The 44792-nt window shown below is 65.5% G+C and carries 39 protein-coding genes, 1 tRNA gene and 1 other RNA gene; 19 read left to right on the top strand and 22 right to left on the bottom strand.

Translation table 11 applies throughout. From position 1 onward, the window contains the following. The 3 genes from HMPREF2990_RS03850 to HMPREF2990_RS03840 form a co-directional block, all read left to right on the top strand. A partial coding sequence (locus tag HMPREF2990_RS03850; RefSeq protein WP_070762792.1) for an MMPL family transporter occupies window positions 1–2131 on the top strand: 2131 nt, incomplete at its 5' end. Beyond that, on the top strand, window positions 2128–3366 hold the full coding sequence (gene tgt / locus HMPREF2990_RS03845) for a tRNA guanosine(34) transglycosylase Tgt (protein WP_070762791.1): 1239 nt from the start codon (window positions 2128–2130) through the stop codon (window positions 3364–3366). The genes HMPREF2990_RS03850 and tgt, both read left to right, overlap by 4 nt. 105 nt (window positions 3367–3471) lie before the next feature. Continuing rightward, a complete protein-coding gene (locus tag HMPREF2990_RS03840; RefSeq protein ID WP_070762790.1) occupies window positions 3472–3807 on the top strand; it encodes a helix-turn-helix domain-containing protein in 336 nt (111 codons plus the stop codon). A 16-nt stretch (window positions 3808–3823) separates the two neighbouring features. Here the strand turns inward: HMPREF2990_RS03840 and HMPREF2990_RS03835 are convergent, their stop codons facing one another. From HMPREF2990_RS03835 to HMPREF2990_RS03820, 5 genes are all read right to left on the bottom strand, one after another. Then, window positions 3824–6358, bottom strand: coding sequence for an ABC transporter permease (locus HMPREF2990_RS03835; RefSeq protein ID WP_366105904.1), 2535 nt, complete (start codon window positions 6356–6358; stop codon window positions 3824–3826). 3 nt (window positions 6359–6361) lie between these two features. Beyond that, on the bottom strand, window positions 6362–7099 hold the full coding sequence (locus tag HMPREF2990_RS03830; protein WP_070762879.1) for an ABC transporter ATP-binding protein: 738 nt from the start codon (window positions 7097–7099) through the stop codon (window positions 6362–6364). A gap of 24 nt (window positions 7100–7123) precedes the next feature. After that, on the bottom strand, window positions 7124–8503 hold the full coding sequence (locus HMPREF2990_RS03825) for a TetR/AcrR family transcriptional regulator (protein ID WP_141757792.1): 1380 nt from the start codon (window positions 8501–8503) through the stop codon (window positions 7124–7126). 199 nt (window positions 8504–8702) lie between these two features. Further along, window positions 8703–8876, bottom strand: coding sequence for an Rv0909 family putative TA system antitoxin (locus tag HMPREF2990_RS12395; protein WP_083316995.1), 174 nt, complete (start codon window positions 8874–8876; stop codon window positions 8703–8705). 121 nt (window positions 8877–8997) lie between these two features. Next, window positions 8998–9669: a queuosine precursor transporter gene (locus tag HMPREF2990_RS03820; RefSeq protein WP_070762788.1), complete on the bottom strand. Its 672-nt coding sequence runs from the start codon at window positions 9667–9669 to the stop codon at window positions 8998–9000. A 38-nt stretch (window positions 9670–9707) separates the two neighbouring features. On the opposite strand from HMPREF2990_RS03820, the gene gluQRS reads away from it, so the two are divergent. Then, window positions 9708–10613, top strand: coding sequence for a tRNA glutamyl-Q(34) synthetase GluQRS (gluQRS, locus tag HMPREF2990_RS03815; protein WP_070762787.1), 906 nt, complete (start codon window positions 9708–9710; stop codon window positions 10611–10613). Window positions 10614–10623: 10 nt separating this feature from the next. Here gluQRS and HMPREF2990_RS03810 read toward each other — a convergent pair whose 3' ends face one another. Both HMPREF2990_RS03810 and ffs read right to left on the bottom strand, forming a co-directional pair. Beyond that, complete coding sequence (locus HMPREF2990_RS03810) at window positions 10624–11118, bottom strand: ferritin (RefSeq protein ID WP_070762786.1); 495 nt, start codon at window positions 11116–11118, stop codon at window positions 10624–10626. A gap of 437 nt (window positions 11119–11555) precedes the next feature. Beyond that, window positions 11556–11654, bottom strand: an RNA gene (gene ffs, locus HMPREF2990_RS03805) — signal recognition particle sRNA small type. 127 nt (window positions 11655–11781) lie between these two features. Between ffs and HMPREF2990_RS03800 the strand changes: the two genes are divergently transcribed. The 6 genes from HMPREF2990_RS03800 to recR all read left to right on the top strand — a co-directional run bounded on the left by HMPREF2990_RS03800 (window position 11782) and on the right by recR (window position 17167). Beyond that, a tRNA-Ser gene (locus HMPREF2990_RS03800) sits at window positions 11782–11870 on the top strand. Between the two features lie 108 nt (window positions 11871–11978). Then, window positions 11979–13259, top strand: coding sequence for an aspartate aminotransferase type Ic (locus HMPREF2990_RS03795; protein ID WP_070762785.1), 1281 nt, complete (start codon window positions 11979–11981; stop codon window positions 13257–13259). After that, entirely contained in the window at window positions 13249–13791 is a 543-nt protein-coding gene (locus HMPREF2990_RS03790) for a hypothetical protein (RefSeq protein WP_083316994.1), read from the top strand. The genes HMPREF2990_RS03795 and HMPREF2990_RS03790 overlap by 11 nt, the downstream gene beginning before the upstream one ends. Before the next feature lie 11 nt (window positions 13792–13802). Next, window positions 13803–15968 (top strand): DNA polymerase III subunit gamma and tau, encoded by a 2166-nt coding sequence (locus HMPREF2990_RS03785; RefSeq protein WP_070762784.1) that lies wholly within the window; start codon window positions 13803–13805, stop codon window positions 15966–15968. A gap of 108 nt (window positions 15969–16076) precedes the next feature. Next, on the top strand, window positions 16077–16463 hold the full coding sequence (locus HMPREF2990_RS03780) for a YbaB/EbfC family nucleoid-associated protein (protein WP_070762783.1): 387 nt from the start codon (window positions 16077–16079) through the stop codon (window positions 16461–16463). A gap of 77 nt (window positions 16464–16540) precedes the next feature. Next, window positions 16541–17167, top strand: coding sequence for a recombination mediator RecR (recR, locus tag HMPREF2990_RS03775; RefSeq protein ID WP_070762782.1), 627 nt, complete (start codon window positions 16541–16543; stop codon window positions 17165–17167). 1 nt (window position 17168) lies between these two features. On the opposite strand, the gene HMPREF2990_RS03770 is transcribed toward recR, so the two are convergent. The 6 genes from HMPREF2990_RS03770 to HMPREF2990_RS03745 all read right to left on the bottom strand — a co-directional run bounded on the left by HMPREF2990_RS03770 (window position 17169) and on the right by HMPREF2990_RS03745 (window position 24590). After that, complete coding sequence (locus HMPREF2990_RS03770) at window positions 17169–17870, bottom strand: type 1 glutamine amidotransferase (RefSeq protein WP_070762781.1); 702 nt, start codon at window positions 17868–17870, stop codon at window positions 17169–17171. Beyond that, a complete protein-coding gene (locus HMPREF2990_RS03765; protein ID WP_070762780.1) occupies window positions 17863–19140 on the bottom strand; it encodes a Mur ligase family protein in 1278 nt (425 codons plus the stop codon). The genes HMPREF2990_RS03770 and HMPREF2990_RS03765 overlap by 8 nt, the downstream gene beginning before the upstream one ends. 10 nt (window positions 19141–19150) lie before the next feature. After that, entirely contained in the window at window positions 19151–20161 is a 1011-nt protein-coding gene (locus HMPREF2990_RS03760; RefSeq protein ID WP_070762779.1) for a DNA polymerase III subunit epsilon, read from the bottom strand. A gap of 35 nt (window positions 20162–20196) precedes the next feature. Further along, window positions 20197–21333, bottom strand: a complete 1137-nt coding sequence (locus HMPREF2990_RS03755; RefSeq protein WP_070762778.1) for a hypothetical protein — start codon at window positions 21331–21333, stop codon at window positions 20197–20199. Between the two features lie 352 nt (window positions 21334–21685). Continuing rightward, window positions 21686–23521, bottom strand: coding sequence for a 2-isopropylmalate synthase (gene leuA, locus HMPREF2990_RS03750; protein ID WP_070762777.1), 1836 nt, complete (start codon window positions 23519–23521; stop codon window positions 21686–21688). A gap of 217 nt (window positions 23522–23738) precedes the next feature. Then, the gene (locus tag HMPREF2990_RS03745) at window positions 23739–24590 is read right to left on the bottom strand and encodes a DMT family transporter (protein ID WP_070762776.1); all 852 of its coding nucleotides are present in this window, start codon (window positions 24588–24590) and stop codon (window positions 23739–23741) included. A gap of 141 nt (window positions 24591–24731) precedes the next feature. Between HMPREF2990_RS03745 and HMPREF2990_RS03740 the strand changes: the two genes are divergently transcribed. From HMPREF2990_RS03740 to HMPREF2990_RS03730, 3 genes are all read left to right on the top strand, one after another. Continuing rightward, window positions 24732–25997 (top strand): aspartate kinase, encoded by a 1266-nt coding sequence (locus HMPREF2990_RS03740; protein ID WP_070762775.1) that lies wholly within the window; start codon window positions 24732–24734, stop codon window positions 25995–25997. 49 nt (window positions 25998–26046) lie between these two features. After that, window positions 26047–27078: an aspartate-semialdehyde dehydrogenase gene (locus tag HMPREF2990_RS03735; RefSeq protein ID WP_070762774.1), complete on the top strand. Its 1032-nt coding sequence runs from the start codon at window positions 26047–26049 to the stop codon at window positions 27076–27078. A 274-nt stretch (window positions 27079–27352) separates the two neighbouring features. Continuing rightward, complete coding sequence (locus HMPREF2990_RS03730; protein ID WP_141757790.1) at window positions 27353–27784, top strand: hypothetical protein; 432 nt, start codon at window positions 27353–27355, stop codon at window positions 27782–27784. Between the two features lie 67 nt (window positions 27785–27851). Here HMPREF2990_RS03730 and HMPREF2990_RS03725 read toward each other — a convergent pair whose 3' ends face one another. The 3 genes from HMPREF2990_RS03725 to HMPREF2990_RS03715 form a co-directional block, all read right to left on the bottom strand. Continuing rightward, the gene (locus HMPREF2990_RS03725) at window positions 27852–29312 is read right to left on the bottom strand and encodes a YkvI family membrane protein (RefSeq protein WP_070762772.1); all 1461 of its coding nucleotides are present in this window, start codon (window positions 29310–29312) and stop codon (window positions 27852–27854) included. A gap of 131 nt (window positions 29313–29443) precedes the next feature. Next, a complete protein-coding gene (locus HMPREF2990_RS03720; RefSeq protein WP_070762771.1) occupies window positions 29444–30946 on the bottom strand; it encodes a YkvI family membrane protein in 1503 nt (500 codons plus the stop codon). A gap of 77 nt (window positions 30947–31023) precedes the next feature. Next, window positions 31024–31584 carry an RNA polymerase sigma factor gene (locus HMPREF2990_RS03715; RefSeq protein ID WP_070762770.1) on the bottom strand — a complete coding sequence of 187 codons (561 nt, stop codon included), beginning with the start codon at window positions 31582–31584 and terminating at the stop codon, window positions 31024–31026. An 82-nt stretch (window positions 31585–31666) separates the two neighbouring features. Here HMPREF2990_RS03715 and HMPREF2990_RS03710 point away from each other — a divergent pair, with 82 nt between their 5' ends. From HMPREF2990_RS03710 to HMPREF2990_RS03690, 5 genes are all read left to right on the top strand, one after another. Continuing rightward, the gene (locus HMPREF2990_RS03710; protein ID WP_070762769.1) at window positions 31667–33232 is read left to right on the top strand and encodes a catalase; all 1566 of its coding nucleotides are present in this window, start codon (window positions 31667–31669) and stop codon (window positions 33230–33232) included. 144 nt (window positions 33233–33376) lie between these two features. Continuing rightward, the gene (locus tag HMPREF2990_RS03705; protein ID WP_070762768.1) at window positions 33377–34318 is read left to right on the top strand and encodes an ABC transporter ATP-binding protein; all 942 of its coding nucleotides are present in this window, start codon (window positions 33377–33379) and stop codon (window positions 34316–34318) included. Continuing rightward, window positions 34315–35118 (top strand): ABC transporter permease, encoded by an 804-nt coding sequence (locus HMPREF2990_RS03700; RefSeq protein ID WP_083316993.1) that lies wholly within the window; start codon window positions 34315–34317, stop codon window positions 35116–35118. The genes HMPREF2990_RS03705 and HMPREF2990_RS03700 overlap by 4 nt, the downstream gene beginning before the upstream one ends. 32 nt (window positions 35119–35150) lie before the next feature. Further along, window positions 35151–36314 carry a sensor histidine kinase gene (locus HMPREF2990_RS03695; protein ID WP_141757789.1) on the top strand — a complete coding sequence of 388 codons (1164 nt, stop codon included), beginning with the start codon at window positions 35151–35153 and terminating at the stop codon, window positions 36312–36314. Further along, the gene (locus tag HMPREF2990_RS03690; RefSeq protein WP_070762766.1) at window positions 36311–36919 is read left to right on the top strand and encodes a response regulator transcription factor; all 609 of its coding nucleotides are present in this window, start codon (window positions 36311–36313) and stop codon (window positions 36917–36919) included. The genes HMPREF2990_RS03695 and HMPREF2990_RS03690 overlap by 4 nt, the downstream gene beginning before the upstream one ends. Window positions 36920–36922: 3 nt before the next feature. On the opposite strand, the gene HMPREF2990_RS03685 is transcribed toward HMPREF2990_RS03690, so the two are convergent. The 6 genes from HMPREF2990_RS03685 to HMPREF2990_RS03660 are packed head-to-tail and all read right to left on the bottom strand — an operon-like array spanning window position 36923 to window position 42879. Next, window positions 36923–37261 (bottom strand): Na+/H+ antiporter subunit G, encoded by a 339-nt coding sequence (locus tag HMPREF2990_RS03685; RefSeq protein ID WP_070762765.1) that lies wholly within the window; start codon window positions 37259–37261, stop codon window positions 36923–36925. Beyond that, entirely contained in the window at window positions 37261–37527 is a 267-nt protein-coding gene (locus HMPREF2990_RS03680) for a cation:proton antiporter (protein ID WP_070762764.1), read from the bottom strand. The genes HMPREF2990_RS03685 and HMPREF2990_RS03680 overlap by 1 nt, the downstream gene beginning before the upstream one ends. A gap of 3 nt (window positions 37528–37530) precedes the next feature. Then, entirely contained in the window at window positions 37531–37995 is a 465-nt protein-coding gene (locus tag HMPREF2990_RS03675; protein ID WP_070762763.1) for a monovalent cation/H+ antiporter subunit E, read from the bottom strand. Between the two features lies 1 nt (window position 37996). Next, window positions 37997–39535, bottom strand: coding sequence for a monovalent cation/H+ antiporter subunit D family protein (locus tag HMPREF2990_RS03670; protein WP_070762762.1), 1539 nt, complete (start codon window positions 39533–39535; stop codon window positions 37997–37999). Continuing rightward, window positions 39532–39963, bottom strand: a complete 432-nt coding sequence (locus HMPREF2990_RS03665; protein WP_070762761.1) for a cation:proton antiporter subunit C — start codon at window positions 39961–39963, stop codon at window positions 39532–39534. The genes HMPREF2990_RS03670 and HMPREF2990_RS03665 overlap by 4 nt, the downstream gene beginning before the upstream one ends. Window positions 39964–39966: 3 nt before the next feature. Beyond that, window positions 39967–42879, bottom strand: coding sequence for a DUF4040 family protein (locus HMPREF2990_RS03660; RefSeq protein ID WP_070762760.1), 2913 nt, complete (start codon window positions 42877–42879; stop codon window positions 39967–39969). Between the two features lie 252 nt (window positions 42880–43131). Between HMPREF2990_RS03660 and HMPREF2990_RS03655 the strand changes: the two genes are divergently transcribed. Continuing rightward, window positions 43132–44526: an ABC transporter permease gene (locus HMPREF2990_RS03655; protein ID WP_070762759.1), complete on the top strand. Its 1395-nt coding sequence runs from the start codon at window positions 43132–43134 to the stop codon at window positions 44524–44526. Window positions 44527–44792: the final 266 nt, after the last annotated feature.

The following is a 44792-nucleotide window of genomic DNA, read 5'->3' as shown; positions in this document are numbered from 1 at the left end:
CACCGTCGGCTACATCCGCGACCACCTCGAAGGCCTGACCGGCACAGACCGCTTCGGCAACCCGGTGGAGGTCAACAAAGAGCTGCAGGACATGATCGTCGGCCAGATGACGGAGATGGGCCTGCCGGAGGAAACCGCGCAGGTGGACGCGTACAACCTGCGCATGGTCTCGGACGACGGTCGGATCGGCTACACCACCTTCGAGTTCGGCGCGGAGTCCTCCATGTCGGTGGACCAGGCGGACCGCGACGTGGTCAATGAGGCGATGGAGCTCGGCCGCGAGGCGGGCCTCCAGGTCGAGGCGGGTGGCGCCGGCTTCGGCGACCCGATTGAGATCAACACGACCTCAGAGCTCATCGGCATCGGCGTGGCGTTCTTGGTCCTGCTGGTCACGTTCGGGTCGTTTGCAGCGTCGACAATGCCGATCGTCACCGCGATTGTGGGCGTGGGCATCGGCGCGCTGACGATCGTGCTGACCACCCACTGGGTGGAGCTCAACGACGTCACCCCGGTGCTGGCCGTGATGATCGGGCTGGCAGTTGGGATCGACTACGCCCTGTTCATCCTGTCGCGCTACCGGCAGGAACGACATACACTCCCAGGTCCGGAGGCCGCCGGCATGGCGGTCGGTACCGCGGGCTCCTCCGTGGTCTTCGCCGGCACGACCGTCTTCGTCGCACTCGTGGCACTCGTGCTCGCCGGGATCGAGTTCTTGTCCTGGATGGGCCTGGCTGCAGCCTTTACCGTTTTGGTTTCCGTGCTGGTGGCGCTTACGCTGCTGCCCGCGCTGCTCGGCCTGTGGGGCGATCGTGCCTTCGCCGGGCGCATCCCCGGTATCGCGGGGCACGCGGGCCCGGGCACACGCCCCGCCAAGGATTTGGACGCCAAATCCATGGGCCGCAGCTGGGTCAACCTCGTGCGCCGCTTCCCGGCCGCTGTCATGGCGCTCGTCGTGCTCGGCCTCGGTGCGCTTTCCGCCCCGGTGCTCAACCTGGAGATGGCGCTGCCGTCGGATAGCACCTCCAACGTGGACACCACGCAGCGCAAATCCGCCGACCTCATGGCGGAGGGTTTCGGCCCGGGCGTGAACGCCCCGTTTTTGATTGTGGTGGACGCGCATGCGGCCGACCCGGCGTCGGAAAGCTTGCAGCCCTACATGGACGCGATCCCCGACGACACGGGCGGCGCGGAGAAAGCGGCGCTGGCCTCGTTCATGTACGCGGTCGGGCAGGCGAACACGGTCAACGGGATCGAGCACGCGCAGCTCATCGGCGCCAACGAGGACATGACTGCCGCGCAGATCGTCGCCCACCCGCAGGGCGGCCCGGAGGAGGAGTACACCCTGGATGTGGCCCACGGCCTGCGGCAGACGCTGCACGAGGTCGAGGACGCCACCGGCGTGACGATCGGGCTGACCGGCCTGACCGCAGTGCAGATGGACATCACCGAGGAGCTCAGCGGGGCCATGCCGCTCTACCTGGCGATCGTGGTGGGCCTGGCGATCCTGCTACTGATGATCGTGTTCCGCTCGATCATGGTGCCGCTGGTCGCAGGCCTAGGCTTCTTGCTCTCGGTCGGCGCGGCCTTCGGCGTGACCGTCCTGTTCTGGCAGGAAGGGCTGTTCGGCCTGGTGAACACGCCAGGCCCCATCCTGTCGTTCCTGCCCATCTTCCTCATCGGCGTGACCTTCGGCCTGGCCATGGACTACCAGGTCTTCCTGGTCACCCGCATGCGCGAGCACTACCTCAAGCTGCGTCGCGCCGGCGACCCGGAAGCAGAAATCCGCGCCGTCCACGAGTCCGCCGTCGAGGGCTTCGCGCAGGGCGCGCGCGTGGTCACCGCCGCCGCAATCATCATGATCGCGGTGTTCGTCGCCTTTATTAACCAGCCGTTGCCGTTCATTCAGATCTTCGGCTTCGCGCTCGGAGCCGCCGTGCTTTTCGACGCCTTCTTCATACGCATGTCCCTCGTCCCCGCCACCATGTTCCTCTTGGGCCGCTCCACCTGGTGGATGCCGCACTGGCTCGACCGGATCCTGCCGCACGTGGACGTGGAGGGCACTGGCCTGGAGCACGAGTTTGAGGACCAAAGAGACACCCCCGAGACCGAAGTATTGGAGCCTGCCCGATGAGTACCGATCTTTCCTTTGACGTTGGCACCGAGCTGGGCCGCGCCCGCACCGGCACGATCCACACCCCGCACGGCGACATCCAAACGCCCGCGTTCATCCCGGTGGCCACGAAGGCGACGGTAAAGACGCTGACCCCGGAGCAGATCCGCGGCACCGGCGCCCAGGCCATCCTGTCCAACGCCTACCACCTGTACCTGCAGCCGGGGCCGGAGATCGTCGACGAGGCAGGCGGGGTCGCTGCCTTCGAAAACTGGCACGGCCCCACCTACACCGACTCCGGTGGCTTCCAGGTGATGAGCCTGGGCGTGGGATTCAAGAAGGTGCTCGCGATGGACGTCGCCGACCTGCACGAGAGCGACATCCGCGCCGCGAACAAGGACCGCATGGCCCGCGTCGACGACGACGGGGTCGACTTCAAGTCTTTCATCGACGGCTCCCTGCACCGCTTCACCCCGGAGGTGAGCATGCAGATCCAGCACCAGCTCGGCGCCGACATCATGTTCGCCTTCGACGAGCTGACCACCCTGGTGGACACCCGCGAGTACCAGGAGCACTCAGTGGAGCGCACCCGCCGCTGGGCGAAGCGCTGCCTGGACGAACACGACCGGCTCACCCGCGCCCGCACCGGCAAACCGCTGCAGTCGCTGTGGGGCGTGGTCCAGGGCGCGCAATACGAGGACTTGCGCCGCCAGGCGACCCGCGGCCTGCTCGAGCTGGACCGCGTCGCGCGCGAGGAGGGCAAGCGCGGCTTCGGCGGCTTCGGCATCGGCGGGGCGCTGGAGAAGGAAAACCTAGGCACCATCGTCGGCTGGGTCACCGACGAGCTGCCTGCGGACAAGCCCCGCCATCTGCTTGGCATCTCTGAGCCGGACGACATCTTCACTGCCGTCGAGGCCGGCGCCGACACCTTCGACTGCGTGGCCCCGACCCGGCTCGGGCGCCGCGGCGGCGTCTACACCCTCGACGGGCGCATGAACCTCGCCGGGGCCCGCTTCAAGCGCGACTTCTCCGGCGTGGACGAGGAGTTCGGCGGCTACGTCTCCGAGAACTACTCCCGCGCCTACATCCACCACCTGCTCAAGGCGAAGGAGTTCCTGGCCGGCACCCTGTGCACGATCCACAACCTGGAGTTCATGATCCGGCTCGTGGACAACATCCGCGCGGCCATCGACGCCGGCGACTACGAGGCGTACCGCGACGAGTTCATGGGGCGGTACTACGCTAACCAGCGGTAACGAACTTTTCGCGGAAAAGTTAGCTTTTGGGCCTCCCATTGCAGCTATGTGTTAAACCACATAAAGTGGTGCTTACTCAAAGCGGCGGAGAGGGAGGCACGGGTAATGTCCACGACGAAGTACGAAGAGTTCATCAAACCGTACAAAGAGGGCGCTTCGGCCGAGGCGAAGCTGGTGTACGAGGCGGCGGCGGGCGCTTTCAAAGCAGAGATTGCCGAGCGCGACGCTATCGGGACGACATTGGCTACTGTGCGGAAGAATAGGCGTCTATCCCAGCAAGCGGTGGCCGACGGTGCCGGGATTCAGCAGGCTGAACTCAGCCGAATCGAGAATGGGCTGGGGAACCCGACGGTTGATACCCTGCTGAAGATTCTCGCTGCGCTGGACTTGCGGATGACTTTTGAGTCACCCCAGCTCCAGACCGGTGACCAGGGGCAATAAACTTTTCGCGGAAAAGTTAGTCGGCAATTGCCTCCAGCGGCCCGGTGGCAGCGGCGCGCCGGGCCGGCCAGAGGGCGGCGAGCACGCCCACGACCAATGAGCCCAAAAGCACGATGCCGATCATGCGCCAGGGCACGATAATCGAGGACATGCCCTGACTCTCCAGCACGGTGAGGAACGCCCAGCCGAGTCCGAGTCCGAGGAGGACGCCGAGGACGGCGCCGAAGACGGACATCTGCACCGACTCGAGCGTGATCATGGTGCGCACCTGCCTGCGCTGCGTACCCACCGCGCGCAGCATGCCGATCTCCTGGCGACGCTCGATGACAGACAGCGTGAGCGTGTTGATGATGCCCAGCACCGCGATGATTACGGCAAGTGAGAGCAGTGCGTAGAGGATGAACAGCATTTGGTCGATGAGCGCTCCGACTTCGCCGGCCGCATCCTCGGCGGAGCGGACCTGCACCACGATGTCGTGGCGCACTGCGTCCTCGAGGTTCGCGCGCAGCTTCTCAACGTCCACAGTGCCGTCACCGCCGACACCCACCATCAGGATCGTCTCCGCTCGCCACGTCGCCACCTTGGCGGCGGCCTGCGCGGACACGACGAAGGTCTGCAGCACGTTGGAGTCCTCGGAGATGCCGCCCACGGTCACCGTCGTCGTTTCGGTAGAGACGCCGGGCGCGGCGATCTCAACAGTGTCGCCGACGTGCCAACCGCGCTCGGCGGCGATGCGGGAAGGCGCGATCAGCGTGTCGCCGGTGAGATCCGCAGAGCCTTCCACCATGTTGAGCTGGAGCAGGTCGGCGGCGTCGCCGTGGATCAGGTCGGTGGCACCGACCTGTCCGAGCTGGTGGCCGTACTCACCATCCACCGTCACCGGTGCTTGGCTGTAGCTGGTGATGGTGCCGACTCCGTGGACGTCGGCAAGCCGCTCCGGCAGATCGCTGGGCACGGGGAAGGAGCCGAGGTCGGGGCCGTAGAGGACGTAGTCGGCGCTGAACTCGCTTTTCGCCATGTCGTCGAGCGAGTGCTTCATGCTCGCGCCCAGCATGCCGATCACCGTGACCAGCGCGATGCCCAGCATGAGCGCGAAGGCGGTGGTCGCGGTGCGGCGCGGGTTGCGGCTGGTGTTTGTCGACGCCAGCTTGCCGACGGCTCCGAAAGGCAGCCCGATCGCCCGCCCGAACGGCGGCACCACCGGCAGGCTGAGCGCGGGCCCAGCGAGGAACAGGCCGCTAATCGCGCCGAGCGCGGCCACCCCGACGAGCGCGGCGCGGCGCCCGGCGGAGCCGTCCTCCCAGCTCATGCCGACGGCCGCCGCGGCCACCCCGAGGACGACGAGGATGAGGCCGGCGATCGTGCGTGCCTTGAGCGGCTGCGGGGTGGCGGACTCGCTGGCGCGCATCGCCTCGACCGGGCGGACCTTGCCTGCGCGGCGGGCGGGCGTGAGCGCGGAGACGATGGTGACCGCGGTGCCGACGACCAGGGGCACAAGCACTGCTTGCCAGGAAAGGCCGAGGCCGGTATCGGGAAGCTCCATGCCGTAGGCGCGCATCGCCACCTTGATCGCGGCGACGAGCCCCACGCCGCCGGCCACACCGAGGGCGGAGCCGAGCACGCCGACGAGCGCGGACTCCAGCGCCACCGAGCGTGTGATCTGGCCGCGGGTCGCGCCGATCGCGCGCAGCAGCGCGAACTCCTTGGTGCGCTGCGCCACGATCATGGAGAAGGTATTGGCAATCAGGAAGGTGCCCACCAAAAGCCCCACCAGCGCGAAAGCGATGAGGAAGTAGCTGACAAAGCTCAACGCGTCGCGGATCTGCTTGCTGGTCTCCTCCGCGACCGATTCGCCGGTGTTGATATCTAAGTCGGGGTGCGCCGCACGCAGCTTCTCGACGAGCGCTTCCGGCTCAGTATCTCGCCCCGCGACCGTCAGCGCGGGCACCGTGTCGCCCTGCGTGTAGTACTCCGTATACGTCTCCGGGTTGACCCGGAACAGCAGGGAGGACTGCTGGGCGAGTTCGTGGTCGTAAAAGCCGGTGACGGTGATGTCCTGGCGGCCGTCGCGGTCGACGACGATGAGGCGCTCGCCGAGTTCGATGCCGTAGTTCTCCGCGCCGTTGCGGTTGACTACGGCCTCGCCGACCTGCTCCGGCGCGTCGCCGTAGACAAGCTCGGTAGGCGCGCCGACAGCCTCGTCTGGGCCGTAGTAGAGGCCCAGGCGGGAGGCACCCATCTTCATTTGGATGGCGGTTTCGTCCTCGTAAGCTGCGACAATGGACTTTTCGGCGAAAAGATTGGTCCGCGCCACCGCCGGGTCGTCGGCAATGGCTTCGGCTTCCTCACGCGACATGGGGCCCTTGACTACCGCGTCGGTGCCGTCGAGGACCGTGCCCACTGCCGAGTCGAAGGTGGAGGAGAGCATGGAGGTAAACATCAGCGCTCCGGACAGGAACGCGGTGCCGAGCACGACCGAGAGGACGGTCAGGGCGAGCCGGAGTTTGTGGGCCGCAACGTTGCGCAGCGACACTTTCGTCATCGGGCGCATGCGTTAAACCTCAATCCCGGCCATGACCTGCAGGATTGCGTCCATGGTGGGGTGCGTGAGCTCGTCGATAATCGCGCCGTCGCGCAGGAAGATGACGCGGTCGGCGAAGGATGCGGCGCGCGCGTCGTGGGTGACGATGACGACGGTCTGATCGTCGCTGTCCACCGCGGTGCGCAGGATGCGCAGGACCTCGGTAGAGGAGTTGGAGTCGAGGTTGCCGGTTGGCTCGTCGCCGAAGATGATCTCCGGGCGCGAGACTAATGCGCGGGCGCAGGCCACGCGCTGCTGCTGGCCGCCGGAGAGCTCGGCGGGGCGGTGCGTGAGCCGCTCGTCCAGGCCGAGTCGGCGCGTGATCTGCGCGAACCACTCCTGGTCGATGGTGCCACCGGCGATATCCGTGGGCAGCGTGATGTTTTCCGCCGCGGTCAGGGTGGGGACCAGGTTGAAGGACTGGAAGATGAAGCCGAGGCGGTCGCGGCGCAGGGTGGTCAACGCCCCGTCGTGAAGCGAGGAGAGCTCCGTGTCGCCGAGGAAGACCTCGCCGGAGGTGGCCGAGTCGAGCCCGGCCATCACGTGCATCAGTGTGGACTTGCCGGAGCCGGAAGGGCCCATGATGGCGGTGAACTCACCGCGGCGAAACTCCACGTTGACCCCGTCGAGCGCGCGCACCTGCGTGTCGCCCTCGCCGTAGGTTTTGACCAAGTCGACCGCCCGGGCGGCGGGCACTGCTGCACGATCCATGCTGCCCATTGTGTCATGGCGCAGTTAGTTCGGGCGCAACTCCAGCACGTTGATCATGCCGCGCAGGCCGATGTCCATGATGCGGGAGCTGACCTGGAAGCAGAACTCCGGGGTGTGATAGCGCAGCGCGCCGACCGTGACGAGCTGGGCGATGCCGTGCACGGCGGCCCACAGCGCCATCATCTGGGTGTAGAGGACCCAGGTGGAGCGCGGGCCCTCGGACTCGGAGATCGCGTCGCGCACGATGTTCATCAGGAAGGTGAAGGCCTTGCCCATGTCGAAAGGCTGGGACATCCCGCCCTCGTCGTCGAAGGAGACGGGGACGATCGAGCGGCTCGAGATCTCGATCAGCGCGACAAAGCCGACCGGGTCACTCAGCGCATACTCGACGTAGCCGAAGCCAGCGGCCTTGATGTAGGTCAGGCTCGGCGAGCCGTCGGGGACGCACGCCGCCTGGCGCATGATGGCCTGGGTGTTCGCCTCGTCGAGGTAGATCTCCAGTTCGCGGAGGAGGGCCTGGTCGCCGTCGAAAAGCTGGGTGGCAGTTTTCAGCGGAATGTCCGCGCGCTGTGCTGCGTCCTTCAGAGAGAAGTTGGCCAGGCCATCCGCCACAACCTCTTCGGCGGCACCGCGCAGGATGGCCTCGCGGATCTCGTCCTTGGTGCCGCGTGGCATGTCCTTGGCCAGGGTGGTCCAGGTTTCGGAGGCCGGGCCGGGGATGGTGCCCGGGTCGAAGCGGAGAATGTTGCCCTCGCTCATGGTGTTGCACATGCCGGAGAGCATGGAGTTCATGGCGGCCTGGAAGGTCTGGCGCTTCGCGGTCGGGGAGAGGTGGCGCATGATGCCGAAGGTGGCCAGGTGCGCCAGGCCGTGTGCCTCGGAAAGCAGGGCGAGCGTGCCGGTGATCAGGAGTTCTTCCTGGATCGGGTGGCCCAGCTCGTTGATCGCCTCGACGAGGAGGTTGAGCACGCGCGCGCTGACCTCGGGGAACGCGTCCGGCTTGAGGGGGCGTGTAATCTCGTCCTCGATGTTGGGGAAGTCCTCGGTGACCTTCGAGTGGCTGTAGGCCGCAAAGTAAGTCGGGTTGTCCAGCGCGGCGTTGAAGTAGCCGGTGGCGTTTGCCAGTACGCGCTTGATGATCGGCGTATCCTCCGGGAGCTTCGCCAGCTCGCGGTCGGCGTAGTCGCGCAGGCGGTCGTTGAGGAACTCGGTGACCCCGGCGAAGAGGGCGGCATCATCTGCGTAGAGCGCGCGGGCCTCGTCCAGCGGGATGTCGGCCTGGTTAGCGGCGCGCTCTAGCGTGAGCGCCTCTTTGTCGCCGCGGCCCAGAATCTGTGCGGCCGTGTCCAGGAGCCTGTGCTCGACTGAACCGGCGGCGGGCGCGGAAGTATCTTGTGCAGTCACGTCTATAAGTCTAGCTGCACTGAGAGTGATCTCCCAGCGCAGCGGGCATGTCTTGGGTCGTTCTGAAGCGGCGCTCAGCGCCGATTTATTGGGGGCTCAGCTCCGGGGCGAAAATCGTAAAAATCCCATAAATGCGCCGAACGGGTCCCACACTGTGGAAAGCGTGAGACCCGTTCGGGGGGAGAAGTTGGACGAGTGCTTACTCGTTCCCCAGCTTCTTATCCGCAGCTTCGCGGACCTGGTCAACCTTGTCGTGCTTGTCCTCGCCCAGCTTGTCCTTTGCGGCGTCAGCGGCCTTGTCCAGGCCCTGGTCCGTAACCTGCTCGGCCTTGTCGGAGTTCAGTGCATCCTTTGCCTTATCAAAAACGCCCATTGTGCTAATCCTTTCGTTGCGTATCTACTAATCGTTCGCCCCCTCGCGGGAACCAACGTGCCCCAACATAACGACGCATCGCGGCCGCGTCGACCAATCGCAGTGAGTTGTAAGGGAATCGTTATTTTGCCAGCTGGGCATTTCGCTTCTCGACGCCACGCACCCACGCAATCGTCGGATAGGTAACAGGCAACAAGATGACCTCCATTAGCGTCTTCCACACAAAGCCGACCAGGACATAGTTGATGAAGTCGCCCGGGGTGGCGATCCCGATCACGCTAGCGGCGATGGCGCAGAACAGCAGCGTGTCCAAGAATTCGCCGACCACGGTCGAGCCGATCAGCCGCGCCCACAGGTGCTCCATGCCGAAGCGGTCCTTCATCTTCTGCAGCACCCACGCATTTGACAGCTGCCCCACTACGTAACCGGCGAGCGAGGCCAGCACGATCTGCGGCACCAAGCCAAGGACGGCAGCAAAGGTGTCCTGCATGTCGTAGAAACCGGCCGGAGGCAGCCAGATCGCGATGTAGAAGGAGACCACCGCCAGCACGGCGATGCCGAAGCCGGTGAAGATGGCGCGGCGGGCCGCCTTGAAGCCGTAGACTTCCGCGATCACGTCGCCGATGACGTAGGAGATGGGGAAGAGGAAGAACGCGCCGTCGGTAATCAAAGGCCCCAACTCCACGCCCTTCTGGGCCGTGATGTTGGAGATGAGAAAGACCGCGCAGAACACCGCGAGCAGCACCGAGTACGGCGAGCGGGTGGCGGGAGGCGAGGTGGAAGGAAGTGTCACGAGTGAGTATTCAACCACAGGGGAAGTAGTCTCGGGGCATGCCTGCTGGAAGATACGCGCCTTCGCCGAGCGGCGACCTGCACTTTGGCAACCTGCGCACCGCGGTGCTCGCGTGGCTGTTCGCCCGCCAGACCGATCGCGCGTGCTACCTGCGCGTCGAGGACATCGACTCGGAGCGCTCCAGCATGGAATCCGCAGCACGCCAGATCGCAGACCTGGAAGCGCTGGGGCTCACATTTGATCCGCCGGTGACCTACCAGTCCGACAACAACGAGCGCTACCGCGCCGCGCTGGCCAAGCTCGACGTCTACGAGTGCTACTGCACCCGCCGCGACATCCGCGAGGCTGCAAGCGCCCCGCACGCCCAGCCCGGCATGTACCCCGGGACCTGCCGCGACCTCACCGACGCGCAGCGTGAGGCTAAGCGCGCGGACCTTGCCGAGCAGGGCCGCATGCCCGCCCTACGGCTGCGTGCTGAATCCGCTAAGTGGAGCGTGCGTGACTTCTACGCCGGTGAGGTGGTCGGGGCGATTGACGACGTCATCCTCCGACGCGGCGGCAACCTCAACCAGGTACAGGCCGGCGACTGGGCGTACAACCTCGCCGTGGTTGTCGACGACGGCGAGCAGGGTATCGACCAAGTCGTCCGCGGCGACGACCTGATGTTCTCCGCACCCGCGCAGGCGTACCTGGCGCACCTGCTGGGGTACGAGCAGCCCGAGTACGTGCACGTCCCGCTCGTGGTCAATGCGGAAGGCCGCAGACTTGCCAAGCGCGACGGGGCCGTCACGCTGCGGGAGATGCTGCGCGAGCAGGAAATCGGGGAGGTCGTCGGCCAGATTGCGGCCTCCATCGGTTGCCCCGGCGTGGAGACCGTGGACGCGCTGCTGACAGACTTCGACCCAGGGTCGCTGCCGCGCGAACCCTGGGTCTGGTCTGGTTAGTTGTGTCTGGCTAGTTGCTCGAGTCGCGAGCGCCGAGAGTAGCGTCGATGCGCAGGATGCCGGAGCCGTCCGTGCCGACGAGCTCGAGCTGATCGATGATCTCGCTGACCGAGGACTCCTCGCTGATCTGCTCATCGAGGAACCAGGTCAGCAGGCTGCGGGACTCCAGGTCGCCCACCTCGTCTGCGACGCGGGTGAGCTGACGAATCGACTCGGAGACCTTCTTCTCGTGCTCCAGCGCCGCCTTAAACGCCTCGACCGGCGAGGAGATCCGCGGTGCCTCGATCTCGATGCTCTTCAGCTCGACGCGCTCGCCGCGATCCAGCAGGTGCTGGGTGAACTTCATTGCGTGGTCGCACTCCTCCCGTGCCTGCTCAGCGAACCAGGCGCTCATGCCCGGGAAGGACAGAGCGTCCATCTCGTTGGCCAGGTGGCGGTAGAGGTATGCGGCCAGGTACTCGTCGGTGACCTGGTTATTCATGACGTCACGAAGTTTTGTGTCCATGGTGGTTGTGCCTTTCGTTCGATGTAGTTGGTCGTTGGGAACTAAGCCTACCCCAAGTCTAGTCCGCGAAGATTCGGAGTGCATGTGAGGTTGGCGTGAAAAATTTTACGTCTACCCCTTTAGTGACCTGGGGGAATGGCTCCGGTTCGTCATTTGCATGTCGGATTTTTCACGGTTTCGGGGTTAAGCGACAAAATGTGTGCTTTTGTGCCGGGATTCCCGGTGGCCTGTCGTGCCGTTGGTTGTCCCAAACGGAGCTAGCTCCATTTGGCTCTGGCGCGGTTGGAAAACGCCAGGTCGCGGGAAGCTGGTTGGTCTAAATGGAGCTAGCTCCATTTGGGTCGGGCGTAGGTGACAGCCAGGACACGCATCTTGGCTCGCCAAAGGAGGGCGGAAATTACACACATCTAAAACCCGCCCCGATACAAGCCCCACAAAAACTAAGGGGACCCCACGCACCTGCCAGAGCTCGCTGACCCTTGCTGCGTTCCCGCCCTGGGGGAGTTCACAAGATAAGCACCGCGTGGGATCCTGCCCAACACTGTAGCGAACACGCCGCGCAAGCTCCAAACCTTTCCGGCCTACGTGCCTATGTGCTGCGGTTTTGGTGCGGTAGGACGCATGCGCTAAAGTATTGCACCGACGCTGTGAGCGTTACTCATTGGAGGATTCGACTAGCGGCCTATGTCACACGCCTGGAACGCGTGCGGGTAGCAATACCCTCGTGGGTTCAAATCCCACATCCTCCGCCAAATCACCGGCACTCCGCAATTCTGCGGGGTGCCGGTTTTTGCGTCGTCCACGGTATGATCGCGGTCAAAACGTTATCGCCGACCCATGATTGGATGCGTGAATCGCACATGGCACACACGCCGCTGACCGAGCTTACCCAGGAACAACTTGCTGAACTGGCAAAAGACGTCCGCGAGCAGTACGCCGCACTGCAGGCGAAGGGGCTGAAGCTGGATCTGACGCGCGGTAAGCCGTCGTCCGAGCAGCTTGATTTTGCCAACGAGCTCCTCGATCTGCCGGGGAAGGGCAACTACACGGACAGTGCTGGCACCGATGTGCGCAACTACGGCGGGGCAGTGGGGATCCCGGACATCCGCAACCTGTGGGCCGATGTACTCGGCGTGGATCCGGCGCTGGTGATCGCGGGCGATGCGTCCTCGCTGAACATCATGTTTGACCTGGTGTCCTTCTCCTGCATGTTCGGCAACAACGATTCGCCGCGCCCGTGGAAGGACGAGGAGAAGCTGAAGTGGATCTGCCCGGTGCCGGGCTACGACCGTCACTTCGCCATCACCGAGCTCTTCGGCTTCGAGATGATCACCGTGCCCATGGGCGAGCACGGCCCGGACATGGACGCAGTCGAGGAGTTGGCGAAGGACCCGCAGGTCAAGGGCATGTGGACTGTGCCGGTTTTCAGCAACCCCACCGGCTCCGTTTACTCGCGCGAGACCATCGAGCGCCTGGCAAAGATGGAAACTGCCGCGCCGGACTTCCGCATCGTCTGGGATAACGCATACGCCGTCCACACGCTGACCGACGAGTTCCCGGAGAACCCGAACGTGCTGCAGATCGCCGCGGACGCGGGCAACCCGAACCGTTTCTGGTACATGAGCTCGACCTCCAAGATCACCCACGCGGGCTCGGGCGTCGCCTTCTTCGCCTCCTCGGCCGAGAACCTGGAGTGGTACAAGAAGTTCGCCGGCGTGCGCGGGATCGGCCCGAACAAGGTCAACCAGCTCGCTCACGCCCGCTACTTCCACGACGCGGAGGGTGTACGCCTGGTGATGCGCAAGCACGCCGGTTCGCTCGCCCCGAAGTTCGAGGCGGTCAACAAGGCACTTGAGGAGCGCCTCGGCGGCTACGACATCGCGACTTGGACCAGGCCCGAGGGCGGCTACTTCGTCTCCCTCGACGTGCCGGAGGGCACTGCGACCCGCGTGTGGGAGCTGGCCAAGGAGGCAGGCATCAACCTTACACAGGCCGGCTCGCCCTTCCCGCTGCACAAGGATCCGCAGGATCGCACCCTGCGCCTGGCTCCCTCGATGCCGCCGCTGGACGAGGTCGCTGAGGCCATGGACGGCGTCGCGCTTTGCGTCCTGCTCGCCGCGATCGAGCAGCGTGAGGCCTAACCAGGCCGCCGAGTGGCTCGGCTCCTTCTTTCCCGCCGAGCCCTCGCTTATCGACGCCCCACCAGCCCCCTTCCCAGCCCTTGCCGCCCAAGGCATCGCCGCCACCTGCGGGTTCTCCGAGGTAGATACCGGGCTCGCCCTCGAGGGGGAGACAGGCACGGATGTGCGTTGTGAACTGGTGGTGCGTGGTGGCGTCGAGAAGCAACTGCTCGGTGCCACTTTGGGCGCGGCGGCGACGATGCTGCTCGAGCTCGGCGTGCCCGCGCAGCCCGGGGTGGGGCTGGAGCGCCTGCTGGATCGAGTGGAGCTGCCGGAGGGGGTGAGCGTGCGCCACGGGTTTCTGCGCGAACCGCGGCTGTTTGCCCAGGGCACGCCGCTTGTGCGCGAGCCCGGGCGGCTGACCCTGCTGCTGGAGCTGGCGCTGCTCACCGACGACGAGTACGCCATCGCCACGGAGCAGGGCGAGGCCGTCTTGGAGCGGCGGATGCGGCGCAGGGGAGCGGCAATGGCCGACTGGCACCGCGATGCCTAGACTTAGACGGCGTGGCTCTCTACCGGAAATATCGTCCCGCGACCTTTGGTGAAGTGATCGGCCAAGAACAGGTCACCGTCCCGCTGTCCACCGCCCTGGACAACGGGCGCATCAACCACGCCTACCTGTTTTCCGGGCCGCGCGGCTGCGGCAAGACCTCGTCCGCGCGCATCCTTGCGCGCTCGCTGAACTGCGTGGAGGGGCCGACCTCGACCCCGTGCGGGGTGTGCGAGTCCTGCCGCTCGCTCGCGCCGGGCGGCTCCGGAAACTTGGATGTGATGGAGCTGGACGCGGCCTCACATGGCGGCGTCGACGATATGCGTGACCTGCGCGAGCGCGCCATGTTCGCACCCGCGGAGTCGCGCTACCGCGTCTTCATCATCGATGAGGCGCACATGATCTCCCAGTCCGGTAACAACGCGCTGCTGAAGATTGTGGAGGAGCCGCCGGAGCACCTCATCTTCATCTTCGCCACCACCGAGCCGGAAAAGATGCTCGGCACGATCCGCTCGCGCACCCACAACTACCCGTTCCGCCTGCTCACCCCGCAGGCGATGCGCGAGTTACTCGAGGGCGTGGTGGCCGAAGAAGGCGCGAAGGTGGAAGACACCGTCTACCCGCTGATCATTCGCGCGGGCGGCGGCTCCCCGCGCGACACGCTGTCCGTGTTGGACCAGCTGCTCGCCGGCGCGGGCCCCGACGGGCTGACCTACGACTTGGCGCTGCCGCTTCTGGGCGTCACCGACCTCTCGCTTCTCGACGGCGCAATCGACGCCCTCGCCGCACGCGACGCCTCCGCGATCTTCCACACCATCGACAACGTCATCGAGTCCGGCCACGAGCCGCGCCGCTTCGCCCTCGACCTGCTCGACCGGCTCCGCGACCTGCTCGTGGTGCGTACCGTGCCCGACGCCTTTGGGCAAGGGCTTGTCGACGCCCCCGTGGACCGCGCCGACGTCCTCCGCGCCGAAGCCGAACAGTTCAGCCCCGCGCAGCTGTCCGCCCTGGCCACGGAGGTCAACGACCGCATCGCGGACCTGCGCGGTGCGACCTCCCCGCGCCTGCTGCTCGAGGTGATGATGGCGCACCTGCTTACCCTGGGCGAGAGCGTCGCAGCGCAGTCGAGTGCTGGCGCTGCTGGAGCTGCGTCGGGTGGAACTTCTGGCGGGGGCGCTGCAGCAGCTGCTGCGGCGGCCGCTGCAGCAGCCGCGGCTTCGGGCCAGGTACGCAGCAAGTCGACCCCGCCGCCGCAGCCGGCACCGCCGGTACGGAAGCCGGAGCCAGCTCAACCTGCTCAGCCAGCTCAACCTGCGCAACCTGCACAGCCTGAGCCCGAGCAGCCGAAGCCAGCTGAACCGCAGCCGGAGCCAGTGCAGCCTGAATCTGAACGCGCACAGCCCGAGCCCGCTGCAAGTCAAGAGAGCACAGAAGGTACAGACCTGGACGCGCTCTACGACCGTGTGGTGCGCGACTGGACCACCCTGCGGCAGTCGGTGGGCGAGCGCAACAAGGTCGCCGAGATCATGCTCACCGAGGCGAAACCCCTTGGGATGGACGGCGAGACGCTCGTGATCGGCCACAACACCGGCGCGCTTGCCGAGCGCATCAACTCCGAGCGCAACAACGTCGACATCGTGGCGGTGTTTGAAGAAAAGCTAGGCCACCGGGTCGCGGTGCGCTGCGTAGTGGGCACCAGCCCGGAGGCGGCGAACGTGCAGCCTCGGCAGCAACCGCGCGCGGAGCAGGTGTGGAACCCGAACAAGGGCGCGGGATCGAACGAGCCCACGCCCGAGGAGCCTGCGGGGGCCAAACCTGAGGCACCTGCTCCACCTACAACGCCGCGGCCCAACCCCGGTGCGCAAGCCCGTGCCGAGGCCAACGATTGGAAGGCTGCGGCGCAGGCCGCAAGCCGAAAGGCTGCGGAGAAGGCGCAGCGCGAACGCGACGAGATTCCGCTGCCGCCCGAGCCGATGGACGACGAGCCCGACTACGACCCCTATGCCTCCGGGGCCGCACCCCTGCCGCAGGACCCGGCGGCTGCGCCGTACACGCGGGAGGAAGAGGAGCGCGATATGGCGGAGCAGGCCATCTCGGAGGAGGGCACGCTCGACCACCGCGACGCCACCGAGGTCGCCATGGAACTGCTGAGTAAAGAGCTTGGCGCGAAGCCGCTGTAACGCGGCGTTCGCTGTCAGCAAGCAGGGGCTTAATGGCGCGGAGATGCGGGTACACTAGTGCCTAAACATCGCCCGCGAGGAAAAACAAACGTAGAAAGGTTGCTCAACATGACTGAGCCGAACATGCCGACCGATATGCAGGACCTCATCCGCCAGGCAGCGGAGGTCCAGGCACAGCTGCAGCAGGCACAGCAGGAGCTGCTGGCCGCTGAGGTCACCGGTACCGCCGGTGGCGAGCTGGTGAAGGTCACCATGACCGGTGGCGCGGAGATCACCAACCTGGAGATCAAGCCGGAGGCCGTGGACCCGGAGGACGTGGAGTCCCTGCAGGACCTCATCCTCGCCGCGTACCGCGATGCGCACAACAAGGCTGGCCAGCTCGCGCAGGAGAAGATCGGCCCGCTGACCGGCGGCTCCGGCCTGGGCCAGCAGGGCGGCCCGACCGGCGGCCAGCCCGCAGGTGAGGGCGAGATCCCCTTCGGCGGCATTTTCTAAACCCGCGTAAAGCTCGTATAAGCGCCTGGCCGTGGGCCGGGCGCTTTGGCGTGTAAAGAGTCAAGGAGGCACCCGCCATGTTTGAAGGCCCGCTGCAGGACCTTATCGACGAGTTCTCGCGCCTACCCGGCGTCGGGCCCAAATCAGCCCAGCGCATTGCCTTCCACCTGCTCAAAACCGAGCCGGAGGATATCGACCGGCTGCGCGCAGCGCTGGCCGCGGTGCGCGACGGAGTGACGTTCTGCCGGATCTGTAACAACGTCTCCCGCGAGGAGGTCTGCCGCATCTGCGCCGACTCCGGCCGCGATGCCACGACCGTGTGTGTGGTGGAGGACGCCAAGGATATCCAGGTCATCGAGCGCACCGGCGAGTACTCCGGGCGCTATCACGTGCTCGGTGGGGCGCTTGACCCGCTGGCGAACGTCGGCCCGAAGGACCTGGCGATCGCGCCGCTCCTCAAGCGCATTGGCGGCGTTCTGCCGGACCTCGAGGGGGAGGAGTCCCCGCAGGTCAACGAAGTGATCCTGGCGACCGACCCAGACACCGAGGGCGAGGCGACTGCCTCCTACCTGGTGCGCCTGCTCAAGGACTTCCCGGAGCTGACGATCTCTCGCCTGGCCTCCGGCATGCCGCTGGGCGGGGACTTGGAGTTCGTCGACGAGCTCACGCTCTCGCGCGCACTCAGCGGCCGGTTGAAGCTCTAAGCTACTTCAGCCGCTCGGCGCGCAGCCTGTCCACCACGTCCAGCTCGAGCGGTGCGAGCTCGGCCGGGTCCACGTCGAGAGCGCGGGCGAGCAGCAGGTCCGCCAGCTCCGGGTTGCGGGCCAGCACGGGACCGTGCATGTAGGTGGCGATCACGCTGCCCTGGACCACGCCTTCTGCCGTGCCGTCCAGGTTGCCGATGCCGCGGGTGACACGCCCGAGGGGCTGGGCGTCGAGGCCGAGCACGGTGCCGCCCATGTGGTTTTCAAACCCGGTCAGGGCGGCGGTAAGCGGTCCTTGTGGGGTGGTTGTGACTTCGCCGATGGCGCGGGAGGAAAGGGGGGTGGTGGTGGCGTCGAGAAGCGAGATGCCCTTGACCTCGCGGCCGCCGGCGTTGAAGGAGTGGCCGAGCACCTGCAGGCCCGCGCAGATTGCCAGGATCGGGGTGCCTTTGTCGGCGGCGCGCTGCAGGCCGGGGGAGGACGAAAGGCGCTCAGCGGCGAGGATCTGGGCGGAGTCCTCGCCGCCGCCGAGAGTGTAGACGTCGCAGTCGTCGGTGATCTCGTCGGTGAGCAGGAATGGGCGGATTTCGGCGTCGATGTCGCGCATGCGGGCGCGCTGGCGCAGCACGAGCGCGTTGCCGTCGTCGCCGTAGGTGCCCAAAACGTCCGGCAGAATCAGGCCGATTGTCAGTTGCTTAGCCACGGTAGTCCTCCTGCTTCGCCATATCCCGTTTCAGATCGCGGAACGCGGTGTAGTTCGCCAGCACCTCCACACGGCCCGGCGGGCAGGCGCGGATGGCCTTGACCACGTCGTGGACCAGCTCGTGCTCGATGCCCGCATATAACAGGCGGACCGCCAGGTCCGTGCCGCGCTCGCCGGCGGCCTTGACCGCGATGCCGTCGAAGTCCTCGAATTTTACGTCCCACAGCCAGGACACGTCTGCGCCGTCGCCCTGCTGGGCGTTGACGGCGATGACCACGCCGTCGGCGTCGCGGTCCAGCATGGTCAGGGCCTCCTGCCAGCCGGCAGGATTCTTGGCCAAAAGCAGGCGCACTTCGTGCTCGCCGAGGCCGACGGTGGCGTAGCGGCCCGCGACGTTGTCCACGCCCTCTACGGCGCGCACCGCCTTGTCCAGGGGCACGTCATAGGCCTCGACCGCGGCGGCCACGGCCTGGGCAGCGTTGCCGCGGTTGGCGCGCCCGGGCAGAGTCAGGTTCAAGGCCACCTCGCCGTGCGGGGTGGACAGGACGTGCTTATCGACGGTGTACGTCGGCTCAGGGCGGCGAAACTCGGTACCGTCGGCGAGCTTCTCAGTGGCGTACCAGTCGCCGTCCGGCGTGCGCACCACCGAGCCCGCGCCGCGCGGGTTGGTCACCGAATCGTTGACCCAACCGGCACCGGCTGAAACCCACACCACGTTCGGGTGGCCCCAGGCCACCGAGGTCATGAGCACGTCGTCGCAGTTGGCAATCACCGTCATCTCCGGGTGGGCCTCGACGCAGGCGCGTAGGGCGCGCTCGATCTTGTTGATCTCGCCCACGCGGTCGAGCTGGTCGCGCGAGAGGTTGAGCAGTACGAGTGCGTTCGGGTGGAGGCTGTCGGCCACGTGCGGCACGTGCAGCTCGTCGACCTCTAAGGCGATGAGGTTGGCGTCTTGGCCCGCCATGAGCGCGGAGATGATGCCGGCGTCCATATTGTCGCCGCCCTCGTTGGTGGCCACGGTGTGGGTGGTGCGCAGCGCTTGCACCAGCATGCGGGTCGTGGTGGACTTGCCGTTCGTGCCGGTGACCAGCGCCGCGGGGCGGCCGCGGCCGAGCCCGTCCATGATGTTGGGGTCGATGGCACCGGCGACCAAGCCGCCGATCATGCCGCCGGCACCACGGCCGGTGGCGCGTGAGGCGGAAGTCGCAAGCTGAGCTGCTGCGAGCGCGGTTTTCGTGCGGATGCGGCTGAAGCGTCCTCTCGGATTCATGCGCTCTACGTTAGTCCACGCCAGCGGCAGAACCCATCTCCTCCACGGCCTGCAAAAACTCCTCGCCGGTGAGGATTGGGATGTCCTTGCGGTGTCCGTGCATCGCCTTGCCGCGCAGTTCGGCCCCCTTCGCCAGGGCATCGGAGACCACTAGGGAGCTTTCGCGGCTGAGCTTTTCGGTGTAGGTCAGGCCGGCGCGCACGGCGGCGTCGATAAGCGTGTCCGGCTCGAGCGCCACATCGTCGGTGACCACGACAACCATGCCCTTTTCCAGGCCGGATTGCTTGGTGTACTTGCCGGGGTTGTCTGCGGCCGCGCCGGCGTTCTCCGCGTCCACACGCACCGTGGAGCGCTGCAGGCCGAAACGGTCCGGTGCCAGCTCGTCCGGAGTCCGGCCGGTGACTTCGCCGCGCTCGCGCAGCTGCAAGAACATCGCCACCAGCTTCAGCGTCTGCTCGCGGGAGAGCTCCGCCTCCGGACGGTTCGCGCGTTCCACGGAGGCGATCGGGGACTCGGAGGCCACGCCGATCACATCCGCGACCGCATTGATGCGCAGGTCAGTGGGGATCTCGCCTTGGCGACGCGCCACGGCAAGCAAGTCCACGATCTCCGTGGGGCGCGGCACGTGCCCCACGCGCTGGCGGCGGCGCCCGTTGCGCTTCTTCCGGGAGCGGTTCGCGCGTGCGGCGGCGCTCATTGCGCGGCGCGCCTCGCTCACGATGAAGCCCCAGGTGGTGGGGGTGTCGAAGATGATGAGCGTGCGGTCGTCGAGAAGCTTATCCAGCGTTTTTAAAAACCTGCTGAAGCGCGGCGACTGCGCCACCTCGTGCGCGCTTAAACCGTGCGTGTGGCGGGGGCCCGGATCGCAGCCGGGGTTGATCACGGTGTGGAATTCCTCGCCCACGCGCCCGCCATCATCAAAGGTCACGGCATCGATGGTGAGGATCCGCCCGGTTGACGGGTGGATGCCCGTCGTCTGCGCATAGAGCGCGACATAGGGGTAGGGATCATTCGATGTCATTGTTCAGAGTCTAGCCGGGCCTGGCAGCGGCGAAGCTACTCGGCCGGGGCAGACTCCGAAGGGGCCTCTTCCTGAGCCTCCGCGGCTGGGGGCTCGTACGCCGGCATCGCATTATTGTCGCCGACCCACTGCGAGGAAATCGCGATCACGCCAGCGACGATCAGCAGGATCAGGATGGCACCCGCAGTCAGGCAGATCGGGTGCAGGGCGTGCTTCAACTGCGCGATCCGTTCCGCTTCGTCCTGCTCGGCCTGGGACGGGGCCTCGGGTGTCGACTCGGCGGCGAGCGCGGCCTGCGCTGCGTCCTGATCCGCCTTGAACTGCGCGTCAGGGGCAGTTACCGGCGGTGCTGCGGGAGTCTCCGGGGCTTGCGCCTCGTGGTGCTCGGCGCCGCCGACACTGGCAGCGGTGCTCGCGCCGACGGACACGAGCTCAGGCAGGCGCTCGGCCTCCGCAAGCGGCAGGTAGGGCACGGGGGAGAGCACCTGCGGGGCACCGAGCTCCTGAACACCGCTGAGGTTCACCGTCAGTTCCGCGCCTCCCTTGGCGGGGGTGTGGTAGCCGCGCACCACCATGGCCAGGCCGCGGCGCTCGAGGTTACGCAGCGTCGGGGTGATCTCCGAGGCGGTGCGGCTATCCAGACGCCCGACCGCGCCGTTGCCCAGGGAGGCGACGACGTCCCCGGCCTTGTCGAATCCGATGCGTACGAGCAGGCTCATGCTGTCATCGACGTCGCGTTCGGCGGCGTCCTGGTAGTAGAGCACCGTCCGCGGGCCGTTGCCATCCAGCAGGGCCCAGGGCTCCAGCGGCGGCTCGTTCGCGGGGATGCACAGGCCGGGGCGGGGGAGGCGGAGGCTCAAGGCGACGCCGCCTTCGTCGAAACGCTCGGCGCGTGCGGTGACCTCCGGCGTGAGATTCGCCGCCGCGATGTGTGCGAGCTCCGGGTACTCCAGGGCCTCTTCCTCGGGGAAAGTGCTGAGGATGCTGCCGTTGTACTCGACGTAGAAGCCGAGATCCTCGCCGCGCTGCAGGAGGGTGACCTGCACGTCGGCGGTGTCCGTGCCAGCGTTATCCAACAACCGGGTCACCAGTGCAGTATCCACGTCAATAGTGGGAATGCTGTGCACTGCGCCGATTCCGTGGTCGGGGACCACGTAGTTGGGGGTCCGCATGGTTAGATGCCACCTTACTTCTCGCGGTTGGAACACTCGTGGGGGAAAATCTGCAGCTAAAAGTTGCCTTTTCCTGCAACTGCTGTGCTGTGCTTATGTTCAAGTATAGGTGTCGACGTTCTTCCTGCGAAGGGCACGACGCAAGGAGATGTTGAACAGTCGATCAATGTTCTCGTTATACCTGCGTTAATTGACAAAACCATAAAAGTTCTCTGAGTGGGGTAGGTCACTTATGTGGTTTCGCCTGCGTCGACAAGCTAAGAGCTGTGCTTAGAGTCTGAGGAGAGCGAAACCGCCCCCAATCGCCCCCGAAAAGGGGTAGTTGGTGGCGGTTGTGCGCTGCCCGGCTGGCTTACACGCCGCCGGTCTTGCCCTCCGTCAGGCCGCGGTTGACTGCCGAGGTGATCGCCTTGAGCGAGGCACGCGTGGTCGAACCGGCGATACCCACGCCCCAGGCGGAGGTGCCGTCCACATCGGCGTAGATGTAGCAGGCGGCATCCGCATCGTCACCAGCAGAGCGGGAGCGCTGCGAGTAGTCCTGCACCTCAAAGTCGATGCCCAGGGACTCCAGTGCGTTGGCAAACGCCGCGATCGGGCCGTTGCCGGTGCCGTGGATCTCGTGGCGCTCGCCGCGGTACTCCACGGTGACCTTCACTGCCGAGTCATCGTCCTCGGCTACCGCGCCGGTGACCTCGTAGTCCACCAGCTCCAGCGGGGTATCCAGGTCCAGGTAGGTGCCCGCGAAGATGTCCCACATGTTCTTCGAGTTGACCTCGCCGCCCTCCGAGTCCGTGATGGACTGTACGATGGCGGAGAACTCCGGCTGCATGGCCTTCGGCATGTTGATGCCGTGGTCGGTCTTCATGATGTAGGCAACGCCGCCCTTGCCGGACTGCGAGTTCACGCGGATGACCGCCTCGTAGGTACGGCCCACGTCCTTCGGGTCGATCGGCAGGTAGGGCACCTCCCACGTCGTCTCGCGGAGCTCCTCCCAGGACACATCGTTGGAAGAAGCGTTGGGGCGCACACGCTGCGCCAGTGCGTCCAGGCCCTTGTTGATCGCGTCCTGGTGCGAGCCGGAGAACGCGGTAAAGACCAGGTCGCCGCCGTAGGGGTGGCGCTCCGGTACGCGCAGCTGGTTGCAGTACTCCACGGTCTGGCGGATCTTGTTGATATCCGAGAAGTCGATCTGCGGGTCCACACCCTGCGTCAGCATGTTCAGGCCGAGGGTGACCAAGTCCACGTTGCCGGTGCGCTCGCCGTTGCCGAACAGGCAGCCCTCGATGCGGTCAGCGCCTGCCATGTAGCCCAGCTCGGCTGCGGCGACGCCCTCGCCACGGTCGTTGTGCGGGTGCAGGGACAGGATGATGGACTCGCGGTGTGCCAGGTTGCGGTGCATCCACTCGATGGAGTCCGCGTAGACGTTCGGGCTGATCATCTCCACCGTGGAGGGCAGGTTGATGATGATCGGGTCGGCCGGGGTCGGCTCCATGATGTCCACGACTGCGTCGCAGACCTCCTTGGCAAACTCCAGCTCGGTGCCCGTGTAGGACTCCGGCGAGTACTGCCAGCGCCAGTTGGTGTCCGGGTAGTCCTCCGCGATGGTCTTGATCAGCTCGGCCGCGTCGGTGGCCAGCTTCTTAATTGCCGGGCGGTCCTTGCGGAAGACCACCTCGCGCTGCAGCTTGGAGGTGGAGTTGTAGAAGTGCACGATCACGTTCTTCGCGCCCGCGCAGGCCTCGAAGGTGCGGCGGATCAGGTGCTCGCGCGCCTGCACCAGCACCTGGATGGTCACGTCATCGGGGATCATGTCCTGCTCGATGATCTCGCGCACAAAGTCAAAGTCTGTCTGGCTAGCGGAGGGGAAGCCGACCTCGATCTCCTTGTAACCCATCTCCACCAGCAGGTTGAACATGCGGCGCTTGCGCTCCGGGCTCATCGGGTCAATCAACGCCTGGTTGCCGTCGCGCAGGTCCACGGCGCACCACTGCGGGGCGACCGTAATCTTCTTGTCCGGCCAGGTGCGGTCCGGCAGGGTAATGTCCTCGACCTCTTCGGCGAAGCTTAAGTAGCGGTCTACCGGCATCTGCGAGCCGCGCTGCTTATTCCACGCGGGCTGACCCTCGTTCTTCGGGCCGTCCGGGGTGCGGATTTCGCGGGGGACAAAAAATTCGTTTGGGTTGGTCATTGGGCTTCCTTCCACGTAGCGGGTGTATTCGGTGTGTGATCCACGGCCGGCAAGCACAAACTCCGCGACGGGGTGCCGGCCGTGTTAGTAAGTGGCCTGATTCCCGCCGCGGCGTAGAAGGAGTAGCTGCCGATGTGACATGCCAGACATCTTACACACCAGCGCGCGCGTGTCACGCGCATCACACATTTATATGCACTTCTGATCTATCTGCCGGCTACTTGATGCTGACTCGGGTGACCATCGCGGCGCTGAAAAGCATGCCCGCGATGGTTACCACCATGGCCGTCCAGCCGAGGAAACCGGTGAGTGCGAACTTTTCGCCCAAAAGTACAAGACCCAAGCTCAGGGCCACGAGCGGCTCGACCACCTTCATGGCGGGCAGGGTGGTGGCCAGCTTCCCGGCCCCGAACGCGTACTGCTGGACGACGGTGCCCAGCACCGCGGAGGCGAGCATCGCCCAGAACTGCCAGGCGCTGAGGATGCCGGTGATGCCGCCGTGGACGTAGGCGTCGACAGCCACTTTGGAGAAGACGGCGAGGTAGCCGAAGATTGCCCCGCAGAGGATGCCAAAGGAGAGGCTTTGGAAGGCGGCGGAGCGGGAGCGGGAAAACGCGAACGTCGCAAAGAGCCCGGCGAGCCCGAGTCCGACGGCGAGCAACCACTCCCAGTGCGCAGGCGTGCGCTCGCCTGGGGTGGGGTGGCCGACGACAACCACGATGCCCACGAAGACTGTGAGCAGGACAGACCAGAAAGAGGTGGTGGTGGAGAGGCGGCGGCGCTCGACTCGCGCGGACAGCAGCAGCGTGAGCATGAGCGAGAGCACAAGCACCGGCTGCACCACGAGCAGAGATCCGAAGGCGAGTGCGACCGCCTGAAAACCGTAGGCGGCCAGCGCAAGCGAAAGGGAAAACCACCAGGCGGGGCGCTTGAGCGCGCGCAGTGGGGACTCGTTGACCTCACCTTGTTTGCGGCCGGCCCGCAGGATCTGGTGCCGCCACACGGTGCCCACCGCGATCAGCAGTGCGGAGGTAAACGCAAAGCCGATCGCGAGGAAGTTGTTGTGCACACAGAATGATATTAGTGCGATACCTCGTATCGTGGTTTTCTGCCCGCTATTGTTGGTACACGGACCTGGATCCACTTTTCTTAGAGCAAGAAGCACTATGGACCGACACGGTTTCGGCCGAAATGGAAGGCGTAGACAGCAATGGCATTGATCGTGCAGAAGTACGGAGGCTCCTCCCTCGAAAGTGCGGAGCGAATTCGCGCCGTCGCTGAGCGCATCGTTGCCACGAAGAAGACCGGCAACGACGTGGTGGTGGTCTGCTCCGCGATGGGCGATACCACCGACGAGCTGCTGGACCTGGCCGCCCAGGTCAACCCCACTCCGCCCGCGCGCGAGATGGACATGCTGCTGACGGCCGGCGAGCGCATCTCAAACTCGCTGGTGGCGATGGCGGTAGCCTCCTATGGCGTGGACGTGCAGTCCTTCACCGGCTCGCAGGCGGGCGTGATTACCACCGAGCGCCACGGCAACGCGCGCATTATTGACGTCACGCCGGGCCGCGTCCAGGAGGCCGTAGATGCGGGCAAGATCGCCATCGTCGCGGGCTTCCAGGGTGTCAACCGCGATACGCGCGACATCACCACGTTGGGCCGCGGTGGCTCGGACACCACGGCGGTGGCGCTCGCGGCGGCGATGAATGCCGACGAGTGCGAGATCTACTCGGACGTGGACGGTGTCTACACCGCGGATCCGCGCATTGTGTCTGATGCGCGCAAGCTGGACAAGCTCTGCTTCGAGGAGATGCTGGAGCTGGCCGCATCGGGGTCGAAGATCCTGGTGCTGCGCAGTGTGGAATACGCTCGCGCGTTCAATGTACCTATGCGAGTTCGCTCGTCTTACAGTAACGACACCGGCACGCTGGTTGCCGGAGCATTGGAGGATATCCCCATGGAAGAAGCAGTCCTGTCCGGAGTAGCTACCGACGCTACGGAGGCGAAGATCACCGTCCTGGGTATTCCGGACACTCCGGGTGAGGCGGCGAAGCTCTTCCGTGCGCTGGCGGACGCAGAGATCAACATCGACATGGTGCTGCAGAACATCTCCACCCTGGAGGAGAAGAAGACGGACATCACCTTCACGCTGCCCATCCCGGACCGCCCGCGCTGCATGGACCTGCTGACCAAGCTGAAGGAGAGCGAGGGCTGGGGCGACGTGATCTACAACGATGACGTGGGCAAGGTCTCCCTGGTCGGCGCTGGCATGAAGTCGCACCCGGGCGTGACCGCGGACTTTACCGAGGCCCTGCGCGACGCAGGCGTGAACATCGAGATGATCACCACCTCGGAGATCCGCATCACCGCCGTCGTGCGTGACGCAGACCTGGCGGAGGCTACCCGCGCTATCCACGATCGCTTTGACCTGGGCGGCGACGAGCCCGCCGTCGTCTACGCAGGCACCGGGCGCTAACGCCTTTTCGCTGGACACCAACTTTTTGCAGTAAAGGAGCTTTTGCAACATGACCACCATCGCTATCGTCGGAGCCACCGGTCAGGTCGGGCGCGTGATGCGCTCCATCCTGGCGGAGCGGGACTTCCCGGCGGACACCGTCCGTTTCTTCGCTTCCCCGCGCTCGGCGGGCACGAAGCTGGACTACCGCGGTACTGAGGTAGAGGTGGAGGATCTGACCAAGGTCACCGAAGACAGCGTCAAGGACGTTGACATCGCCCTGTTCTCCGCGGGTGGTTCCACCTCGAAGGAGTGGGCCCCGGTCTTCGCAGCCGCTGGTGCGACCGTGGTGGACAACTCCTCTGCGTGGCGCAAGGACCCGGAGGTGCCGCTGATCGTCTCCGAGGTCAACCCGGATGCCGCGAAGGAGCTGCCGAAGGGCATCATCGCAAACCCGAACTGCACCACCATGGCGATCATGCCGGTGGTCAAGGCGCTGCACGACGCGGCCGGTCTCGCCACGATGCGCGTGGCCTCCTACCAGGCGGTTTCCGGCTCGGGTCTCGCGGGCGTCGATGCGCTCGCGGGCCAGGTCGCGGAGGTGGGCGAGCGCAACAAGGAGCTGACTACCGACGGCTCCGTGCTCGCCCCGGAGGACTTCGGTCCGTACGTCGCGCCGATCGCCTACAACGCGCTGCCGATGGCGGGCAACCTGGTCGATGACGGCACGGAGGAGACCGACGAGGAGCAGAAGCTGCGCAACGAGTCCCGCAAGATCCTCAGCATCCCGGAGCTGAAAGTCTCGGGCACCTGCGTGCGCGTCCCCGTGTTCACCGGCCACACCATGGTGGTGCACGCGGAGTTCGCCAAGCCGATCACGCCCGATGAGGCCAGGGCAGTGCTTGCCGACGCGCCGGGCGTCGCCGTCGTCGACGTGCCCACCCCACTCGCCGCGACCGGCAAGGACGATTCGCTCGTGGGCCGTATCCGCCAGGATCAGGCGGTCGAGGGCAACCGCGGGCTGGTGTTCGTCGTTTCCGGCGATAACCTGCGCAAGGGCGCGGCGCTCAACACGATTCAGATCGCCGAGCTACTGGTGTAGGTCACAGGTGGGGCGCCGAAAGGTTACGGTTTGGTAAAAGAACTTGCCCTTCCCTGAGGTTTAGCCAAGGATGGAAGACATGAGTTTTTCACGTCGACATTCGCCTGCCCAATTGGTGGCACGCAGCACCGTCGGCGCTCTACTCGCGGGGGTATGCGTGGCAGCGCCGGGGGCGATGGCTGCCACAGATGCTGGGGATTGGGCAGATGCCACAATCTCGCCCGGCCAAACGCTGATCCTGGTGACAGCGGAAGGCAGTGGAGCGTCGCTAAGCATGAGCCCCTCCGATGCATCAACCCTGCCTGCGGGCTGGAGCGTAATCTCCCGCCCGGACGGGTTGCGCATGACCGCGCCGACGCGGGCGAAGGAGGGGGAGTTCGCCACCGTCCAGATCACCGAGCGCGGAGAGGTGATTGATGAAATCCGGGTCTCGCTCGTGGAGCGCAGCGAGGCACCGCGCAAGAAGTCGACGGCGACCTCCACGGTCGCGCGCGTGGTCGAGTCTGTCGCGGAGCCCACCGTGCGCACCGCCGAGGAACAGCCGGTCGTGCACACCCCGGCCCCGCAGCCCAGCAGCAGCGCACCGACGCCGACGCCGACTGCGGAAGCTCCGCAGCCGAGCGCGGAGCAGGCCTCTGCGGATACCGGGTCCGGCTGGTTCAGCGGCCTGGTCGACAAGGTCAACACCTTCTTCGGCCGCGGCTAGCGCGCAAGTTACGTACAAAAATGGCCCGCCTTGGTAGAGGCGGGCCATTCTTCTGTTTCCGGAAAGACTACAGGCGGGTGCTGCCGCCCTCTTCGGCCTCCGGCTCCTCGCCCGAGGCGGCCTCCTCGCCCGAGGCGGCCTCCTCGGCTTCCTCCGCGGCGATCATGTCGTCGACTGTGGTGTCGTTCCACGGCTCATCCGGGTTCTTTTCGTACTCCTCCTTGGACTGCGGCTCCGTGTAGGAGACGTAGACGAGCTCGCCTTCGGGGTCCTCGGGGTCGTACTCGATCTCATCGTCCTCCATGAGTTCCTCGTTGACCTCTTCCTCGAGGGCTTCGACGAACTCGTCTTCATCGATGACGGACTTGGAGATCAGGTAGTCCAGCTCTTTTTCGTCGTTCTTGGTAAAACGCTCGCGCGGATCCAGCTTCAGGTGCATGAGCTCAAGCGCGCGACGGCGACGCTTGCCCTCCTTGCGCAGCTTCTGTGCGCCGCGCAGCCATGCGGCAGAGACCACGACGATCAGCAGGATGCCCAGGTAGCCCAGCACCGGGTAGACGTAGGCGACCAGGTTCTTGAAGCCCACAAACGACAGGACGAAGCCGACAATGCAGGTCGAGATGAAGATGATGCGGTACTTGTCCTCGTGGCCGCGCGACAGGCGCTTGCCCAGGGCATAGAACATGCCGAGCGCGGTGGCGAAGATCATGCCGAAGACCACGACCGCCATGATGAGGCCGAGCGTCGGGTTGATCTCGTTGATCAACGTGAGCATCGGCATGTCCTCGCCAGCAACCACGTCGATCTTGACCATCAGTGCGGTGGCCAGCAGCATCAGCATCACGAGGTAGCCGAAGCCCCCCAGCAGTCCGCCGAGGCCGGCGGCGCGGGTGTCCAGGTAGTTGCCGCCGATGACCAGCGCCATGGAGACCACGCACATCACGTTCAGGCCCGTGTAGTTCAGCGCCGCGATCCACCAGTTCGGCAGGGTGGAGTCCACCTGCTCGGTGGCCAGGTTGACGCTCTGCCAGTCAAAATCTGTGGTGACCAGGGTGTAGGTGCAGCCGAAGATGACGAACGCGAGCAGGAACGGGGTCAGCGAGCCGATTGCGGCGGTCACCTTGTCTACGTCCAGCATGCCGAAGCCCACGACCAGCGCGAGCATGAGCACCGCGCCGATCCAGACGGGGATGCCGAACTGCTGGTTCAGGTTCGAGCCCGCACCGGCGAACATGACAAAGCCGATGGAGAACAGGGTGGTGATCGTGGCGATGTCGAGCACCCACGACACGATCTTGCCGGAGATGTTGCCCAGCACCTCCATGTGCTCCTCGGCCTGGAAGTAGGAGCCGAGCTGGAGGATGGACACACCAGCGATGATCATCAGCAGGGAGCCCAGAATCGCTCCGTAGATTCCTTCGGTGCCGAAGGAAGAGAAGTATTGCAGTGCCTCCTGGCCGGACGCGAAGCCCGCGCCCACCACAACGCCGATGAAGGCGAAGGAGATACCTATTGCGTTTTTAAGCATGAAATCTTTCCATAAGAAATCAAAATGTTCAGAGAAACCTTTGCAATAGTATCGTCATTTCCTCTTAATGCCAGTTTGGCCGCTTGCTCTTGCATAGAGCAAACGGCCATGTGCTGGGAAAACGTGCGTTCTTAGGATTTGGTCACAATCGTGCTGCCGCCACCACTTTCTGCGCCAGGCTCCTCGTCCTCAGCGTCCCCCGTCTCCCTCTCACCGAAGGCGGTGGAGACCTCGCGGTCGTCCTCTTCATCGGCCCACTGCTCGGCGAAGTCCTCGTCGGTGGGGTTGTCCTTCCACGGTTCGTCCGGGTTCTTGGCGTAGTCCTCGCTGGACTGCGGGTCGGTGTAGGAGACATAGACTACGTCGCCGTCGCGGTCTTCGGGGTCGTATTCGACCTCGTCGTCGTCGACAAGCTCTTGCCCGACCTCTTCCTCGAGGGAGGTTTCGAGCTCGTCGCTGTCCACGACGGAGGCGTCGATGATGTAGTCCAGCTCGCGCTGGTCGTTCTTGCTGAAGCGCTCGCGCGGGTCCAGCTTCAGGCGCATCAGGTCGCGGGCGCGGCGGCGGCGATTGCCTTCCCGGCGCAGCTTCTGCGAGCCGCGCAGCCAGGCCACAGCGAGCACGAAGATGAGCAGGATGCCCATGTAGCCCAGAATCGGGTACACCACGGAAACCAGCTGCTTGAAGCCGACAAACGAGAGGACGAACCCGATCAGGCAAGTGGAGATGAAGATCGGGCGGAAGCGGGCCTGGTTGCCGCGGGCGAGACGCTTGCCCAGGGCGAAGAACATGCCGAGCGCGGTGGCGAAGATCATGCCGAAGATGACCAGCGCCATGATGAGGCCGAGCGTCGGGTTGATGTTGGTGATCAGGGTGAGCATGGGCATGTCGTCGCCAGCGATGTCGCCGACGGCGGCGAGCAGGCCGCAGGACAGCAGCGCCAGCATTACCAGGTAGCCCATCCCGCCGAAGAAGCCGCCGAGGCCGGCCGCGCGGGTATCGAGCTGGTTGCCGCCGATCACCAGGGCCATGGAGGCCACACAGATGGCGTTGAGGCCGGTGTAATTGAGCGAGGAGATCCACCAGTTCGGCAACGTGGTGGAGACCTCCTGGGCCTGGATGTTGAACTGGGCCCAGTCGAGATCGGTGTTCACCAGGGTGTAGACGCAGCCGAAGATGACAAAGAAGAGCAGCAGCGGGGTAATCGCGCCCACTGCGGCGGTGACCTTGTCCACGTCCATCATGCCGACAACCAGCACGAGGACCAGCATGAGCGTTGCGCCGATCCACACAGGCAGACCGAATTGCTGGTTCAGGTTCGCCCCGGCACCGGCGTACATGACGAAGCCGATAGAGAACAGGGTGGTGATCGTGGCGATGTCCAGGATCCAGGACATGATCTTGCTGGAGACGTTGCCCAGCACCTCCATGTGCTCCCGGGCCTGGTAGTAGGAGCCGAGCTGGAGGATCGACACCCCGGCGATGAGCATGAGCGCGGAGCTTAACGCTGCGCCCCAGATGCCCTGGGTGCCGAAGGCGGTGAAGTACTGCATGGTTTCTTGGCCCGAGGCGAAACCGGCACCGACCAGGACACCAATAAACGCAAGGGAGATGCTAATGGCATTTTTGAGCATGATGTGCCCACTGCTTTCCGTCTGTGTGGGGTGTTTCTACACTTTCCGTGGGATAAGTTTAGTCGGTCACCCATCAATTAGTGTGATTGGCCATCGCTGTCGGGGGAGGCGTGAATGAGATCACGCCGGGCGCGGGCGACGCGGGAGCGGATGGTGCCCACGCGCACCCCGGCGATCGCGGCGGCTTCCTCGTAGGTGTAGCCCAGTACTTGGGTGAGGACTAAGGCTTCGCGGCGTTCGGGCCGGAGGGCGTCGAGAAGCATGCGGGCGTCGATGACGTCTGACCAGGCGTTAGGGTCGTCGGGGCTGGGTTCCTGCGCGGCGACGTCGTCGTACTCGGCGGCGGACTTCCGCGGGCGCGCCATGTCGTGACGCACCGAATCGATCCAGGCGCGGCGCGCGAGCGAGAGCAGCCAGGTGCGCGCCGAGGAGCGGGCCTTGAAGCGCGGCAGCGCGCCGAGCACCCGCAGGTAGGTTTCCTGGGTGAGATCGTCGGCGTGCTCGGCGCCGGCGAGGTGCGCGAGCAGACGCCACACATCGTTTTGCGTCGCGGCAATAAATTGGGTCAGTGCAGCCTTGTTACCGCGCCCGGCTTCGAGCGCGAGTTCGGTGACGTAGTCGTCGTCAGGGCTGCTCACGAATGTTTAGGCTACCAGCGCGCACGAAAATCCCTAGGCTGGACGGCGTACATGCCAACAACCGCGATGCAAGGAGTTAGCAATGGCTGAGAAGACCAAGGCAGAAGAGATCGTCGCACGCGGCGAGCGCCCCGCAGGCAAGGGCCGCACCACCCAGTTGAGTGGTCAGCCGGTCGCCTCGGAGAATATTTCGGTTACGCAGGGGCGCCAGGGTGCGAACGTCCTGAACGACGTCCATCTGATTGAGAAGCTGGCCCACTTCAACAGGGAAAACGTCCCGGAGCGTATCCCGCACGCGAAGGGCCACGGTGCCTTCGGCGAGCTGCACATTACCGAGGACGTATCCAAGTACACCAAGGCGAAGCTGTTCCAGCCGGGGACTGTGACCCCGATGGCGGCGCGCTTTTCCACCGTCGCCGGCGAGGCCGGCTCGCCGGACACCTGGCGCGATGTCCACGGCTTCGCGCTGCGCTTTTACACCGAGGACGGCAACTACGACATCGTGGGTAACAACACCCCGACGTTCTTCCTGCGCGACGGGATTAAGTTCGCCGACTTCATCCACTCCCAGAAGCGTCAGCCCAACTCGGGCCTGCGCGACGATGAGATGCAGTGGGATTTCTGGACCCGCACGCCGGAGTCCGCGCACCAGGTGACCTACCTGCTGGGCGACCGCGGCACCCCGAAGACCTCGCGCCACCAGGACGGCTTCGGCTCCCACACCTTCCAGTGGATCAACGAGGAGGGCACCCCGGTGTGGGTGAAGTACCACTTCAAGACCCGCCAGGGCTGGGAGTGCTTCACCGACGAGGAGGCCACCGAGAAGGCTGGCACCGACCCGGACTTCCAGCGAGAAGACCTCTTCAACGCGATCGCCGAGGGCGACTACCCGGTCTGGGACGTCAAGGTGCAGATCATGCCGTTCGAAGAGGCGATGGACTACCGCTTTAACCCCTTCGACCTGACCAAGACCTGGTCGCAGAAGGACTACCCGCTGATCGACGTCGGCTACTTCGTGCTGAACCGTAACCCGAAGAACTTCCACGCCCAGATCGAGCAGCTGGCGCTCGACCCGGCCAACCTGGTCCCGGGCGTGGGCCTGTCGCCGGACCGCATGCTGCAGGCCCGCGTGTTCGCCTACTCGGACCAGCAGCGCTACCGCATTGGCGCGAACTACAAGGACCTGCCGGTCAACCGCCCGATCAACGAGGTGAACACCTACTCCGAGCGCGGCAGCATGGCGTACTTCTTCAACGAGGAGAACGAGCCGAACTACACGCCGAACCGCACCGACAAGGGCGCGGGCTACCTGGACAATGGCGAGGACTCCTCGTCCAACTTCACCGACTACGGCCAGGCGGCAAACCTCTACGTCAACCCGGACCCGCACGGCACCGACCTGGTGCGCGAGGCTTACGTCAAGCACGCCGAGGACGATGACTTCGGCCAGGCGGGCACGCTCTACCGCGACGTCTTCGACGACGGCGAGAAGGAGCGTTTCGTCCACAACATCACCAACAAGATGCTGGGGATTAAGGACAAGGACGTCGAGGAGCGCGTCTACGCCTACTGGGGCAAGGTCGACGCGGACCTGGAGACCAAGGTCCGCGAGTCCCTGGCGAAGAAGCGCGCTGAGCAGGGGAAGTAGTTTCTCTCTCACTGAGTAAGCCAGTGTAAGCCAGTGCCCGTCACAGTCTGCGGCCGCGGACTGTGGCGGGCATGACTTTTGTCATGCGCAATTGGTGACAAACGCTTCTACCAGCCGATATGCATCTTCGGCAGGGTAGAAACCATGGAAAACGTCATCGAAGTACAAAATTTGCAACGCCGGTACGGCGAGTTCACCGCGGTCGACGGCATTAGCCTCCACGTCGCCCGCGGCGAGGCCTACGGGCTGCTCGGCACTAACGGTGCGGGCAAAACGTCCACGCTGGAAATCCTGGAGGGGCTTGCACCACCCACCGCAGGCGAGGTGCGCGTGTTGGGGATGGACCCCGTGGCAGACCGCGTCCGGGTGCGCCCGCACACGGGCATCATGCTGCAGTCTGGCGGATTGCCGCGCGCCCTGTCCGTGGAAGAAACGCTGACCATGTGGGCAGGCACGTGCACCGCGCCGCTGCCTATCGACGACGTCATGGCGGACGTGCAGCTCACGCACAAGCGCGACGTGAAAGTTGGCGCGCTGTCCGGCGGCGAGCAACGCCGCCTCGACCTTGCCTGCGCGCTGCTGGGAAGCCCGGATGTGATCTTCCTGGACGAGCCAACGACCGGGCTGGACCCGGAGTCCCGACGCCGTGTGTGGGAACTCTTACGCGAGCTGAAAAGCCGCGGCGTGACCATCGTGTTGACCACGCACTACCTGGAGGAGGCCGAGTTCCTCTGCGACCGCATCGCGATCATGCACGGCGGCCGCATCGAGGTCGAGGGCACGACCACGGAGTTGGCGCGTACGGTGCCCTCCTCCATCGAGTTCGTACTGCCCAGCGCCCAGGTACCTGAATTGCCAACCCTGCCCGGCTCGTTGGTGCACAGAAGCGAAACCGCCGAGGGCATGCAGGTTGCGGTCCACACCTCCCGGCTGCAGGACGACGCCTTCGCGATCCTTGCGTGGGCGCGTGAGCACAACCTCGAACTGACCCAGTTCGCGGCGCAGCCCGCGAGCCTTGAGCGCGTCTTCCACGACATCGCAGAAGCACAGAATACGCACACCACCCGAAAGGACGAAGCAGCATGAGCACCACCACGATGAAACCCACCAACCGCCCCACGCGCAGACTGCGGTCGCTCGGCCGCGCCGAATGGCTGCAGTTCACCCGCAACCGGCTACTCGTATTCACCGGCCTTGTCTTCCCGCTGCTCTTGCCCCTCTTCCTGTGGCTGGTCGGGGACCAGTCGGTCGGCTCGACCGCGGCGGCGTCTGAAGTGTTCGTGTTGTTCGCGCTCAGCTTTGGCGTGTTCTACCCCGCGTTGTCCATGGCGGTGACCAGGCGCGACGAAGGCGTGCTGAAGCGCTTGCGTACAGGGGAGTCCCGCGACTGGGAGCTTTTGACCGCCATCTGCCTCCCGCTTGCCGCGCTCACGCTCGCGCTGATGGTCATCGTGGTGGTGGCGTTTTCCACCATGTCGATGGTGCTCCCGGTTGATCCGCCGGTACCGCATGTGTGGCCGAAGAACCCGCTCACCATGGTGCTTGCGATGCTGCTCGGCATTGCGGTCTCCCACGGGTTGGCTATGTTGACCAGTCGCTTTACCGAGAACGCGGAGGGCGCACAGATCACCTCGATGCCGGTGTTGATGCTCGTGATCTTCTCGCAGTCCGGGATCCGTGAGCTCCTGCCCGAGGGGCTCACCAACATCATCGATCGCACACCTTTCGCGCTGACAAGCGACGTCTTCCGCGACGGGTGGGTCGGCGAGGGCTCCTTCGGCTCGCTGCTGGCAGATGCTGCAACGCCGCTGCTGCTGCTCGCGGTGTGGGCCGCGGTACTGCTCACAGTGGGGTATCAGCGTATGCGCTGGGAAACGCACCGCTAGTGCAGCGCTCGCTGCTAGTCTCGGAGCACACTATGACGCAAGCACCACCCCTTCCCGCGGCGAGGAATTCGGAGTCGGATTACTCGGCGCGGTTCCTCAAGCTCAACCGTTGGTCGCTCATCGGGATGCTGTGGCTGTTCGTCGCGGCATTTTCCTCCATTGTGTTGAACCGCTCGGGGGACATAGGCGCGGAGACTTTCGTGGGCATCGGCGTCGCGGTCGTGGCGTGCCTCACCGGAGCGATGGTGCTGGAAACCAGGCCGGAACTGCGCCTTGAGGAAAGCGCCCACGGCGGCCGCTGGCTGCGGTGGGGGTTGTACGCCCACCTGATTGCGTTGGCGGTGTGCGTGGCTGCGTTCCTGCTCGCCCCGGCGCAGTGGAGGGCAGCGTCGGCAATCGCGCTCGGGGCGGTGTTCTTCAGCGTGCTGATTGCCTTCCTCCCGTTCCTGGCCAAAAAATGGGTGTGGACGGCGCTTGCGCTCGCGGGCGCATTCGCGCTCGTGAGTGCCTTCGGTTCGGTAGAAATCGCAGCGATTGTGCTGGCCTATAGCCTTGCGTGCGCGGTGACGGTCCCCTTTACCAAGTGGTTCTCCCGCGCGATGATTGAAACGGAGCGCGCCCGCCGCCTCGAGTCGCAGCTAACCGCCGCCGAAGAGCGTTTGCGCATGTCGCAGGATCTCCACGACACGATGGGACAGCACCTCGCAGCGCTGACGATCAAGTCGCAGCTGGCACTCGCGCTCGCCGAGCGCGATGATCCGCGGGTGCCCAAGGAGCTGCGCGAGCTGCATGAGCTCACGCAGCGCGCTGCCGCCGACATGCGCAGCGTGGTGAATAACTACCGGACTCCGGACTTGGCCACCGAGCTTGAGAGCGCGAAGCAGGTGCTCGCAGGCGCTGGCGCCCAGGTCACGGTGACGGGCAGCAGTGAGGATGTGCACCCGGAGCTGCGCGAGACCGCGGCCTGGTTCGTGCGCGAGACCACGACGAATATCTTGCGCCATTCCCAGGCCACAGCCGTGTCGTACGCCTTGCAGTCGCACGCGATCACGGTGACCAACGACAAGCCGAAGCCCGGAGAAGGCAGCGGCACGGGGCTGGAGGGGCTGCGGCGTCGGGCGGCGGAGCACGGGGCGTCGATAAGCGTGGAGCGCAGCGCCGATCGCTTCCGCGTGCAGCTTAAGGTGGACGCATGATTCGGGTCGTGTTGGTTGATGACGAAACGCTGGTTGCCGATTCCCTCGCCACGCTCATCGGCCTGGAGGAGGACATCGACGTGGTACACGTCGCCTACTCCGGCGCGGACTTTCTCGCGTGGTGGGAGGCGCTGCCAGCCGCTTCGCGTCCGGATGTTGTGGTGACCGACTTGCAGCTTGGGGCGGGTCAGTCGGATGGCATTGCGCTCGCCTCGCTTATCGACGCCCGCGTGGTCGTCGTCACCAGCCACGCAAGGCCCAACGTGGTCCGGCGGGCCCTGGACTCCAAGGTGCTCGGCATGCTGCCCAAGACGGCTGCGGCCGGTGAGCTCGCGGCGGCGGTGCGGGCGGCGCATGCGGGCAAACGCTACGTCGACCCTGAGCTGGCGGCCGCCACGATCGCCGCCGGCCAGTCGCCGCTGACTGCGCGGGAGGCCGAGGTACTGGAGCTGGTGGGCAAGGGCGGCTCGATCGAGGCGATCGCCAGTGCTGCGCACCTTGCTCCCGGCACGACGCGGAACTACATTTCCTCCGCGATCACGAAAACCGGGGCGGAAAATCGCTTCGAGGCCTACACCATCGCCCGCGAGCGTGGCTGGCTGTAGCGCCTACTGCGGCACGTTGCGCGAGGTCTTGTCCTTGGCGTCCACCACGGTCACGCCGTGGATGGAGCGGCCGATGACGAAGGAGCCGACGGAGCCGATGATCCACACGCCCGCGATCGCGAGGATGGCGCGGATGAAGTCGTTGATGACGAAGCCGTCGGTCGACCAGCTCATCAGCAGGTTCGCCACGATCAGCAGAGGAAACGCCAGGCAGACGAGCGGGCCGAGCAGGTTCGCTCGGGTCAGCGCGTCGGGGGCGCGCAGTTGGAGGGAGGCGGTGGCCACCACGAAGACGGTGGCGATGACCACCAGGACAGCGACGATGATTTCGATGATGCTCATTAGCGGCGTCCTCTCGAGATGATGCGGGCCATGGAAATCGTCGGGATCGCGCCGCAGACGAGTGCGGCCAAAATGGCGATCTCGTAGGTGATCATGCTGGGGGTAAACAGCGTCCACACCAGGTAGATGGCGGCCATGGAGTAGAAGATGAGGTCTGCGAGCACCGAGCGGGACAGCTCATCCTTGGTTAGGACGAGCTTGGCCAAACCCGCGAGCAGGCTCAGCGCCATGATGATGATGCAGACGGTCATGATGGTCTGGAACATGGGCTAGTCCATCCTTTCGGCGGCAGGCAGGTTCTCTGCGTGCTTGTGGTCCAGGTCGGGGCCTAAGTGCTTATAGGGCTTCCACAGGACCTTGGAGGCGTCGATAGGCGTGTCCTTGAGCTCGGGCCTTAAGCGCTCCTCCATGTCGGCGAGGTCCTCGATCACCTCGAGCGGGTCGTCGCCGAAAGCGGCCTGCACGATGAGCAGGTCGCTGCCGTTTTCCGACGCCGCGTGGCGGAAGCCCAGCGACAGAGTGCCGGGGGTGGCGGTAATGGAGGTGGAAAACCAGAATCGGTCCCAGTCGGTGTGCACCCGCAGCGGGTAGAAGATCACGCAGGGCCGCAGGCCGGAGTCCGGCTTGAACGCGGCGATGGTGGCGTCGATGCCCGCGGCGTAGATTTCCTTGATCAGCCAGGCGCTGTAGCCGATGGCGTGGCCGAAGCTTTTGAGTGCAGATTTCTTTGCCATGTTAGTTGCGGCCTCCCTGCAGCGAGTCGAGGTCGGGGATGCCGATTGGGTCGGTGCCCAAAACGGCGGTGGTGTAGGCGTCGACATCCAGCAGGCTATCGACGGCCGAGGTGGAAACGTCCCACATCTGGCCCGCGAAGATGAACATCAGCAGCGAGCACACCATCAGTGCGAGTGAGGGCAGCAGGAATTTCCAGCGCACGTTCAGCGCCTCCGGGTACTGCTGCATCGGGCGGCCCCAGAAGACTTCCCGCCACACGCGCATCATGGACAGCAACGCACCGAAGGACGCGACGATGATGGTGGCGATGACCACCCAGGCGCGCCAGTCGTCGGCACTTGCGGCAGCCATGACGATGGTGACTTTGCCGAAGAGGCCGGAAAAGGGCGGGAAGCCGACGATGGAGAACGCGCCGGCGGCGAACACGGTCGCCGTGAGCGGGTCGCGCCGGGCCAAACCGGACAGCTTTCCGATGGTGCCCGTGCCGTAGGTTTCCTCGATCGCGCCGGAGTTGAGCACGAGCGCGCCGACGGTGATCATGTGGTGCAGCGTGTAGATCAGACCAGCGGCAAGGGCGTAGCGTGCATCCGCGCCCGCGTTGGTAAACGCGAGCATGATGAGGATGAACGGCATGCCGTTGACCATCTGGTAGGCCAGCACGCGGCGGATGGTGTACTCGCCCAGACCGGCGAAGCCGCCGATGAGCATGGAGAGCACCATGATCACGATGATGAGCGTGTTCCAGCGTGGATCCATGTCGAAGATGACCACCCAGATGCGGAAGAGCATGTAGACGGCCACCTTGGTATGCAGGCCGGAGAACAGGCCCATCACGGCGGCACTGGAGGCCGGGTAGGTTCGCGGCAGCCAGGTGTGTACCGGGAAGACACCAGCCTTGGCGGCGACGGCGATGACCACCAGGCCCATGGCCACGGTGACCGGACCGTTGCCGGCGGCGGCGCCGCGCAGGGACGCGATGTTGACCGCGCCCGTGACACCGTAGAGGTAACCCACGCCCATCACCAGCAGCGTGGACGCCGCAAGGTTGACCAGGACGAAGGAGCGTGCGGAGCGCAGGCGGTTGCGGGTACCCGTCATAGCGATTAGGCCGTAGGAGGGCAGCAGCATGACCTCGATCATGACGAAGAAGTTGAACAGGTCGGCGGTCAAAAGTGCGCCAGAGACACCGGTGATGAGTACCAGGGTCAGTGGCGTGTAGAACCGGGCCTGCGTCTCACCCGCGGCGATGGCGAACCAGTTGGCGGTCAGCGCCACGATCATGGTGGTCACGATCATCACCGCCGAGAACTGGTCGGCGGCAAAGGAGATGCCCACCCCGCCCTGGTACAGGCCGATGACGTGGGCGATTGTGCCGTGGGAGGCGGTGTAGGTGTAGAGCCACACGCCGAGGCCTAGGTTGATGGCTGGGATGATAAGCGCCAGGGCGTCGTTAAGCTTCTTGACCGGGTTCAGCGCGGTCACTGCCGCGACGATGAGTGGGAGGGCGACAAAAACGGGAAGGATTGCATCAACTGTCATCGGTTCTTCGCCTCCCACTTCTTCGGGTTCAGGCGGGAATTACGCCCGGCGGTGGACAGGGCAGAAGGTGAGAGGTAGTTCGGATCGAACTTCTCGCCCTTGTGGGACTTGCCCACCTTGCTCGGCACGTCGAAGGTGTCGTCGTTCTTGCCCAACGAGGCGAGCATGAGCAGGATCGTGGTGGTGGCCATCGCGATCACGATGGCGGTCAGCACGAACGCCTGCGGCAGTGGGTCCGCGATGTCCTCCATCGCGGTGCGCGAGGGGAAGGCCTCACCGCGCCACGCGCCGACACCGGCGGCCAGCAGCGTGAGGTTCGAGGCGTGGCCGAACAGCGACATGCCGAAGACCACGCGGACCATGCCGCGCTGCATCACCAGGTAGACGGCGCCGGCCATCAGTACTGCGATAGTAAGTGCCATGACCATGGGTTACAGCTCCTTTTCCAGCATGTGCTGGGGGTTGTCCGCCGGGTTGAGCGGTGCCGGGTGTGCGTCCACCGCGTCCTCCGGCTCCTCCGGGGCGGGCACGTTCGGCAGTGGGTTCTCCGGCTCGCTGCGGGTGTAGTCCAGGTTGTCCAACTCCGTGCCCGGGCGGAGGTAGCCGCCGAGCGCGTTGATGGCCTGGGTAACCATGCCGAGCACGGCGAGGTAGATGCCGAAGTCGAAGATCAGCGAGGTCGTCATGTGCTCGCCGGCGATTTCGCCGTGGATGGCGTAGAGGAAGCCGCCCTCCACAAAGCCGAGGAAGCCCGAGCCGATCGCGATGATGATGCCCCAGCCCGTCAGCGCGATCGGCGTGAACGGCTTGACCACCTCGGTATCCGCGCCGCGGGAGAGGTAGTTCAGGCCGAAGGCGGTGGACAGCACCAGGGCCGCGACGAAGCCGCCGCCCGGTGCGGTGTGGCCGCGGAAGAAGATGAGCACGGAAAGCACGACCAAGACCGGGACGACCAGGGCCGCGCCCTTGCGCAGCGGCAGCGAGTTGAACTGTGACTGGCCGAACGGGCGAGGGCGGGTGCCTGCCTCGAACATGTGGCGCGGCATGGACTGCGTCACCGCGGCGATAACCACGGCGGCCATGCCGAGCACGGAGAGCTCGCCGAGGGTATCAAAGCCACGGAACTCGACGATGATCACGGCGACGATGTTGTCCGCGCTCGTCACTTCCGCGCCCTCGGTGAGGTACCACAGGGCCAGGTCGGAGCGGTCGCGGCGGCCCAGCAGGCCGTAGACACCGAAGAAGGTGACGATACCGGCCAGCACCGCGAAGATGCCGGCGAGCACCTTGCGGCGCGTCGAGGTCTTGGGGAACATGCGCGGCTGGTAGCGCAGCACGACCATGATCACGATCACGGTGAGCGCCTCCACCAGGAACTGCGTCAGAGCCACATCCGGCGCGCCGAGCATGAGCATCTGCAGCGTCATGCCCACACCCACGGTGCCCAGCAAGATTGCAGAGGCCAGGCGGGAGCGGGTGAGCACCAGGCCCACCACGGAGACGGCGATGATGGCGAACGGGATGAGGTCCCACCAGACGTCGATACCCTCGGCGCGCGGCGCGAGCGGCATACCGTCGACGCCTTCGGTGCCCAGCAGCGTGGTCAGGCCAAGCAAGACCACCAGGACGAGCACCGGCAGGAGGTGGCGGGAGGGGTTAAACGAGTTGGCCATCTGGCCCATCCCCTTGCCCGCGGCACCCAGGCCGCTGACCATGCCCGCGAGCAGGTCGTTGCCGTTGGTAGGCAGCAGCTGCTTGTTCTCTACGGACGCAAAGAGGTTGCGGCGCGCCATCGTGACGATGACGATGCCGAGTACCAGCACGCTCAACGAGACGATGAGCGGGGCGTTGACGCCGTGCCACAGCGCGAGGTGCGAGTGGTAGGAATCGTCGCCGGTGATCGTGTGCACCGCGGCGTCGAGCGGGCCGTCGACCCAGCTGAGCAGGAAGGGCACGACCAGCGACATGAGACCCGGAAGCGCGGCCGGCAGCCAGAGGCTGACGGGGGCTTCGTGGACGTCGCTCATGTCCTTCGGGCCGTCGACAAACGCGCCGAAGACGATCTTGGCGGAGTAGAGGAAGGTCAAAAGCGCCGCGAAACCTGCGACGAGCAGCAGTACCGTGCTGTACTGCGTCTCCGCGAAGGCGCCCAGGATGGACTCCTTAGAGACGAAGCCGAACAGTGGCGGGATCGCCGCCATGGACGCCGCCGCGATCACGGTAGAAGCAAAGGTATAGGGCATCTTGTCCCACAGCTTGCCCAGGCGGCGAATATCGCGCGAGCCAGCCTCGTGATCCACCACGCCGATCAGCATGAACAGCGAGGACTTAAACAGCGCGTGCGCAAGCGTGTGCGTCAGCGCCGCAGCCAGCGCGAGCGGGGTGCCGATGCCGATGGCGGCCACGATCCAGCCCAGGTGGGAGACCGTGGAGTAGGCGGTCAGGTGCTTCAGGTCCGTCTTGGTGATGGCGAACAGCGCACTCATAATCGCCGTGCCCAGGCCCACGACGACGAGCAGCCAGTTCCACGCCGCGACGTCGGCAAAGACCGCGGAGAAGCGCAGCAGAAGGTACACACCGGCCTTCACCACGGCGGCGGCGTGCAGGAAGGCGGAGACTGGGGTCGCCGCGGCCATCGCCTCGGGCAGCCAGAAGTGGAAGGGGAACTGCGCGGCCTTGGTAAAGCCGGAGATCGCCACCAGGATCGCAACGGTGGTGGTCAGGCTGGGGCTATCCTGCCAGATGTCGGCCGCCAGCACGTCGGTCAAGCGCGTGGAGCCTGCGCTTATCGACGCCACCGCCAACGCCGCCAACAGCGTCAACCCACCAAAGAACGTAAGGATGAGCGTGCGGTAGGACCCCGCCTCACCGCCCGAGCCGGAACGCGCGATGAGCAGGAAGGAGGCGATGGAGACCAGCTCCCAGCCGATGAACAACAGGACCGTATCGTTCGCCAGCACGAGCAGCAGCACCGACAGCGTAAACGCCGTCATGATGGTGTAGAAACTCGTGTTGCCCTGCTTCTCAGGCAGGTAGGCCGCCGAGTACGTCATCACCACCGCGCCGATGACCAGGGCGAGCAGCGCGAAGAAGATGCTCAGCCCGTCGGCGCGCAGCGCGAATGCGACTGCGCTGCCTTCTCCAAGAATGTCGCGTGCCCAGGTCACCTCCCATTCCAAGGGAGTGCCGCCGGCAATACCTGGGAATTCCTTGCCCAGGATGACGGCGGCAGCGGCGAGGATGAGCGCGATCGGCAGACCTGCTTTGCGGTCCATGACTCGCACGAGAATGGGCGACAAGATCACTGTCGCCGCAACGAGTGCGAGCACGACAGGGAGTGTCATGGTAAACCCTCTCCAAATATGTAGGTAGCCAAGTAATCAGTAACGCACCTGCCGTGAAAGGCCGCCACAATCCGGCGCGTGTCGGCGCGCCGCTGCCCGCACTTGGTGCGCGCATGCGGTATAGCCCCACAAGACAGCAACAGGTAAAACGGTACCAGGGCTTTTTGATCAACCTGCAACGTGGCGTAAAGCCCCTGGGCTTGCGGTGCGCCTACAACAGTCACACCAGTTACTTCAGTTACATTGTGTTGCATGAATTGGCGATTGACCCGACTGTGCTGTGCCGCCCTCGTACTCATTTGTGGCGTTTTCTTGCCCCTTGCCCCCGCGAGTACCTGGACCCGCACCGGCGAGGACGCCACGGGCGCGCCCGCCGTCGCGCCCGGCCCCGACGGGTTAGTCCAAGCGCGCAAGGCTGCGGGTGAGGCCGGCGCGCAGGCGGGCTTTCTCACCCAGGGCACCGGGCAGCTTGTCGACGGCGTCTCCGACCTCGACTCCGCCTCACAGGAACTCATCAACGCCATCGCCGCCGCCCAGGCCGGCTCGCAGGAACTGTCCAACGGGATGGTCGAGCTGCAGGCGGGCACCGGCCAGCTGGCCAACGGCGCGACCCAGGTCGCCGACGCGATCGGCAGCGTGGCTGACCAGGTCACCGGCTTCGACGCGGTCCGCGGCCAGGTCGTCTCCACCATCGACCGCACCCTGGAATCCACCAAGGACTCGAAAGACCCCGACGTGAAAGAGGCCCGCGAGGCGCTGCAAGGGCTGCGCGGCCAGGCGGAGACCGCGCAGCTGCCGCCGGAGATGCTCGGCCAGCTCGAGGAGCTGCGCAAGGGCTCGCGCGACGTGGCCAACCAGCTCGCGGTGCCCGGCTACGCCTACCACGACGGCATCTACTCGGCCACCAACGGCGCAGCCGAGCTGGCCAACGGCCTGACCACCCTCAACGAGCAGGCCTCCGGCGCGACCGGCGGGGTCACGCAGCTCCAGGAGGGCGCGGCCAAGATCGACGACATGGCCAACAAGACCTCCGACCAGATCGCCGCCGTCCGCAAGGCGCTCCCGGCCGCGACCAATACCGGGACGGCGCAGCAGGCAGGAGAGCAGGTGCAGGAGCGCTCCACGCTCGCCCCGGTCGCAGCCATGCTGATCGCGGCGCTGCTGATGCTCGGCGGCACTGCAACGGGCGCGGCTGCGCGCCTGAGTCCCAGCCGCCGCTGGTGGATCCTGGGCCTTGGCGGGCTCTTCGTCGTCGCCGCAGGTGGAGCGCTCATCGCGGTGCTGGGGACCGGGCTGACCGCGTCCACCTACGGGCTGCTGGGGCTCGCACTGGTGGCTGGCGTGGCTGCCAGCGCCGGGCTTGCCGACGTCCTCGGCAGCGCCCTCGGCCCGAAGATCGGCCTGCCGATCGCGGGCGTACTCGCGGTAGCGCAGGTGGGCCTGGTTGGGTGGCTGTGGCGCACCGCCTCCACCGCGCCGGTGGGCAAGGCGTGGGAGTACGCCGCGGGCGCTACGCCGATGCACTGGGCCACCGCGAGCTTGTCCGCAGCCGGTAACGGCGGGGCCACCGCCGCGCTCTGGGCCGGTATCGGCGCAGGTATCGCGCTTGCGCTGGTTTGCCTCGCGGACTCGAAGGGGCGCAGCTAAACACTTTCGTACAACGTGTGTTAGGCTTTCACTCGCTCATTCCAAGTAATAGGGGCTTGGAAATGAGTGGTCTCCTTTCGCCCCACTGGGGTGAAATGGGTTAGGGATGGGATGGGCCCCGCCAGTGCCGCTTCACGCGGACGGCGGGGTCCTCTTTTTTCTTGGGGCTGCGCTATTTAGCCGGTGCCCTGCCCAATTGACGAACTCTGGTTGTCGAACAACCTCGAATTTTTGGGGGGCCCGATCATGCGGTGGATGCGCCACGA

This window comes from Corynebacterium sp. HMSC071B10 (assembly GCF_001814825.1).
Classification (GTDB): domain Bacteria; phylum Actinomycetota; class Actinomycetes; order Mycobacteriales; family Mycobacteriaceae; genus Corynebacterium.
This window is presented reverse-complemented; position numbering and strand designations above follow the sequence as displayed.

Bases quoted from the DNA above. Each gene is read 5' to 3' on its own strand.
- tgt (WP_070762791.1), top strand. From the start codon at position 2,128: ATGAGTACCGATCTTTCCTTTGACGTTGGCACCGAGCTGGGCCGCGCC.
- HMPREF2990_RS03840 (WP_070762790.1), top strand. From the start codon at position 3,472: ATGTCCACGACGAAGTACGAAGAGTTCATCAAACCGTACAAAGAGGGC.
- HMPREF2990_RS03835 (WP_366105904.1), bottom strand. From the start codon at position 6,358: ATGCGCCCGATGACGAAAGTGTCGCTGCGCAACGTTGCGGCCCACAAA.
- HMPREF2990_RS03830 (WP_070762879.1), bottom strand. From the start codon at position 7,099: ATGGATCGTGCAGCAGTGCCCGCCGCCCGGGCGGTCGACTTGGTCAAA.
- HMPREF2990_RS12395 (WP_083316995.1), bottom strand. From the start codon at position 8,876: ATGGGCGTTTTTGATAAGGCAAAGGATGCACTGAACTCCGACAAGGCC.
- gluQRS (WP_070762787.1), top strand. From the start codon at position 9,708: ATGCCTGCTGGAAGATACGCGCCTTCGCCGAGCGGCGACCTGCACTTT.
- HMPREF2990_RS03810 (WP_070762786.1), bottom strand. From the start codon at position 11,118: ATGGACACAAAACTTCGTGACGTCATGAATAACCAGGTCACCGACGAG.
- HMPREF2990_RS03795 (WP_070762785.1), top strand. From the start codon at position 11,979: ATGGCACACACGCCGCTGACCGAGCTTACCCAGGAACAACTTGCTGAA.
- HMPREF2990_RS03780 (WP_070762783.1), top strand. From the start codon at position 16,077: ATGACTGAGCCGAACATGCCGACCGATATGCAGGACCTCATCCGCCAG.
- recR (WP_070762782.1), top strand. From the start codon at position 16,541: ATGTTTGAAGGCCCGCTGCAGGACCTTATCGACGAGTTCTCGCGCCTA.
- HMPREF2990_RS03765 (WP_070762780.1), bottom strand. From the start codon at position 19,140: ATGAATCCGAGAGGACGCTTCAGCCGCATCCGCACGAAAACCGCGCTC.
- HMPREF2990_RS03760 (WP_070762779.1), bottom strand. From the start codon at position 20,161: ATGACATCGAATGATCCCTACCCCTATGTCGCGCTCTATGCGCAGACG.
- HMPREF2990_RS03755 (WP_070762778.1), bottom strand. From the start codon at position 21,333: ATGCGGACCCCCAACTACGTGGTCCCCGACCACGGAATCGGCGCAGTG.
- leuA (WP_070762777.1), bottom strand. From the start codon at position 23,521: ATGACCAACCCAAACGAATTTTTTGTCCCCCGCGAAATCCGCACCCCG.
- HMPREF2990_RS03740 (WP_070762775.1), top strand. From the start codon at position 24,732: ATGGCATTGATCGTGCAGAAGTACGGAGGCTCCTCCCTCGAAAGTGCG.
- HMPREF2990_RS03735 (WP_070762774.1), top strand. From the start codon at position 26,047: ATGACCACCATCGCTATCGTCGGAGCCACCGGTCAGGTCGGGCGCGTG.
- HMPREF2990_RS03730 (WP_141757790.1), top strand. From the start codon at position 27,353: ATGAGCCCCTCCGATGCATCAACCCTGCCTGCGGGCTGGAGCGTAATC.
- HMPREF2990_RS03725 (WP_070762772.1), bottom strand. From the start codon at position 29,312: ATGCTTAAAAACGCAATAGGTATCTCCTTCGCCTTCATCGGCGTTGTG.
- HMPREF2990_RS03720 (WP_070762771.1), bottom strand. From the start codon at position 30,946: ATGCTCAAAAATGCCATTAGCATCTCCCTTGCGTTTATTGGTGTCCTG.
- HMPREF2990_RS03710 (WP_070762769.1), top strand. From the start codon at position 31,667: ATGGCTGAGAAGACCAAGGCAGAAGAGATCGTCGCACGCGGCGAGCGC.
- HMPREF2990_RS03705 (WP_070762768.1), top strand. From the start codon at position 33,377: ATGGAAAACGTCATCGAAGTACAAAATTTGCAACGCCGGTACGGCGAG.
- HMPREF2990_RS03700 (WP_083316993.1), top strand. From the start codon at position 34,315: ATGAGCACCACCACGATGAAACCCACCAACCGCCCCACGCGCAGACTG.
- HMPREF2990_RS03695 (WP_141757789.1), top strand. From the start codon at position 35,151: ATGACGCAAGCACCACCCCTTCCCGCGGCGAGGAATTCGGAGTCGGAT.
- HMPREF2990_RS03690 (WP_070762766.1), top strand. From the start codon at position 36,311: ATGATTCGGGTCGTGTTGGTTGATGACGAAACGCTGGTTGCCGATTCC.
- HMPREF2990_RS03685 (WP_070762765.1), bottom strand. From the start codon at position 37,261: ATGAGCATCATCGAAATCATCGTCGCTGTCCTGGTGGTCATCGCCACC.
- HMPREF2990_RS03680 (WP_070762764.1), bottom strand. From the start codon at position 37,527: ATGTTCCAGACCATCATGACCGTCTGCATCATCATCATGGCGCTGAGC.
- HMPREF2990_RS03675 (WP_070762763.1), bottom strand. From the start codon at position 37,995: ATGGCAAAGAAATCTGCACTCAAAAGCTTCGGCCACGCCATCGGCTAC.
- HMPREF2990_RS03670 (WP_070762762.1), bottom strand. From the start codon at position 39,535: ATGACAGTTGATGCAATCCTTCCCGTTTTTGTCGCCCTCCCACTCATC.
- HMPREF2990_RS03665 (WP_070762761.1), bottom strand. From the start codon at position 39,963: ATGGTCATGGCACTTACTATCGCAGTACTGATGGCCGGCGCCGTCTAC.
- HMPREF2990_RS03660 (WP_070762760.1), bottom strand. From the start codon at position 42,879: ATGACACTCCCTGTCGTGCTCGCACTCGTTGCGGCGACAGTGATCTTG.
- HMPREF2990_RS03655 (WP_070762759.1), top strand. From the start codon at position 43,132: ATGAATTGGCGATTGACCCGACTGTGCTGTGCCGCCCTCGTACTCATT.